This is a genomic window from Paenibacillus sp. Root52 (assembly GCF_001426865.1).
GTDB lineage: Bacteria > Bacillota > Bacilli > Paenibacillales > Paenibacillaceae > Paenibacillus.
On sequence record NZ_LMFO01000009.1, the window covers coordinates 1 to 57,671 of the forward strand.

The 57,671-nt window shown below is 46.0% G+C and carries 46 protein-coding genes, 8 tRNA genes, 1 rRNA gene, 1 other RNA gene and 1 pseudogene (1 of these 57 running past the window's edge); 50 read left to right on the forward strand and 7 right to left on the reverse strand.

Annotated features, from left to right (window positions below; all coding sequences use genetic code 11):
- The 33 genes from ASD24_RS10310 to ASD24_RS10470 form a co-directional block, all read left to right on the forward strand.
- Positions 1 to 96, forward strand: a 23S ribosomal RNA gene (locus ASD24_RS10310); the annotation flags it as partial.
- Positions 97 to 180: 84 nt separating this feature from the next.
- Positions 181 to 272 (forward strand) — tRNA-Ser (locus ASD24_RS10315).
- A gap of 49 nt (positions 273 to 321) precedes the next feature.
- Positions 322 to 398, forward strand: a tRNA-Met gene (locus tag ASD24_RS10320).
- A 9-nt stretch (positions 399 to 407) separates the two neighbouring features.
- Positions 408 to 483 (forward strand) — tRNA-Val (locus ASD24_RS10325).
- A gap of 40 nt (positions 484 to 523) precedes the next feature.
- Positions 524 to 601 (forward strand) — tRNA-Asp (locus ASD24_RS10330).
- A gap of 20 nt (positions 602 to 621) precedes the next feature.
- Positions 622 to 694 (forward strand) — tRNA-Phe (locus ASD24_RS10335).
- Between the two features lie 12 nt (positions 695 to 706).
- Positions 707 to 792: transfer RNA gene (locus tag ASD24_RS10340), tRNA-Tyr, on the forward strand.
- A 7-nt stretch (positions 793 to 799) separates the two neighbouring features.
- Positions 800 to 872, forward strand: a tRNA-Lys gene (locus tag ASD24_RS10345).
- A gap of 249 nt (positions 873 to 1,121) precedes the next feature.
- On the forward strand, positions 1,122 to 2,300 hold the full coding sequence (locus tag ASD24_RS10350; RefSeq protein WP_056695204.1) for a PucR family transcriptional regulator: 1,179 nt from the start codon (positions 1,122 to 1,124) through the stop codon (positions 2,298 to 2,300).
- A gap of 103 nt (positions 2,301 to 2,403) precedes the next feature.
- Positions 2,404 to 3,528: an ABC transporter ATP-binding protein gene (locus ASD24_RS10355; RefSeq protein ID WP_056695205.1), complete on the forward strand. Its 1,125-nt coding sequence runs from the start codon at positions 2,404 to 2,406 to the stop codon at positions 3,526 to 3,528.
- 368 nt (positions 3,529 to 3,896) lie between these two features.
- Entirely contained in the window at positions 3,897 to 4,835 is a 939-nt protein-coding gene (gene hprK, locus ASD24_RS10360) for an HPr(Ser) kinase/phosphatase (RefSeq protein WP_056695206.1), read from the forward strand.
- 229 nt (positions 4,836 to 5,064) lie between these two features.
- A complete protein-coding gene (gene lgt, locus ASD24_RS10365) occupies positions 5,065 to 6,120 on the forward strand; it encodes a prolipoprotein diacylglyceryl transferase (protein WP_056695207.1) in 1,056 nt (351 codons plus the stop codon).
- A 7-nt stretch (positions 6,121 to 6,127) separates the two neighbouring features.
- The gene (ppaX, locus tag ASD24_RS10370; RefSeq protein WP_056695208.1) at positions 6,128 to 6,784 is read left to right on the forward strand and encodes a pyrophosphatase PpaX; all 657 of its coding nucleotides are present in this window, start codon (positions 6,128 to 6,130) and stop codon (positions 6,782 to 6,784) included.
- Complete coding sequence (locus ASD24_RS10375; RefSeq protein ID WP_056695209.1) at positions 6,781 to 7,308, forward strand: acyltransferase; 528 nt, start codon at positions 6,781 to 6,783, stop codon at positions 7,306 to 7,308. Before ppaX ends, ASD24_RS10375 begins: the two co-directional genes overlap by 4 nt.
- Positions 7,309 to 7,881: 573 nt before the next feature.
- Positions 7,882 to 9,108 (forward strand): ATP phosphoribosyltransferase regulatory subunit, encoded by a 1,227-nt coding sequence (locus tag ASD24_RS10380; protein ID WP_056695210.1) that lies wholly within the window; start codon positions 7,882 to 7,884, stop codon positions 9,106 to 9,108.
- A 1-nt stretch (position 9,109) separates the two neighbouring features.
- The gene (hisG, locus tag ASD24_RS10385) at positions 9,110 to 9,769 is read left to right on the forward strand and encodes an ATP phosphoribosyltransferase (protein WP_056695211.1); all 660 of its coding nucleotides are present in this window, start codon (positions 9,110 to 9,112) and stop codon (positions 9,767 to 9,769) included.
- Between the two features lie 173 nt (positions 9,770 to 9,942).
- The gene (hisD, locus tag ASD24_RS10390; RefSeq protein WP_056695213.1) at positions 9,943 to 11,247 is read left to right on the forward strand and encodes a histidinol dehydrogenase; all 1,305 of its coding nucleotides are present in this window, start codon (positions 9,943 to 9,945) and stop codon (positions 11,245 to 11,247) included.
- On the forward strand, positions 11,240 to 11,869 hold the full coding sequence (gene hisB, locus ASD24_RS10395; RefSeq protein WP_056695215.1) for an imidazoleglycerol-phosphate dehydratase HisB: 630 nt from the start codon (positions 11,240 to 11,242) through the stop codon (positions 11,867 to 11,869). The genes hisD and hisB overlap by 8 nt, the downstream gene beginning before the upstream one ends.
- A 3-nt stretch (positions 11,870 to 11,872) precedes the next feature.
- Positions 11,873 to 12,481, forward strand: coding sequence for an imidazole glycerol phosphate synthase subunit HisH (hisH, locus tag ASD24_RS10400; protein WP_056695217.1), 609 nt, complete (start codon positions 11,873 to 11,875; stop codon positions 12,479 to 12,481).
- Positions 12,482 to 12,911: 430 nt separating this feature from the next.
- Positions 12,912 to 13,646 carry a 1-(5-phosphoribosyl)-5-[(5-phosphoribosylamino)methylideneamino]imidazole-4-carboxamide isomerase gene (hisA, locus tag ASD24_RS10405; protein WP_056695220.1) on the forward strand — a complete coding sequence of 245 codons (735 nt, stop codon included), beginning with the start codon at positions 12,912 to 12,914 and terminating at the stop codon, positions 13,644 to 13,646.
- Positions 13,647 to 13,677: 31 nt separating this feature from the next.
- Positions 13,678 to 14,439, forward strand: coding sequence for an imidazole glycerol phosphate synthase subunit HisF (hisF, locus tag ASD24_RS10410; RefSeq protein ID WP_056695221.1), 762 nt, complete (start codon positions 13,678 to 13,680; stop codon positions 14,437 to 14,439).
- Complete coding sequence (hisIE, locus tag ASD24_RS10415) at positions 14,432 to 15,172, forward strand: bifunctional phosphoribosyl-AMP cyclohydrolase/phosphoribosyl-ATP diphosphatase HisIE (RefSeq protein ID WP_056695225.1); 741 nt, start codon at positions 14,432 to 14,434, stop codon at positions 15,170 to 15,172. The genes hisF and hisIE overlap by 8 nt, the downstream gene beginning before the upstream one ends.
- 12 nt (positions 15,173 to 15,184) lie before the next feature.
- Positions 15,185 to 16,024: a histidinol-phosphatase HisJ gene (hisJ, locus tag ASD24_RS10420; protein ID WP_056695227.1), complete on the forward strand. Its 840-nt coding sequence runs from the start codon at positions 15,185 to 15,187 to the stop codon at positions 16,022 to 16,024.
- A gap of 64 nt (positions 16,025 to 16,088) precedes the next feature.
- Complete coding sequence (locus ASD24_RS10425) at positions 16,089 to 17,036, forward strand: ribose-phosphate diphosphokinase (RefSeq protein WP_056695229.1); 948 nt, start codon at positions 16,089 to 16,091, stop codon at positions 17,034 to 17,036.
- A 273-nt stretch (positions 17,037 to 17,309) separates the two neighbouring features.
- Positions 17,310 to 19,568, forward strand: a complete 2,259-nt coding sequence (locus ASD24_RS10430; RefSeq protein WP_056695231.1) for a helix-turn-helix domain-containing protein — start codon at positions 17,310 to 17,312, stop codon at positions 19,566 to 19,568.
- A 481-nt stretch (positions 19,569 to 20,049) separates the two neighbouring features.
- Positions 20,050 to 21,636 (forward strand): extracellular solute-binding protein, encoded by a 1,587-nt coding sequence (locus ASD24_RS10435; protein WP_056695232.1) that lies wholly within the window; start codon positions 20,050 to 20,052, stop codon positions 21,634 to 21,636.
- Between the two features lie 130 nt (positions 21,637 to 21,766).
- Entirely contained in the window at positions 21,767 to 22,666 is a 900-nt protein-coding gene (locus ASD24_RS10440) for an ABC transporter permease (protein ID WP_056695236.1), read from the forward strand.
- A gap of 60 nt (positions 22,667 to 22,726) precedes the next feature.
- Positions 22,727 to 23,599: a carbohydrate ABC transporter permease gene (locus tag ASD24_RS10445; protein ID WP_056695238.1), complete on the forward strand. Its 873-nt coding sequence runs from the start codon at positions 22,727 to 22,729 to the stop codon at positions 23,597 to 23,599.
- Positions 23,600 to 23,663: 64 nt separating this feature from the next.
- On the forward strand, positions 23,664 to 24,614 hold the full coding sequence (locus tag ASD24_RS10450; protein WP_056695240.1) for a sugar phosphate isomerase/epimerase family protein: 951 nt from the start codon (positions 23,664 to 23,666) through the stop codon (positions 24,612 to 24,614).
- Positions 24,615 to 24,773: 159 nt separating this feature from the next.
- Entirely contained in the window at positions 24,774 to 26,534 is a 1,761-nt protein-coding gene (locus ASD24_RS10455) for a hypothetical protein (protein WP_056695242.1), read from the forward strand.
- A gap of 190 nt (positions 26,535 to 26,724) precedes the next feature.
- Positions 26,725 to 28,458, forward strand: coding sequence for a tetratricopeptide repeat protein (locus ASD24_RS10460; RefSeq protein ID WP_056695244.1), 1,734 nt, complete (start codon positions 26,725 to 26,727; stop codon positions 28,456 to 28,458).
- 206 nt (positions 28,459 to 28,664) lie between these two features.
- Positions 28,665 to 29,624, forward strand: a complete 960-nt coding sequence (gene trxB / locus ASD24_RS10465) for a thioredoxin-disulfide reductase (protein WP_056695247.1) — start codon at positions 28,665 to 28,667, stop codon at positions 29,622 to 29,624.
- Positions 29,625 to 29,788: 164 nt separating this feature from the next.
- Complete coding sequence (locus ASD24_RS10470) at positions 29,789 to 30,820, forward strand: AI-2E family transporter (RefSeq protein ID WP_082560370.1); 1,032 nt, start codon at positions 29,789 to 29,791, stop codon at positions 30,818 to 30,820.
- 202 nt (positions 30,821 to 31,022) lie between these two features.
- Here the strand turns inward: ASD24_RS10470 and ASD24_RS10475 are convergent, their stop codons facing one another.
- From ASD24_RS10475 to ASD24_RS10490, 4 genes are read right to left on the reverse strand one after another with little or no spacing between them, the layout of a single operon-like run.
- Positions 31,023 to 31,625, reverse strand: coding sequence for a response regulator transcription factor (locus ASD24_RS10475; protein ID WP_056695248.1), 603 nt, complete (start codon positions 31,623 to 31,625; stop codon positions 31,023 to 31,025).
- Entirely contained in the window at positions 31,622 to 32,755 is a 1,134-nt protein-coding gene (locus ASD24_RS10480; RefSeq protein WP_056695250.1) for a sensor histidine kinase, read from the reverse strand. The genes ASD24_RS10475 and ASD24_RS10480 overlap by 4 nt, the downstream gene beginning before the upstream one ends.
- Positions 32,756 to 32,764: 9 nt before the next feature.
- Positions 32,765 to 33,502 carry an ABC transporter permease gene (locus ASD24_RS10485; RefSeq protein WP_056695252.1) on the reverse strand — a complete coding sequence of 246 codons (738 nt, stop codon included), beginning with the start codon at positions 33,500 to 33,502 and terminating at the stop codon, positions 32,765 to 32,767.
- A 2-nt stretch (positions 33,503 to 33,504) separates the two neighbouring features.
- Positions 33,505 to 34,482: an ABC transporter ATP-binding protein gene (locus tag ASD24_RS10490; protein WP_056695253.1), complete on the reverse strand. Its 978-nt coding sequence runs from the start codon at positions 34,480 to 34,482 to the stop codon at positions 33,505 to 33,507.
- 356 nt (positions 34,483 to 34,838) lie between these two features.
- Between ASD24_RS10490 and ASD24_RS10495 the strand changes: the two genes are divergently transcribed.
- From ASD24_RS10495 to ASD24_RS10520, 6 genes are all read left to right on the forward strand, one after another.
- Complete coding sequence (locus ASD24_RS10495) at positions 34,839 to 35,789, forward strand: ROK family glucokinase (RefSeq protein ID WP_056695255.1); 951 nt, start codon at positions 34,839 to 34,841, stop codon at positions 35,787 to 35,789.
- Positions 35,790 to 35,839: 50 nt separating this feature from the next.
- Positions 35,840 to 36,739 carry an RNase adapter RapZ gene (rapZ, locus tag ASD24_RS10500; protein WP_056695257.1) on the forward strand — a complete coding sequence of 300 codons (900 nt, stop codon included), beginning with the start codon at positions 35,840 to 35,842 and terminating at the stop codon, positions 36,737 to 36,739.
- Between the two features lie 13 nt (positions 36,740 to 36,752).
- Positions 36,753 to 37,739 carry a gluconeogenesis factor YvcK family protein gene (locus ASD24_RS10505; protein WP_056695259.1) on the forward strand — a complete coding sequence of 329 codons (987 nt, stop codon included), beginning with the start codon at positions 36,753 to 36,755 and terminating at the stop codon, positions 37,737 to 37,739.
- A gap of 6 nt (positions 37,740 to 37,745) precedes the next feature.
- On the forward strand, positions 37,746 to 38,684 hold the full coding sequence (whiA, locus tag ASD24_RS10510) for a DNA-binding protein WhiA (RefSeq protein WP_056695261.1): 939 nt from the start codon (positions 37,746 to 37,748) through the stop codon (positions 38,682 to 38,684).
- Between the two features lie 258 nt (positions 38,685 to 38,942).
- Positions 38,943 to 39,212, forward strand: coding sequence for an HPr family phosphocarrier protein (locus ASD24_RS10515; RefSeq protein WP_056695263.1), 270 nt, complete (start codon positions 38,943 to 38,945; stop codon positions 39,210 to 39,212).
- Positions 39,213 to 39,357: 145 nt separating this feature from the next.
- Positions 39,358 to 40,110: an SIMPL domain-containing protein gene (locus ASD24_RS10520; protein WP_056695265.1), complete on the forward strand. Its 753-nt coding sequence runs from the start codon at positions 39,358 to 39,360 to the stop codon at positions 40,108 to 40,110.
- Between the two features lie 205 nt (positions 40,111 to 40,315).
- Here the strand turns inward: ASD24_RS10520 and ASD24_RS10525 are convergent, their stop codons facing one another.
- Entirely contained in the window at positions 40,316 to 42,250 is a 1,935-nt protein-coding gene (locus tag ASD24_RS10525; RefSeq protein WP_056695267.1) for a hypothetical protein, read from the reverse strand.
- A 345-nt stretch (positions 42,251 to 42,595) separates the two neighbouring features.
- Here ASD24_RS10525 and ASD24_RS10530 point away from each other — a divergent pair, with 345 nt between their 5' ends.
- On the forward strand, positions 42,596 to 43,693 hold the full coding sequence (locus ASD24_RS10530; protein ID WP_056695270.1) for a PdaC/SigV domain-containing protein: 1,098 nt from the start codon (positions 42,596 to 42,598) through the stop codon (positions 43,691 to 43,693).
- A gap of 199 nt (positions 43,694 to 43,892) precedes the next feature.
- Here the strand turns inward: ASD24_RS10530 and clpP are convergent, their stop codons facing one another.
- Together clpP and ASD24_RS10540 are read right to left on the reverse strand one after the other, a co-directional pair.
- On the reverse strand, positions 43,893 to 44,489 hold the full coding sequence (gene clpP, locus ASD24_RS10535) for an ATP-dependent Clp endopeptidase proteolytic subunit ClpP (RefSeq protein ID WP_056695272.1): 597 nt from the start codon (positions 44,487 to 44,489) through the stop codon (positions 43,893 to 43,895).
- 179 nt (positions 44,490 to 44,668) lie between these two features.
- A tRNA-Arg gene (locus ASD24_RS10540) sits at positions 44,669 to 44,743 on the reverse strand.
- 482 nt (positions 44,744 to 45,225) lie between these two features.
- On the opposite strand from ASD24_RS10540, the gene ASD24_RS10545 reads away from it, so the two are divergent.
- From ASD24_RS10545 to ssrA, 10 genes and pseudogenes are all read left to right on the forward strand, one after another.
- Positions 45,226 to 46,251, forward strand: a complete 1,026-nt coding sequence (locus tag ASD24_RS10545; protein WP_056695275.1) for a sugar-binding transcriptional regulator — start codon at positions 45,226 to 45,228, stop codon at positions 46,249 to 46,251.
- Positions 46,252 to 46,362: 111 nt separating this feature from the next.
- The gene (gap, locus tag ASD24_RS10550) at positions 46,363 to 47,370 is read left to right on the forward strand and encodes a type I glyceraldehyde-3-phosphate dehydrogenase (protein ID WP_056695277.1); all 1,008 of its coding nucleotides are present in this window, start codon (positions 46,363 to 46,365) and stop codon (positions 47,368 to 47,370) included.
- A 147-nt stretch (positions 47,371 to 47,517) separates the two neighbouring features.
- Positions 47,518 to 48,699 (forward strand): phosphoglycerate kinase, encoded by a 1,182-nt coding sequence (locus tag ASD24_RS10555; RefSeq protein ID WP_056695280.1) that lies wholly within the window; start codon positions 47,518 to 47,520, stop codon positions 48,697 to 48,699.
- 33 nt (positions 48,700 to 48,732) lie between these two features.
- A complete protein-coding gene (tpiA, locus tag ASD24_RS10560; RefSeq protein ID WP_056695281.1) occupies positions 48,733 to 49,485 on the forward strand; it encodes a triose-phosphate isomerase in 753 nt (250 codons plus the stop codon).
- 1 nt (position 49,486) lies between these two features.
- On the forward strand, positions 49,487 to 51,031 hold the full coding sequence (gene gpmI / locus ASD24_RS10565; RefSeq protein WP_056695283.1) for a 2,3-bisphosphoglycerate-independent phosphoglycerate mutase: 1,545 nt from the start codon (positions 49,487 to 49,489) through the stop codon (positions 51,029 to 51,031).
- A gap of 240 nt (positions 51,032 to 51,271) precedes the next feature.
- Positions 51,272 to 52,558 carry a phosphopyruvate hydratase gene (gene eno / locus ASD24_RS10570; protein ID WP_056695285.1) on the forward strand — a complete coding sequence of 429 codons (1,287 nt, stop codon included), beginning with the start codon at positions 51,272 to 51,274 and terminating at the stop codon, positions 52,556 to 52,558.
- A 209-nt stretch (positions 52,559 to 52,767) separates the two neighbouring features.
- On the forward strand, positions 52,768 to 53,001 hold the full coding sequence (gene secG, locus ASD24_RS10575) for a preprotein translocase subunit SecG (protein WP_056695287.1): 234 nt from the start codon (positions 52,768 to 52,770) through the stop codon (positions 52,999 to 53,001).
- Between the two features lie 525 nt (positions 53,002 to 53,526).
- Complete coding sequence (gene rnr, locus ASD24_RS10580; RefSeq protein ID WP_056695289.1) at positions 53,527 to 56,307, forward strand: ribonuclease R; 2,781 nt, start codon at positions 53,527 to 53,529, stop codon at positions 56,305 to 56,307.
- A gap of 291 nt (positions 56,308 to 56,598) precedes the next feature.
- Positions 56,599 to 57,081: pseudogene (gene smpB / locus ASD24_RS10585) on the forward strand (SsrA-binding protein SmpB).
- Positions 57,082 to 57,602: 521 nt separating this feature from the next.
- Positions 57,603 to 57,671: a transfer-messenger RNA gene (gene ssrA / locus ASD24_RS29915) on the forward strand; it runs 296 nt beyond the window's last position.

Sequence of the window (57,671 nt, forward strand, 5' to 3'; positions counted from 1 at the left end):
TGAAGACGACTGAAGACGACGAGGTAGATAGGCTGGGGGTGGAAGTGCAGTAATGCATGGAGCTGACCAGTACTAATCGGTCGAGGGCTTATCCAATTGCAAGTTCTACATCGCAGACTTTCGTTTCGAATCTAGTTTTCAAGGAGCAATCCTTGTAATCATTGTTTATGATTGTTATTTGGAGAGATACCCAAGTGGCTATAAGGGGACCCTCTGCTAAGGGGTTAGGCTGTGTAAACGGTGCGAGGGTTCGAATCCCTCTCTCTCCGCCATCTTTATTCTAATGGAGATGGACAAGCAATCAAGACAATTCATTAATATGGCGGTGTAGCTCAGCTGGCTAGAGCGTACGGTTCATACCCGTAAGGTCGGGGGTTCGATCCCCTCCGCCGCTACCATATTACCCAGGAGGCTTAGCTCAGCTGGGAGAGCATCTGCCTTACAAGCAGAGGGTCGGGGGTTCGATCCCCTCAGCCTCCACCATATACGCCGGTGTAGCTCAACTGGTACACCATTAATGCCTGGAACCGTGGTGTAGTTGGCCTAACATGCCTGCCTGTCACGCAGGAGATCGCGGGTTCGAATCCCGTCGGTTCCGCCATTAATCCCAAAACAAAATAAGGCTCGGTAGCTCAGTCGGTAGAGCAGAGGACTGAAAATCCTCGTGTCGGCGGTTCGATTCCGTCCCGAGCCACCTTATTATTTTGGAGGATTAGCGAAGCGGCCAAACGCATCAGACTGTAAATCTGCTCCCGTACGGGTTCGGTGGTTCGAATCCATCATCCTCCACCAGTTTTATGAGTCATTAGCTCAGTTGGTAGAGCACCTGACTTTTAATCAGGGTGTCGAAGGTTCGAGCCCTTCATGACTCATCTTATAGAAAGAGTGAATAATCATTAACATGATTATTCACTCTTTTTTTGTTGTTTTGAAAATAAAACTAACTAATTAGTAGCCGAGTGTTTAGTGAATATTCTAGGGAACATAGATAAAAAGGTTAGCTGCCAATACACAATAAATTATATATTTTCGTAATCATTGTTATAAACCAATAGGTAAAAGGCGATCTCCCTTAGGATATGATAAGATAGTAGAAAAAACAGAGTGGTGACGTTCATATTATGATCATACCAGGTCTTAAACAACAAATTGAAACAGTTATCGGCACTACATTAGATGAATATGAAGTTACTATAGAAGAATGGGAAGAGTCAGCGGCTAAGTTATTCAATCATAACTACGATAACTCTACCTATAATGGAACGCCCGGCGGTCAGCTGAGCGAGCCAGAAAGAGTTACCTATACTGAAGCCCGGAGTTTGAGCACGGGGGAACGGATTTATTTTAAAGTCGGAGTGAATGCCAAAGAAGGAAATATTATATGTTGGGGATGCTCTACTGAAGCAATAACTAGAGAAACCAAGGGTCTCATTGAACTTCTAATCCTTAACTATACAGAAGCATCACTCGAAGAAGCACCTGTAGTATATGAAAGTGATCGAGAGCAGCAACTTGCTGAACTGGGACAATGGCTTGTACAGCAGATGAACGATCCATCCCAATATGAATCGGTACCGGAGCATTTATCGATTACGGCCGAGCTGAGCACAGAGAAAATTCCTTTTTTGCTGCAATGTGAAACACCGGATGCTCATCGAATTCGCTCCAAAGAGCTTAATAAATTATTGGAGAGTTACTTCGGTGAGTTAATTATATTAATTCCTATGAGAGAACAAGAGTGGGTCTTTCTTGCTGATGAAGAGATTGTTATGGGTGAGGTTGAGGAAGATACCATTGAGGCAAGAAAAGATCTGCTTAATGCCTTCTGTCTCGGACTATATGAATTGGTAGCGAGTGAATGGGCGGGTGTCTTCCATCTATCTGCATTGTTACCTTGTCACCCAGTAACTCAACTGGCGCCTGCTACTGCGCTTTTGCAGGAAAGTGTACAGTTAGGCAGGGCATTCCATGTCGCACAGCATATTCATCTTCCTTGGAATCTACAACTAGAACAAGTTGTTGCAAGTATTCCTGAGCAGCAGCGGCTCCGGTTCATCAAGGATACAGGTAAAGATACCACAATATTTAACGATAGTGAGACCCTCACAACGCTAGAGACCTTTTTTAGCTTGGATTGCAATGTGAGCGAGACGGCCAAGCGTCTTTTTATCCACCGGAATACACTGGTTTATCGTCTGGATAAGATCAAACAAGAGATTGGATACGATGTTAGAAGCTTTGAAAGTGCTGTTCTAGTGCGGCTTTTGCTGCTTATGTACAAAGTGACGAAAAAGCTCTGATATTTTTGTGCAGTTTGCGAATAGTCAAACATCACATGCATGGGTTATTATAAAACTACAAAATGTATTCGATTACAAAATGATCTCTGAGGAGGCAACAATCATGGCAGGTGTACGTTTAGAGCATATTTTCAAAAAATACCCGGGTTCCGATAAAGCAACAGTAGTTGACATTAACCTGGACATTAAAGATAAAGAATTTTTGGTACTGGTAGGTCCGTCCGGTTGTGGTAAATCAACAACACTGCGTATGATCGCAGGCCTTGAGGAAATTTCCGAAGGTAAACTCTATATCGGTGACCGTGTCGTAAATGATGTTGCTCCTAAAGACCGCGATATCGCGATGGTATTCCAATCCTATGCCTTGTATCCGCATATGAGCGTATATCAAAACATGGCGTTTGGTTTGAAATTGCGTAAAGTAAAAAAAGACGAGATCGACAAACGTGTACGTGAAGCAGCTAGAATCTTGGATATCGAGCATTTGCTTGAGCGTAAACCTAAGGCATTGTCCGGTGGTCAACGTCAGCGTGTCGCTCTAGGACGTGCGATTGTCCGTGATCCACAAGTCTTCTTGATGGATGAGCCACTCTCCAACTTGGATGCTAAACTTCGTGGTCAGATGCGTGCGGAAATCACAAAACTGGCTAAACGTTTGGAAACAACTGTTATCTACGTAACGCATGACCAGATCGAAGCAATGACGATGGGTGACCGGATCGTAGTTATGAAGGATGGTATCATCCAACAAGCTGCTTCTCCGGAAGAACTGTATAACTTGCCGGCTAACCTGTTCGTAGCTGGATTTATCGGTTCCCCAACAATGAACTTTATCTCGGGTAAACTGGCTGAGCAAGGTGCTAACTTGCACTTCGTAGCTCCAGGTGTAGATGTTGAAATCCCACAAGGTAAAGCACAAGTGTTGAAATCCAGAGGATATATTGGTAAAGAAGTGATTCTGGGTGTTCGTCCAGAAGATATCCACGAAGAGCCAGTATTCTTGGAAGCATCCCCGAACTCTGTATTCTCTACACACGTAGATGTAACAGAGAACTTGGGTCACGAAATGCTCCTCTACTTGAGCGGCGTAGGTAACGATACTACAATTGCACGTGTAGACGGACGTTCTAACACTCGTGATGGTTCCACAGTTAAAATGGCAATTGACATGAACAAAGTTCATATCTTTGACAAAGAGACTGAAGTGAACGTACTTCTTCAAGACTAATATTACTGGGATTCCTCGGTAACGATGAAATCTATCAGTTAACGCAATCATACATTGTATTCAGAGCCCCTTCCGTTATTGCTGGAAGGGGCTTTTTTGACTAATAACAGGCGTAGTCCAAGATTGCATTCAGCGGTGAATTCATTTAAGATTATTTGAAGGTTATCGATTGATGAAACAGAGCTTGAGTATGCTATATCTGCATGGAAAACATCCGATAACTGTGGTCTGTCTTCGCTGAATGACGTTAATCGACGTTTCGTATAGGCTGCAAATGGAAACAAACTGAATGCGCTCTTAAAGTAGTGAAATGTTGTGTCATCTTGATGTACATACAGAGGCAGCGAATGCTGAAAGGAAGAGACAAAATGGCGAAAAAAGTGAAAGTATCCGAGTTAGTGCAACAATTTCAGCTTGAAGTTGTTTCAGGATCTCATGGATTAAAGAGATTCATTACAGTAGACGATCTGAACAGACCTGGCCTAGAAATGGCTGGTTATTTTGAATATCACCCACAAGAACGGGTACAGCTTCTTGGAAGAACCGAGCTGGCCTTTTTTGCAATGCTCCCTGAACAAGAACGCCGTGATCGGATGCAGCGTCTATGCACAGAAGAGACACCTTGTATTGTTGTCACGCGTGGGCTGGACGTTCCACAAGAGCTGATCGATATCAGTGAAGAGCAAAACCTCGCTGTACTTCGTAGTAATATGGCAACGACGATTCTGTCGAGCCGGATTACTGGTTTCCTTGAGGGCAAGCTGGCACCAACAGCGACCATCCATGGTGTTTTGTGTGATGTGTATGGTGTAGGGATGTTGATTACGGGAAGCAGTGGTATCGGTAAAAGTGAGACGGCCTTGGAATTGGTTAAACGTGGACATCGCTTGATTGCCGATGATGCGGTAGAGATTCGCCAAACCTCCGACTTCCAGCTTCACGGAACAGCACCAGAGTTGATTCGTCATTTGCTGGAGATTCGCGGAGTTGGCATTATCAACGTTATGACCCTGTTCGGTGCGGGTGCTGTACGTAACAATAAACGGATTACACTTGTGGTTCGACTTGAAGCATGGCAACAAGACAAGCAGTATGACCGTCTTGGATTGGACGAGGAGACTACACGAATTATTGATACGGATGTACCTCTGGTTACGATCCCGGTTCGTCCTGGTCGAAATCTAGCTGTAATCATCGAAGTTGCAGCCATGAACTACCGTCTGAAGCAAATGGGATTGAATGCGGCTCTGCAGTTTACGAATAAGTTGACAGCAACCATCTCAGAAGATATGGAAGACATGGATTAAATGAAATAGTTCAAGGGATTGTGGTATGAGACAAAGCTGTGCTTTGCTATACCACTTTTTCTTGGATATAGGTTACGCAGGAAATTTGCACAGTACAGAACCATTTACGTATATGGTCTGTAATTAAGAGATTCTTTTTGTTCTTAGATCCGTAAATAGCATGAGTTGCTGTGTGGATTGTATAGTGTGAGAGTGAGTGGCATGAGTGAATTTATAGGAGTGTGAATGAATGGATACATTATTACTGTTGGACCCGGTTGCGTTCTCTATTGGATCGCTGACGGTTCACTGGTACGGATTAATTCTGGGTGCAGCAGCGCTTGTAGGTCTATTGCTGGTCATTCAGGAGGGGAAACGGTATGCCATCCCGCAAGAAGTGTTCATGGACATGGTTCTGCTCGGCGTACCGTCTGCTATTATTGGGGCCAGAATTTATTATGTGGCATTTAAATGGGACGATTATAAGGATAATTTCTGGGATGTATTTAAAATATGGAATGGCGGCATCGCCATTTATGGCGCACTAATTGGTGCAATTATATGTGCAGTTATTTTCTTCCGTCGTAAAGGATATAACTTCTGGCGTATGGCCGACATTTGCGCGCCTGGTCTCATCGTTGGACAGATGATTGGGCGTTGGGGGAACTTCGTGAATCAGGAAGCCTACGGCGGACCTGTAGAGGAGTCATTTTTGCGGAACAATCTGCATCTTCCGGACTTTATCGTCAATCAGATGAACGTAAATGGTGTATTCCATCATCCGGCGTTCTTGTATGAATCGTTATGGAGCCTGGTAGGATTAGGGATTCTACTCGTATTGCGTCGTCAGAAGTTTCTACGTGCAGGCGAACTATTCATGTCTTATTTTATCTGGTACTCTATCGGTCGTTTCTTCATTGAAGCGTTGCGTACAGATAGTCTTGGGTTCCAAGCACCAGCATGGGTGGCTTCTGTCGTAAATGGGATGTGGTCTCCAATGACAGCAATGGGCTTCGAGCAAGGGTATCTAGATCCAGCGTACGGCAACGTTAGAATTTCGCAACTGCTGGCGATCGCTATTATCATTGTTGCGGTATTATTCATTGTGGTAAGAAGAGTGACGGGTCGTGCAGATGTACGTTATAGTGATCCAATCGTATCGACGAAAGTACCTTCGGAACCATCGGATGATATGCCACAGACAGGTGCGCCAGGTACAGGTGCTGGCAAAGACAGCAAAGAAGACAAAACAACATCAACGCTAGCTAGAGAAGAGCAGAGGCAAGCTGAAGACAAAAAGGAGTAATGCAGGTATGATCAACACGGTTTTGTTTGATCTCGATGGAACGATTATAGATACGAATGAGTTGATCATCAGCTCGTTCCTACATGTAATGGGAGAATGGGAGCATTCAGCTCCGTGGACAAGGGAAGAAATTATTCCACATATGGGTGGCACGCTGGAACAGCAGATGCGCACATTTTCTGGACAAGAGGATGTCTCTAAGTATGTGAAGGGCTACCGTGCATATAACGATATTCACCATGAGGCAATGGTGCAGCCTTTCCCTTATGTGTTGGAGGTTATTGAAGCTCTTCATCAAGCAGGTATCGTAATGGGAGTCGTGACAACGAAAATTCGTCCATCCACACTTAAAGTGTTAGAGCGCTTCGACTTGCTCAAGTATATGCAAACGATTGTAACAGTCACGGATGTAACACATCCGAAACCTCATGCTGAGCCGGTATTGAAGGCGATGAACGAGCTTGGTGCCGATCCTACCAAAACATTGATGATTGGGGACAGCCCCGTGGATATTCAGTCGGCTCAAAATGCAGGTGCACTCTCCGTAGGTGTGGCCTGGTCTCTCAAGGGAGAAGAGAAACTGAAAGAATACAACCCGGATCATATTGTGCACGATATGAGGGATCTGCTTGTACTCACAGGTATTGAAGCGAGACGTACATGAGAAAAGTAACCCGCTATCCGGTAGAAGGTCATAATGCATTATGGCATATCTATCAGACTGTAAGCCCATGGAAAGGTGTTCGTAATTTTATCTGGATTCAGCTATCACGTTACTGTCCGATTCTATCGGTAAAGAACTGGATCTATCGCCGAATGCTTGGCATGAAGGTAGGTAAACATACGGCATTTGGCTTAATGGTGATGGTAGATGTGTTTTTCCCGGAGAAAATCACGGTGGGCGAAAACTCAGTCATCGGATACAACACGACCATTCTGGCTCATGAATATCTCATCAAAGAGTACAGGCTGGGCGAGGTCATTATCGGTGAAAATGTACTTATTGGTGCGAATACAACCATCTTGCCGGGGGTAACCATCGGGGATGGAGCTGTGGTTGCAGCAGGCGCTGTGGTTCACAAGGATGTTGCGCCAGGAGCCTTTGTGGGAGGTAATCCACTACGGGATCTATCCCGGTCTGCAACTACTGAGCAAGATATGCTCGTGAATACAGAGGAACCAGTTTAGGAAACGAAGGTCGTTGGAAAACGACATTTGAAACATGTATACCTGTGACTTAAGTTTAGAGCCATAGGAACTAATAAGAAATATCCAGTGGTAAGGTGAAGTCTGAACCGCTGAGAGAGAAGCTGCTAAGGGCAGCTTTTTTCATATATAAATATTCTCTCGTCACGCTTGTAAAATGCGGGTAAACCATAGAAGGAAGATGGCTGGCTAGCTGTGTGGTTTTGTTGACGATGTGGAGTCATTCATGTTATCATATCCCATATCCTTTAGTTTGTTAGCACTTTACCATACGAAAGCAAAGAGCAGCAGAGTGTGAACTTCATATTCTCTTCTCTGAGGGTTCGACTTCATAGAAATAATGCGCTGCATAGCAGCTAGAGCACAAGAACGGCTTCACAGATGAACGTATAGAGGATTTGCGAAGGCATTTGTGACTTCGGTTGAAACAGATGCTATTTACATAAATCCTGTTGAGATACAGATTGAAATGCAAGTGGACGAATGAATGGATGCAAGAATCAATATACAGACTGCTGCACAATCCAAACTACTGACTCGGGGTGAATGATACTAATGTCTAAACCAAAAGGCTTCGAGAAACCGACGGGTTTCCGTGACTATACACCGCTTGTCGTGAACAAGCTGAGAACGATTGAGCGAAATGCACTAGAATGCATGGAACGCTGGGGTTATCGCCAGATTATGACGCCAACGATTGAGTATTACGACACGGTAGGTGTAGCCAGCTCTACCTCAGATCGTAAATTGTTCAAGTTGCTGAATAGCCGAGGAACAACGCTCGTGTTGAGATCGGATCTGACAGCTCCTATTGCACGGGTTGTATCTTCTCTACTGAAGGATGAGCCACTTCCCCTCCGTTTGTCTTATCATGCGAATGTGTTCCGCTCCATTGAAGAGGAAGCGGGACGTGAAGCGGAGTTTTTCCAGACGGGTGTTGAACTTGTGGGTGATGATTCCCCTGAAGCGGATGCAGAAGTGGTTGCTTTGGCGATTGCCTCATTACAGGCAGCGGGTGTGTCTTCTTTTAAAATAGCGATGGGTCACATGGGTTTCCTGAATGGATTGTTGGAAGAGGTTATCCCAGGGCAGACCGCACAGCAGCAAGAATTGAAGAATGGATTGCTCGGGCGGGACTACGTTGGTTATCGGGAATCTATTGAAGCGCTCGATCTTGAACCGAAGTTGAAGGCGCAACTTGAGGCGATTCTACGTTTGCGAGGTGGCAAAGAGATCTGTGCTCAAGCAGCCCAGTTAAGCTCCAGTCCAGAAGCAGCAGAGTCTATCGCCCATCTGTGTGCAGTATTTGAGGTGTTAGAGGCGTATGGAGTCTCTGAGCATGTGTTGATCGATCTGACGATGATTGGTGACTTCTCGTATTATACAGGTATGACATTTGAAGGTTATGCGGCCGAGCTTGGATCGCCTGTATGCAGTGGTGGACGATATGATAATCTGCTGCAGCAGTTTGGACGTGCGCTTCCGGCTACGGGATTTGCACTCAAAACAAACCGAATTATCGACGGAGTACATGGCATTACAATAGAAGAAGAAAAGCCTGTGCTGATTGAATATCAGTCTGAATGCCGAGCTGAAGCACTTACGGAAGCAGCGCGGTTACGCAGTTTAGGAAAGAATGTTGTGACATCCCTTCTCTCCGAAGAGAAGAGCAATACTGAAACGGCGAAAGTAGCTGTAACCTCTGGTGAACAAGAAGTGCGGAGTGACAAGCGGTATGCCGAGGTCATTCGTTATACATCTGAAGAAAGGGGAGCACGCTGAGATGTCGGATATTTTGAAGGTAGCAATGCCTAAGGGACGAATCTATAAAAAAGCTTCAAAGTTATTCCGTGAAGCAGGTCTCGACATTCCCGTTGATGTGGATGACACACGCAAGCTGGTGATCGAGGTGCCGGAAGCTGGCATGGAGTTTATTATGGCGAAGCCTGTGGATGTCCCGACCTATGTAGAATATGGTGTGGCTGATATCGGGATCGTGGGCAAGGACGTACTGCTTGAGGAAAACCGGGATGTCTATGAGCTGCTCAACCTGGGAATTGCACAGTGCCGGATGTCCGTTATTGGGCTTCCTGATTGGAAGCCAGGTATTCAGCAACGTGTAGCAACCAAATACCCGATCATTGCTTCCCAATATTTCAGAGAACAAGGACAGCAGGTGGAAGTCATTAAGCTGAACGGCTCTATTGAGCTTGCGCCACTAATTGGCCTAGCCGACCGAATCGTCGATCTAGTAGAGACGGGGCAGACGCTACGTGAGAATGGACTAGTGGAAATGAATTCGATTCTGGATATCACCAGTCGCCTTATTGCTAACCGAGTTAGTTATCGGATGAAGAATGATCGGATTCAATCGTTATGCGATGCATTGCAGAGGGTTATTCCAGCATCGACGGAGACGCCTAGTGGGATACTGAGAGGCTGACGAAAGCCTCTTATCTTATTATCATGGACATGTAGCAGGCCTCGTAAATGCGTAGCGGAGCATGGTGTACTAAGACTACACTTGGAGCGAAACTGCGGCTTGATAGAAATTATGGATATCAAAGAATGATCATATAGCATGGTGGTATTACAGGAGAGAAGGAGGTTATATGCATGAAGATTGTACCTGCACGGGAGTTTAATCTGAAGCGGGAAGTCGAATATGGTACACCTGAGCAAAATGAAACTGTACGGCGCATTGTCAGTGACATCCGCCGAGAAGGTGATACTGCGTTGCTCCGATACACAGAGCAACTGGATCGGACGAAGCTCGCGGCTTCAGAGCTTCGTGTGCCGCAGGAAGAGCTACAAGCAGCGTATGCCGCGGTGGAGCCATCATTTGTAACGGCGATTCGGCAGGCCGCCGCTAATATTCGTGCGTTTCATGAGAAGCAGAAACGCAATTCTTGGATGGATTGGCAGCCAGACGGCAGTCTGCTGGGCCAGGTAATCCGACCGCTGAAGCGGGTCGGTGTGTATGTACCTGGCGGCAAAGCAGCGTACCCTTCGTCGGTGCTGATGAATGTGATTCCGGCACAGGTAGCGGGTGTGCCGGAGATTGTTCTGGTGACGCCGCCATCCACTAATGGTGGCGAAGGCATTAACCCGTACATTCTCGTGGCTGCTGCGGAAGCAGGCGTAAGCGAGATGTACCGGGTTGGCGGCGCGCAAGCCATCGCCGCCCTCGCCTATGGCACGGAGAGTATTGCCCCGGTGGATAAGATCTGTGGACCGGGCAATATTTACGTGGCGCTCGCGAAGCGCGAGGTGTATGGGGCAGTCGATATCGACAGTATCGCGGGGCCGAGTGAGATTGTGGTGCTCGCCGATGACACGGCGAACCCGGTGTATGTTGCCGCAGACTTATTGTCGCAGGCGGAACATGACGAGATGGCATCGGCTATTCTCGTCACGACTTCGGCTACGCTGGCGGAAGCCGTGCAGACCGAGGTGAAGCAGCAACTGGAAGTGTTGCCGCGTAGAGATATAGCGGCTGCTTCGGTGGAGCAGTATGGTGCAATTATCGTGGTTGATTCCTTAGATGAAGGAATTGATGTGGTGAATCGTCTTGCACCGGAGCACTTAGAGATTATGGTGCAAGAGCCGATGGCTTACGCCGGACGGATTGAGAACGCTGGTGCCATCTTCTTAGGCCCATATAGCTCGGAACCGGTAGGGGATTATTTTGCCGGCCCGAATCATATTATTCCGACGAATGGTACAGCCCGGTTCAGTTCACCGGTGGATGTGGATGATTTTATTAAGAAATCCAGCTTGATCTATTACAGCAAGGAAGCGTTGCTCCAGAACGGAGCAGCTATTATAGAATTGGCTCGGCATGAAGGTCTTGAAGGACACGCCCGCGCAATCGCTGTGCGGTTAGAACAGGAAGGAAAGGCGGAATCAGATAATGGATAATCAAGAGAATGGCTTAGGACTAGAGAACAAAGGTACTGTGCGCGAAGCACAGGTAGACCGCAAAACGAATGAGACCAATATTCAACTCGCATTTGCCGTAGATGGAACGGGTCAATCGGTGATTGAGACGGATGTTCCATTTCTGAATCACATGCTGGATCTGTTCACGAAGCACGGACAATTCGATCTAAACGTACAAGCGCGCGGGGACATTGATATTGATGATCACCACACTGTAGAGGACATCGGCATCTGTCTCGGACAGACTTTACGAGAAGCATTGGGTGACAAACGGGGCATTAAGCGTTATGCCAGTGTATTCGTACCTATGGATGAGGCTCTCGCTCAGGTCATCATTGATGTCAGCAACCGTCCTCACTTTGAGTATCGTGCAGAATATCCATCCCAGCAGGTAGGTAGCTTCTCAACAGAGCTTGTGCATGAGTTTCTGTGGAAATTGGCATTGGAAGCTCGGATTACCTTACATGTGATTGTGCACTACGGACAAAACACACATCATATGATTGAAGCAATATTCAAGGCACTTGGTCGGGCATTGGATGAGGCAACGATGATTGATCCACGTGTAACGGGTGTGCCTTCCACGAAGGGAGTGCTGTAGACGATGGCGATTGCAATTGTCGATTACGGTATGGGGAACCTGCACAGCGTCGGCAAAGCGGTCGAACGTCTAGGTTATGAAGCGCTGGTAACGGGAGACCGTGAGGCGATTCTGGGTGCAGCTGGTGTGATTCTGCCCGGTGTAGGTGCATTTGGTGATGCGATGGAGCATCTACGGGAGAGCGGACTGGATGCTGTAGTTAAAGAAGCTGCTGCTGGGTCGAAACCTTTGCTCGGTATTTGTCTTGGAATGCAGTTATTGTTCAGCTCTAGCGAAGAGCACGGGGAACATGAAGGACTGAACATTTTACCGGGTAAAGTGGTGCGCTTCGCCCCAGGCGAGCTGAAAGTTCCACATATGGGCTGGAACCGTCTGGAATTCCTACAACCGGAAAGCCCGTTGTTGGCTGGTCTGGATGCAGGACACGTGTATTTCGTCCATTCATATCATGCAGTTACTGAAGTGCAAAGTGATCTACTGGCAGTCACCGATTACGGACATCCTGTGACGGCTATTGTGGGTAGAGGATCAAACTTCGGTATGCAGTTCCATCCGGAAAAGAGCGGCGAGCTAGGTATGAAGCTTCTGGGTAATTTCTTGGCTTTAACGTAAACGTAAACGGCCTGTATATGTTTGAGCATTAATAGTGTTCAAATTAGAGCTTCACCGGAATGATCTGAATAACTTGTGTAAGACAACGTAATTTCTATTCGGTACATTGAGGTCAGATTGGATCATCGTGCAAGAGAGTAGTGAGTTCTGAAATGAAATGCTACTCTAAACTAAATATCAGCTATAAGTGCGTGTTCAAAAAGAACGGTTTTCAGTACCGATAAGATGGGATGAAGCTAGAAATGGAGTAGCGGAGCGTAGGCAGGACTACGTGATCAACTACATTGTTTCCGAAGGAAACAAGCTGTGTAAGCATCCACTTATTTCGGCTGAATTCCAAATTCGATGCTGAGATGCCGTCAAGCATTCTTCGTAATCAAAAGCAGACTTTTTGAACAACCTCTATAAAGCGATAATCAGGAGGGCTTGTATGTCATCTTTTATCATATATCCAGCAATTGATATCCGGGACGGTAAATGTGTAAGACTGGTGCAAGGCGATTACAATCAGGAGACGGTATACAACGACGACCCTGTACAAGTTGCCCTATCTTGGGAGAAGCAAGGCGGTACATATGTTCATCTCGTAGATCTGGACGGTGCTAAGGCTGGACATCCCGTTAATGATGAGCTGATCGGTCGAATCGCTTCAGCAGTAAACGTGCCTGTTCAGGTAGGTGGCGGTCTTCGTACAGTTGCCGATGTGGAGCGTTTGCTCGGACTTGGCGTTAGCCGACTTATTATTGGAACAGCGGCGATTGAGGATCGTGCTTTTACGGAGGAAGTATTGGGACGATACGGCGATAAGGTTGCCATCGGGATAGATGCTCGTAATGGTTATGTCGCTACACGAGGCTGGCTCGAAACATCAGAGGTTCAGGCGGAAGTGCTGGCGAAGGAGCTGGCTGCATTCGGCGCAGAAACATTTATCTTCACTGATATTTCTCGGGACGGCATGATGCAAGGACCAAATGTGGAAGCGATTGTGTCTCTAGCGAAGGCGAGCGGCAGAACCGTCATTGCTTCCGGTGGTGTGAGTGTGATGGATGATCTACTTCGCCTTAGCCGCCATGCAGATGATGGCGTAGGTGGAGCAATCGTGGGCAAAGCGCTATATACAGGTAGCATCGATCTGACTGAAGCGGTACGTTCGGTGAATAAATAAGCGAGATATTCGAGTAGAGAGGAAGAGGAGCATGCTGGCAAAAAGAATCATTCCTTGTCTGGACGTGAAGGACGGACGGGTTGTCAAAGGCGTTAACTTCGTCAATCTTCGCGATGCGGGTGATCCGGTTGAGCTGGCGGCGCTATATGATCGTGAGGGTGCCGACGAACTGGTATTCCTCGATATTTCCGCTTCGGTAGAAGGACGAGAAACGATGGAAGAAGTCGTACGTCAAACGGCTGGCGAAATTGCGATTCCATTTACGGTGGGTGGAGGTATCTCCAAGGTTGAAGATATGAAACGTATTTTGCGAGCAGGCGCGGACAAAATTGCCGTTAATACAGCAGCAGTGCTTAATCCACAGTTGATTGCAGATGGGGCACGTCGCTTCGGTTCCCAGTGTATTGTGGTAGCGGTGGATGCCAAGTACAACGATGCTTGGGGCGAGTGGGAAGTCTATACCCATGGAGGCCGGAAAGCTTCAGGCATCAAGGCGCTTGAATGGGTCAAGCAGGCTGAAGAATTAGGAGCAGGTGAAATCTTGCTGACAAGCATGGATGCGGATGGTACCAAAGATGGCTTCGATCTAAAGCTGACAGCTGCGGTATCTGAATTGGTGCGTATACCGGTTATCGCCTCAGGCGGTGCCGGCAAGGAATCCCACTTCTACGATGTGTTCACGGCGGGTAAAGCGGATGCGGGGCTCGCAGCAACGATATTCCATTATAAAGAAATCGCCGTACCGGCGCTAAAACAACATTTGAGCGAACAAGGGGTGGAGATCCGTGAGTGATAGAAGTAATGAAATCAAGGAACAATTGTCCCTTACACAGGTAGTGGAGCATATCCGCTGGAACGATGGATTGGTACCTGCCATTGTACAGGATGCTGAGACTCGTGACGTCTTGATGATGGCTTACATGAACCGGGAGTCTTTGAAGCTGTCGCTGGAATCTGGTGAAACGTGGTTCTGGTCGCGTTCTCGTCAAGAGCTATGGCACAAAGGAGCAACATCAGGCAACGTACAACAGATCACTTCGCTAAAATATGATTGCGATGGTGATACGTTACTTGTTGAGGTTAAACCGAATGGACCAGCTTGCCATACAGGTGAAGTGACTTGTTTCCACAATGAAATCACTGGTTTGCCAGAAGCGTCCGAACAAGCAAGCGAAGCGAATAGCACGTCTTCTGGTCAGAATGATGCAGCGCTGAGCGAAGCGGAGGCACGTTTTGCTGTACTTGGTGAACTTGAATCTGTCATTGCAGAACGTGAGCGTGAGCGCCCAGAAGGTGCTTATACAACGTATCTTTTCGACAAGGGCGTAGATAAAATTCTCAAAAAAATCGGTGAAGAAGCATCGGAGACGATCATTGCCGCGAAAAATAAAGATAATGACGAGCTGCGTCTGGAAGTCAGTGACCTCATGTATCACTTGCTCGTTCTCCTTCAAGAGCGCAAGTTGCCACTGGACGATATTATGTCAGAGCTGAGCCGTCGTCACGAGCGGCCTCGCCGCGATTAGGAGGAGACAGGCGTGCGAATAGACTATCATACACATCATGAGCGGTGTGGTCATGCCGTTGGTAAGTTGGAAGAGTATGTGAAGCGTGGCGTAGACATTGGGCTATCCCAGATTGGGCTGTCTGATCATATGCCGTTACTCCATGTAGATCCAGCCAATTATTATCCCGAGATGGCTATGCCGATGGATGAGCTTCCACGCTATGTTGAGGAATGTTTCTCCCTGAAGGAGAAATATCGTGGTCAGATTGATGTACGTGTCGGCCTAGAGGGCGATTATATTGAAGGCTGGGAGAATGAGATCCGAGCAATTATTGAACGGTATCCGTGGGATTATGTCATTGGATCTGTACATTTCCTGGGCGAATGGGATATTACTGATTTCCGTCAAACGCATCACTGGGAAGGGCGTAACGTGTTGGAGGTATATCGCCAATACTATGATGCGGTGAGTAAGGCAGCTGCAACGGGAATGTATGACATTATGGGACATACGGACGTCATCAAGCGATTCGGCTTCTCCCCTGCATCTGAGGAGGCAGATGAGCGTATTGCACTGGAGAATGCTGCTCTGCAAGCGATAGCTAAGAGCGGCTGTGCAATGGAGCTTAATGCCTCAGGGTTATCGAAGCCCTGTGCTGAGATGTTTCCTGGACGGCGGATGCTGACGAAAGCGATTGAATTAGGTATCCCGTTGACGCTTGGCTCAGACGCGCATGATCCTTTGAAGCTGGGGGATTACCTACCTGAGGCAGAAGCACTCTTGCGTGAGTTAGGGTGTACCGAGGTGGCTGTCTTTGAGAGTCGCCGTCGCTCTTTCGTTCCTTTAAATGGAGGAGACAGTAGAGTATAATAAGGTTGAAAATAACCTTATTCATAAGGGATTATATAGGGGCTTCAACCCTCGGGAGGGCATTATGCAGCAATCGTTACGTATTTTTTCCGGTTCATCGAACCCGAAGCTGGCAGAACAAGTATGCGACAAGCTGGGAGTACAGCTAGGCAAGATCAAGCTGTCCCGGTTCAAGAGCGGAGAGATATACGTTCATTATGAAGAGACTATTCGTAACTGTGATGTGTTTCTAATTCAGTCGTTGTCTAACCCGATTAATGAGTTGTTCGTTGAACTGCTCGTTATGATCGATGCTGCGAAGCGAGCCTCTGCTCGGACAGTGAACATCATCGTTCCCTATTATGGATATGCTCGTCAGGAGCGTAAGTCAGCCCCGCGTGAACCGATCTCAGCCAAGATGGTTGCCGATGTGTTGACCACGGCTGGAGCGAACCGGGTTGTGACGATTGACCTCCATGCAGCAGCTATCCAAGGATTCTTCAATATTCCGGTTGATCATATGACATCATTAGATCTAATCAGTGAGTATTTGTTAAGCAAAGGTATTGAACATCCGGTTGTTGTCTCTCCGGATGCTGGGCGTGCCTCTATGGCAGAGAAGCTAGCGAACCGGTTGGATTCGCCTTTTGCCATCATGATCAAGAAGAGACCAAGCCATAACGAATCTATCATTACCCATGTTATTGGTGATGTTGAAGGTCGCACACCGATCATTATTGAGGATCTGATTGATACAGGCACGACAATTCTGAATGTCGTTGAGGGACTCAAGGAGCGCGGCTCCAATAATGTATACGTATGTGCTACACACGGCTTGTTCTCTGATGGAGCATTAGCGAAACTCAATCATCCCTCGATAGCTGAGGTGGTTGTTACCGATTCGATTGCGCTGCCAGATGATCATCCTGAGTGCTTCAAAGTATTACCGGTTTCTCCGATGCTGGCAAGAGCCATTCGTATTATCGTCGATGGCGGCTCTATGGCAACACTGTTTAGAGATTCTGGCATCTAATGAAGGATCAGAGAATGAGTTTACTCCATAGAGTTGTTCCGTGTCTGAGTTGTCTGCTCAGCACGGATTTTTTGTTTTATTCATAAGACAGGCAGAATTCTAGGCAGTCAATTCTTTGCTTGCTCTTCCGAACCATGTGCTATAATAACATCAAAATTAATTTATGAGAGCGCTTTAATATGGGGTGATCCAGCCCAGAGGTGCGACAGATGATAAACAATAGAACTGCGGCCGATTCTGTGGTTGGCATCGTAGAGTGAGGAGTGGGGTCGATTGTCCCGTACTTGGTATTATCGTTTACTATTTTCGTACTTTCCTATTTTCTTTCTGACTGTGACCATACTCATTTTTATCGCGTTTGTTTTCATTAATGACATCTCTAGGGCCGAAACGAAAAAAGCAGACCGCATCTCGTCCAACTATCTAGCGGATACGGTAGATCACACCATCAGAGATATCGAATTATCATTGATGGAGGCGGTACAGAATGACCAAGCCTATAGAGACTATTTTAATCATAGAGTTGGGGCGAGTTCCGAAACAGTCTATGCGATTGCACAGAGTTTGCGTGAGTTAACCAGTTCGTCTTCATGGATTGAATCCATTTATTTATATGACAATATGAATAAGAGCATTGTGACGGTGAGTGGGCCTAGAGATGTGGAGAGCTTCTCAGACAAAGCATGGATTGAGCAGACGGTGTCCGGGAAGTTATTTCCGGGATGGCAGCCCGTTAGAGAGTACGATGGAGGTATTATTCAGCGTGCCCCTATTCGAGTGGTAACCGTTAATAAGGATATGCCTTTGCCTTTTGGATCCCAAGGTACACTTGTGATTAATATTAAAATGAGCAGTATTGAGCAAACGGTCGATAACATGGTTAACGGGCAACTTTCCTTCATGACGATTCTGAACCAAGATGGTCAGGTAGTATACAACGCACACTTGGATGATGAAGATGCTACAGAAGGAAGAGTATTGAACACGCTTACGCTCGATAGATTAGGTTGGACGTTATCCAGTGGGATCAAGGCGGGCAATCTGTTTGGATGGGTATCTGTTATTTCTTATGTATGGGTAGTCATTGCCATTGTGACCGTGGTTAGTGCGATCATCTACATCATTTATGTTACACGTCGAAATTATAAGCCAATTCAGATTATTATGAACCGGATTGAAGCACATCAGATTCGGACACTTGAAGATTCGGGATCTCGTAAAGATGAGATGAAAATGATTGATGGTGCGCTTGAAAATCTGATTAACCACATGATGGATTATGATGATAAAAAGAGGGAAAATGTACTGTTGCAGCGCAGCAAGCTGTTCAACAGTCTGTTACATGGCGAGCATCTTGACCAAGCCGCAGCGAGGCTTGAGGAGCTATCTCCATTTGACACCGTGGGGGAGTCTGTCCGCTTCGCTGTAGTCGTTGGAGAGATTAACCGTTACGAGAAGGGATTTCAAGAGCTTTATACGAGAGGTGAACAAAATACTCTCAAATTCGCATTGATGAATGTTCTACAGGAGCTCTCACGCAACAAGGGCATTCAATGCTGGGCTGAATGGGTCAGTGCAGAACGGGTAGCCATTCTATTTCTCTCCACAGAGGATAGCAGCGAGCATGATATGACTGGACAGATTCGTGATGTTGCAGAGGATTGTCGGTTCTGGGTTGATCAGAATCTGCGTATCTCGCTAAGCTTTGGGATTGGGCCGATTGCAGATGGCATTGGGACTATTCGAGAGTCTTATACTGGTGCAGAAGCGGTCATGCATCGGAAATGGCTGATGAACGGAGACGTGGGTTTGGCCGAGAGTGGGGAGAAATCGAAGCCATTAATAGAGACGTACACCTACTTGCAGATGATTGCTGACTTTGTTAAGCGATTCCGAATGTCGAGCGGCCAGTGGCGGGAAGAGCTGGAGGAGATTTTCGCGGCGTTTGAGTGTAATATGCTGCCTGATGAAGATATTCAATCCCTCATTCAAGCGATGCTACAGATGCTTAGCCGTGAAGTGGCACTAATGTCGGAAGAACTTCAGGAGAAGTTGTCAGAAGACAATATGAACAAGTGGCTCAAGTCGATAGAGGAAGCAGCGACACTTGCTGATGTAAAAGCATTGCTGTTCGAGGATTTAACCGACCTGTTCAGAACGTATGTCTCGGTGACAGAGACCAAGAGCTACAAAGCCATGGTCAATGAGATGAAAAGTTATATTGAAGAACAATTTGCCAACCCTGACCTGTCTCTGAAACATTTAAGTGATCGGTTTCAGATCTCTGGCAAACATGCGAGCTATTTGTTCAAGACGGAATTCAATATGAAGTTTGTGGACTTCGTGACTGAGCTACGAATGAAGGAGACGGAACGGCTTCTTCGCACGACTGATTTGGCATTGCAGGATATTGCCCTGAAGGTGGGGTATGCTAATGGTATTACGTTGGGGAGAGTATTTAAACGAGTTACAGGCATTACTCCAGGCGATTATCGCCGAGCGAAGCGTGAACATCATGCAGATGAGTCATAGTCATAGGATGCAATGTAACGTGGATTGCTTATTTTCGGGTAAACGAGCTTAAAGTGAGGGGTGGATTTCTCGCAGGTGTTCTCCGTAGGAGGGTTACTTGCTGGAATCCACCCTTTTACTATGATCCAGGCGGTTTGCCTGATCAATCCGATCAGTGATTTCAAGTCATGTGGTCATTCCAAGTGTATACGTGGATGGATATTCCAGTTTATATGTCGGATACGAAAATAGGCAGTATCAGAAAATGGTTTATCGACCTAGCTAAGAACAAGCTGTACTGAAGTGGGGGTAAAGTCTGTCTGTGCGCGGGTTTAGAGCGGTGTTATTGAAAATGGAATGTCTACGAAAATGGTTAGGGGAATAAACCACAACCGCTCTGTAAGCGCTTCCGAAACTGGTTTATTGCATGAGAGCAAGAAGGTATGGAATACTCGGATCAAGCTTTAAAAACATTCAACGCAAAGCCAAAGGGGATGACAAAATGACAAGAAGAGCAACCAAAGGGAGTACGAAGAAATGGATGGGTCTGGCGCTTACAATGGTAATGGGAGTTTCACTGTTAGCAGGATGTTCATCTGCATCTGATCAATCGGCTGAAGGCGGTGCATCAGGTAGTGGTGAGCGTGTCACCTTGAAAGTAGAGGTATTCGATCGTGGTAACAGTCCTTCTCCACATACGATCACGAACAACTACTTAACTAAATTTGTTCAAGAGAAATTTGGCGATCCGAATAACATTGATGTGCAATTCGTACCTGTTCAACGTTCAGAAGAAACAACCAAGCTCAACGTGTTAATGGCCAGCCCCAGCGACGTTCCAGATATTGTGTTTGTATATGACTCCAGTGTGTTCTACCGTTACGCTCAGCAAGGCGGTCTAACTGACGTAGGCGAGCTTCTTAATGAACATGCACCTAACTTAAAAGAATATCTCGGCGATGACCTGTTGAAATTCGGTCAGCTTGAAGGTCAGCAATTCGCTATTCCGGGTAAACGTGCCATTACGGCTCGATATAACTCATATATCCGCCAGGATTGGCTCGATAAAGTCGGTATGAAAGCTCCAACAACAACGGATGAGCTGTACGAGACGTTGAAAGCATTCAAAGAGAAAGATCCAGGCAATCTAGGCAGCAAAAACATCCCAATGGGTATGGCACTTGCCCCAGCTCAGTATGAAACACTGATTTACTCCTTTATTAAGCCTGTACAAGATGGACTTACGTACAGTCAGCGCTATGAGCTACCATTGCATGATGGCTTCAAAGATGCGATGCAATTCCTTAACAAGCTATACAATGAAGGTCTGATCAGCAAAGACTTCAGTCTTGATGAAGAAAAAGCACAATTGGTCAAAGACTTCCAGAACGGTAATATCGGCTACATGTCTGAGGACGTAGGTCAGATTCTTTATGCAGAAGGCATGCTTGATAATTTGTACACGAATGTACCGGATAGCAAGGTTGTAGCAGTTGACGCTTACACTAACCCGAATGTGGACAATAAACACATCAAATCTCGTTATGGTAGCAACGGTATGTACATCATGATTCCAAAAAGCAGTAAACGTTCGGTTGAAGCAGTGAAATACCTAGACTGGATGGCTTCTGGAACGAACTTGCTGGAGATCAACACCGGTGTTGAAGGTGAAAACTACGATATGGTTGACGGTGTTCCAGTTGTTAAAGATGATGCACCACAGGATGTCAAAGATCGTATCTACAACGGCGGTGACATGGCCATTATTGCCAACGGTAAAGTAGTTGGAGATCAGGCAGCCAATGAAGCGGCATGGATTGCAGGCTTCCCAGAACGTAACCAAGAGCTGATGAGACAGTCCATTGATATCGCTAATACGGATACGATCGGTCCGGTTATCTTCAGCAAACCAATTGAAGCAGAATCTAAATATGGTACAGCGCTGAACGATAAGTTGAAAGTGCTTATTGTGAAAACAGCGATGGCTAAGACAGCAGATTTCGATTCTGTATATGAAAAAGAAATGAATGATTTCATGTCACTGGGTGGCACAGAACTGAAGAAAGAGCTTGAAGCAGCACTTCAGTAAGCGTTATCAATCAAAAAGTTCATCTTGTGATTACCCAATCAATATGTAATTTACCGCATAACTTTGGAAGGAACGTGTGCCGCCGATATGGGCGGCACAGCCGTTTCTCTGCTGATAGGAGGAAACCGACTTGACCACCACTTACTTGAAAAGGTATTGGCAATTATATGCGCTCATCTCATTGCCTCTGATCTACTTCTTAATCTTTCGTTATGGCCCGATGTACGGTGTGCAGATTGCCTTCAAGGATTTTAACTTGTTTCAGGGCATTAACGGTAGTGAGTGGATCGGCTTCGATGCATTTCGTGAAGTTTTTTCAATGCCGGACTTCTACACCACATTACGTAATACCTTTATGCTTAATTTTCTAGATTTGCTCGTTTCATTCCCTGCTCCAATTATTCTAGCCATTATGCTCTATGAAGTTCGGTTTAAGTGGTTCAAAAAGATTTCACAAACGATTCTGTACATTCCTCACTTTATTTCCTGGGTTATTATCGGGGGGATCGTGTATCAATTATTCGGCAATCAATCTGGTATGGTGAACGGTTTGCTGCAGAGTATGGGACTCGACTCCATACCATTTTTGACAGAGAAGAATCCATGGCTTGTTACGTATCTGTTCACAGGGGTTTGGCAAAGCGCTGGATGGGGAACCATTCTGTATCTCGCTGCATTAACCGGCGTGAATAAGGAATTGTTTGAAGCTGCTGAGATCGATGGAGCGACACGTCTGAAAAAAATCTGGCATATTACCTTGCCTAGTATTAAACCAACGATTGTCACTTTGCTTATTCTGAATCTCGGACAAATGGTCAGCATTGGTTTTGATCGTCCTTACATTATTGGTAACACTGCTGTGCGTGAATATTCAGATGTTCTGAGTACCTTCGTGTACAGGGTTGGTTTGGAATCTGGACAATATACACTGGCGACTGTCGTCGGACTTTTCCAAGCTGTTGTGGGATTGATTTTTGTATTAGGTTCAAATTATATTTCGAAAAAGGCGACCGGAGAAGGTATTTTGTAGGATCGAAAAGGATACCAATCGGCTGTTTGTATAGACCATCAGTAAAGGAGCTGTGCGCATATGAGTGAACGCACCTCAAACCGGGTTTTTGACATCGTTAATATTACCTTTATCAGTTTGTTTGTTATATTCTGTCTGGCTCCGTTCTTGCACACGATTGCGATATCACTTAGTTCCAACCGGGCAATTACATCTGGAGAAGTGACCATATTCCCTAAAGAATTTAATTGGGATGCGTATATTCAGGTATTCTCTGATCAATCGATGATCTATTCACTGGGCTTTACGAGTGTTCTGACAGTGGCAACCACTGTACTATGTATGCTATTCACGCTGGCAGCTGCATATCCGTTAACGAAGAAAAAGTTGAAAGGGCGCAAGCTCTTCATGTATGTCATTATTATTACCATGTTCTTCAGTGGTGGAATGATTCCGGAATATTTGCTCATTCGTGATCTGAACTTACTGAATTCCGTCTGGGCGCTGATTTTACCTGGACTCGTGAGTCCGTTTAACTTGATTATTTTAATTTCCTTCTTTCGGGGTATTCCGGAAAGCTTGGAGGAATCGGCAGAGATTGATGGTAGTTCACATATACACACGCTCTTTAAGATTATCTTGCCATTATCCATGCCTGTATTGGCTACGTTGGCTCTTTTCTATGCGGTTGGCCGCTGGAACGGCTTTCAGGATTCCCTGATGTATATTAATGATCCGAAGCTATATCCGCTCCAGCTTAAGCTCTATCAAATGGTACAGAACAACATGGTTAGTGAGCTTACATTGCTTGAGGGTGCTAGTCGTACACGATTAACTCCAGAAAGTCTTAAAGCTGCTACTGTTGTGTTTGCAACCGTTCCGATTCTGCTAGTGTATCCTTGGCTGCAAAAGTATTTTGTCAGCGGTGCGATGCTTGGCGCGGTAAAAGGATGATTCTAGCATTGGTATAAGCGCAGGGTAGGTCGGCTTACCCTAATGGGAAGGAGAAGGAATTCGAATGCAGGCACAGGATAAGGGAATATACTCGTTTTCAACTTGCTGGAACATCAGGAAGCATACAGTTGGAGCAGATATGATACGAGAAATTGCAGAGCTAGGCTTCAGCCGGGTGGAGCTTAACTATAATGTGACGAAGGAAATGCTCACCACCATAGAGCCCATGATTGAGCGAGGAGAGATCGGAATCTCCAGTGTTCATAATACTTTCCCACATGATCCAGATCCAGATTACGGCACAGACTCTGTCTTGCTCGGCTTCGAAGATGAGGCGAAGCGGCAGCGAGCGATTGAATTGCTGGTAGGATCAGCAGAATATGCCCATCGCTACGGAGGGGAAGCCGTAGTTGTACATCCCGGAGAGGTACCCTTCCCAGAGGATATCAGCAAGGATCTTAGTAAGTTCTATAACGAAGAAGGGCCAGATTCACCGAAGTATCGCAGCAAGTGGGAGGAACTGATGGAGCATCGGCAGGCTCTTAGTTCGGGCTATGTCGAGAAAATTATCGTAAGTCTGGATGAGGTCTGTAATCGTGCTGCTTCCAAAGGTCTGAATGTGCGCTTTGGGATCGAGACGAGATCCAGACCCCAACAGATTCCTACACTCGCGGAAGCAAAGACGATCATTCAAGCACTTAAAGGAGCTCCGGTTGGTATCTGGTATGATACGGGTCATGCCATCATGATGGATCGACTAGGTCTCTATGATAGTGTAGGAGAAATGCAGGGACTGATGGACGATATCGTAGGTGTCCATATTCATGAAACGCTTGGACTTTCGGATCACTGGTGCCCATATGTACACAGCAAGGATATGCATTTCTATGATGCCTATCTGCCGATGATAGAGCGTGCACAGGTGAAGGTCTATGAGTTGAAGTCCGCCTGTCAACCGAGTGAGATTCACGAGAGTCATGACTTGTTAATGAAGAAGCTTGAAGTCGTAGAGTAATGCTGTTTGAATCTCCTGACGACTTTTAGTGAAATGTGGTATATACTGACGAGAAATTAGCTCGTATACAGGCGATGTGAGTAGCTTCCACCCTATGGAGGGGGTGCGTCATGTCCTTCGTTCATCGGGCAAATGCATTGGTATGGAGGGGAACTGCACATGTACAGACAACTGGTAAATAGTAATGACAGAGCAGTAGAACGAGGCATGGCCAGGCAGATGCTTGATCCAGAGAATCGATACTACGGGGGTACGATTGATCCGTATACAGGTGTGGCTTGGGTGAATCATACCACCGGAACGCCGACGGATATGTGCTACTGGGGAGCAGCGCTCTCTAATCCGGACTCGATCTATTACCGGGATGAGGCATTGTTAGACAGACTGCTATTGGCCACTGAATTTGTACTGCGCCTACAGCATGAGGATGGATCGATATCACCCGGCTGGACGAACTACCATTCCCCGCCGGATACCGCATTTGTCGTAGTAGGATATTCGCAGTTATATCAGCTACTCGTTAAGCAGGAATGGGCACCACTAGAACCCGTTCTTAACAATATACGTTTGTTCCTAGAGCGAACGATACCTGTGATGCTGACAGGAGGTTGCCATACGCCGAATCATCGCTGGGTGCTATGCGCGGCGCTTGGTTTCTTGCACGACATTTTTGGTCTGGAGGAAGCTGTGCAGCGCGCAGAGCAGTGGCTGGCAGAAGGCATGGACATTACGCCCGATGGCGAGTGGACCGAGCGAAGCAACGGAATATATAGCGCAGTAAGTGACATTATGCTCATTCATGCAGCGCGGCTGTTGAATCGTCCTGAGTTGCTGGAACCCGTGCGTCTTAATCTTCGGATGATGGTGTATCTGGTGCACCCTACAGGTGAGATTGTTACGGATTACTCCGGTCGACAGGATCTGGGTAGTGTGCATGATCTGTCCCCTTATTATCTGCCTTATGCCATCTTGGCAAGACTGGACGAGGATCCGCTTTTTGCTGGAATGGCTGCCTGGGCAGGAGATACGTTGAACGATCCGGGTGTATGCTCAGTCAATACACTCGTAAGGTTATTGTTAGAGCCCGAGCTTCAACAGACAAGTGGATCGCAGGATGTCTTACCAGAGCAGTATGAGGTTATATTGAACGAGCATTTTGTACGGGCGAACTATCTGGATCAGATGGAGGCTGTTGGCCACCATGGACGTATATCTCACAGCCGAATGCATACGGATTTTGGTGCACCTGTAGCTCGAATCCGAGATGGTAAGACCAGTGTAACGGTGATGACGGAGGTACCTCCTTTCTTCGCTCTGCGTCATGGCAAGGTGCGTCTACTTGCTGTACAACTGGCTTCCTACTTTAATCCAGGGTATATCCCGATGCAAGATATGACCCGTTTGCCTCAAGGGTATCGATTAACAGGGGAGCAGAAGAAGGGTTATTATGACCCGATTCCTGCTAATGAACTGCCAGAAACGGCGTCTTCAGATATAAGTCCGTGGTACCTACTTCCCCATCAGAGCCGCCGACTTACCCATGAGCAGACATTCCGTGTAGGAGCTGAGGTGTTACATACGGAGAACGGTTGGACAATGCATCTGACGGGGGAAGAACCGGAGGACATCATGATGCAGTTATCCTTTGTATTCGGGAGCGAAGGAGAGCTCACCTACGAGGACGGAACGGAGACAAGTGATGGTCATCACTTGTGGAGCAGCGGTAATTTGCGTTATACCTGCGGTGAAGACTGGATCGAGATCAGTGGGGGCGAAGCGGGACATTTGGCTCCATCGGTTCGTGAGGCGAAGCTGCCAGACAAGTGCAAGGTTGTGCTTCTTAACTTCATGACACCGTTTGATAAAACGATTCATATCTCACTTTCACCATCCATGGCGAAGAAGTTACAGGATCAATAAGTCCTCTTACGAAATTGAATATGGTTAACAAGAACGAGGCGGTATTTCATTCCAATTATGGATGATGGCATACCGTCTTTTTTTGCACATTTTTTGCCTAAATCACATGAAACTACATGTTGAGAAGCCTACCGCAAGATGTGGTATACTGGAGAGTATGAATGAAAGCAAAGAGGAGGTGCCTTGGAAGATGAAGGGCAAGCTACTGCGGGCTGAGGGAGACCTCGCCAACATTATACCGATTCATTTGGATGCGTCTTTCTTTTTTGAAAGAGCTGTCCGCTCGCTGGACCGTAATCACGTCGACAAGGCATTAAAATATTTTCGTAAAGCTGTTGAATATGAACCGGAGAACCCGGTGAATCATTGTAATATGGCGGGTATATTATCTGAGAAAGGGGATTACGAGGCATCTAATGCGATTCTCGCGAATGTATTGGATGTCGTAGATCCGTCGATGACCGAGTGTTATTTCTATATGGCGAACAATTATGCCAATATGGATCGGTTTGAAGAAGCGGAGCAAGCGTTAGTAACGTATTTGGAAGAGGACACCCAGGGTCAGTTTATGACGGAGGCAGAAGAGATGATGGAGCTTCTGTATTACGAGTTGGACCGCCCAGCTAAACTGAACCGGATCAAATCACGTAAGGGTGTTGTGGAGCATGATCATGCACGGGAATTATTAGAGGAAGGGAAATTTGCACAAGCAGCTGAACTTCTGGAGGGCATGCCACCTGATTATCCAGATTATCTGGCTGTACGCAATAACCTAGCCCTTGCCTATTATTATATGGGGCAGTTTCCCAAAGCACGTGAGACAATTGCCGAGGTACTTGAGCAAGAGCCGGGCAATCTGCATGCTCTGTGTAATCTGGCAATCTTCCATCAGAACGAGAACCGGACAGATCAAGTGCTACTATTAATCAAAAAGTTGCGTGTCATCGTACCTTTCCAACAGGAACAGGTCTATAAACTCGCAACCACGATGGGTATTTTGGGGCAGCATGATACCGCCTATGTACATTTTCGTAGATTGCTTAAAGCCGAAGAGACGGCAGCTGATCCTGCGCTTGCGCACTATGCTGCAGTTGCGGCCTTTAATACCGGACGCTATGATGCAGCCGAGCGATTATGGCATCATGTAAGCAAGCTTGATCCAGGGTCTGAAGTATCTCCGTTTTATTTGTCTCGACTTAAGGCGGTACAACAAGACGAGCTTCAGCCTGAAAATTTAAGCTACCATTACCATCTTCCTTTTGATGAGCAATTCAAGCAATGGGAGAACTACGGAAATGGCATTCCGGAGGAAATGAAGAATGATCCACTGATTCGTTCATCATTTTTCTGGGCATTACGCCATGGTGACCGGGCAACCAAGCTTCAAGTCATTCATGCGCTCGGTATGATCGGAGACTATGAAGTACAGCAAGCGTTACAATCCTTCATACAGGAATCCGATGAGCAGCAGGATCTCGTGGAAGCTGCTCAATCTGTACTGAACGAACTGCTTGCGAATGAACAACATTCGGAGCGGAGCCGCGCAGTACCACCGCTCTCAACGGTGGCCGCGCGATCTATTCAGAATGCAGCAATCAGCGCAGAAAGCTCGCAGACAGAATCCGTTTCTCATTGGCAAGCGGTCGTTGATCGTGCGCTACAGATGACGGAAACGAAAGCAGAGTTACAGCAGGAAATGGAACGTATATGGACCGATTATGTGTCCCGTGCTCATCCTGAAATGACAGCGATGAAGCATATTGAGGGATGGGCTGCAGGGCTGGAATATTTGGCTGCCAAAATTCACAGACGACCTGTAACCTATCAAAGTGTAGCAGATCGATATGGCATTTCGGCATCAACGGTTAGTAAATATGCGAAGCAGATTAACAAGGTGTGTAGTACGGTACCACCTACAGTATAATCGGATGATTTAGAGTGGTTATTCCTAATGTTTTAAAGGCATGACAGGGATTTAAGCGGCTTGAAGAACGATTGAGGAAGATTGGGATTTCATGAAGGATACATTTGCCTGCAAAACGGGTAAACTTAATGGATGGCTATTGTCACATTGATCTAGAAATGAACCAGTTCATATACTCTCAACCTAATCAAGGAGGCTGTATCTATATGTCTAAATACAGAACGATTGTGATTGGAACCGGACCTGCCGGATTAACAGCAGCAATTTATTTGGCGCGTGCCAACCTTAATCCATTGGTTATCGAAGGCCTTCAACCAGGTGGACAATTGACCACCACGACAGAGGTTGAGAACTTCCCTGGATTCCCGCAAGGCATTATGGGGCCAGAATTGATGGACAACATGCGGAAGCAAGCAGAGCGTTTCGGCGCAGAATTTAAGAATGGCTGGGTGGAAGAGGTAGACTTCAGTAAGCCCCCGTTCAAAGTGAAGGTTGGCGGCATTGGTGATCTCGAAGCCGATTCAATCATTATCTCGACCGGTGCATCTGCCCGCTACCTCGGTATCCCGGGAGAGCAGGAAAATGTAGGGCGCGGGGTAAGTACATGTGCGACATGTGATGGATTCTTTTTCCGTGGCAAAAAGATTGTCGTTGTTGGTGGGGGAGATTCCGCGATGGAAGAGGCTAGCTTCTTGACCAGATTCGCAACAGATGTAACCTTAGTGCATCGTCGGGACGAGTTACGCGCATCGAAGATCATGCAAGATCGGGCACGAGGGAACGAAAAGGTAAAATGGGCATTGAACCGTACACCGCTTGAGGTGGTGCCTGAAGCGCTGGGCGTGAAAGGACTTAAGGTACGGAACAATGAGACAGGCCAAGAAGAGCTGTTGGAGGCGGATGGCGTGTTCGTTGCCATCGGACATACACCAAATACCGGATTCCTCGGCAACCAAGTGGTGTTGGATGATCACGGGTATGTGGTTGTTAAACCAGGTACGACAGAAACGAACATCCCAGGTGTATTTGCTTGTGGCGACGTCCAAGATACGAAGTATCGTCAAGCGATTACTGCAGCCGGGTCTGGTTGTATGGCAGCAATGGACTGTGAGAAATTTTTGGAAGGCAGCATTGTGCACGACTGGAGCGAAACATTGGATAAATAAGCATGTTTGGCTTGATTGTCCACATAAGATTAGGAATAGAGACAACGGGAAGTCTCATGATGTGAGAGAAGCCGGTAGGCTTCTCTTTTTTTCTGAAACGAAAGTGGGCATGAGATCGTATACATAATGGGCATATTAGCTGTGAGGTGAAGACTTTGGGGGAAATGATAAAAGATTGGCTACAGAACACAACGGTCAGACGTTTTCTGATCCTGCTGTTGTTCTGTTTGGTTCTATTCAGCATGGGGAGTATGCTGCACATGATTTTGCTGTTGTTCCTTGTGACGTATGTCATGAATCGACTACAGCATTTCATTACAGGACAGTTAAATCGGCTGTTTCCGATTAACTACAAGGTCGTTGTCATCTTGCTATATTTGATTGTGATTGCGGCGATTGTGCTAGGAATATCTAAGTACTCGCCGAGGATTGTCGATCAGGTCATACAACTGACGAATGAAATCATTAAGTTTCTGGATACGGCTGAAGGCGATAATTATGCATCGAAAATTGCAGGGTATCTGCAGTCATTTGATATCAAGAACTATACGAATAATGCGCTGAAGTATATTTTTGCTCTAAGTAAAGGGCTGGAGTTTATTTTGCTGGTTATTATTCTAAGTCTGTTCTTCTTGCTGCAAAAACAAGAAATCGTCAAATTCACATCCAAGTTCAAAACAAGTAAGCTCGGCTGGTTCTATAAAGAAGTGGCTTACCTTGGAGATAAATTCGTATCTTCCTTCGGTAAAGTCATTGAAGCTCAACTATTGATTGCTGTGTTCAACACGGTTCTTACGATGTTGGGACTATGGATTCTTGGATATCCGTATCTGTTCGCATTAACGATTCTGGTATTCCTACTGAGCCTGGTTCCCGTTGCGGGGGTTGTCATCTCATTGGTGCCATTGTGTCTGATCGGGTATCAGATTGGCGGATTGCAGCTTAGCATTATCGTTATTGTCATGATTATTATCATTCATGCGCTAGAGACATATTTCTTGAATCCAAAGTTAATGGCGCACAAAACCAAGCTTCCAATGTTCTACACATTTATCGTATTGATTCTGTCACAGCATTTCCTCGGAATCTGGGGACTGATCATCGGGATTCCAATCTTTGTATTCCTGTTGGACATCCTTGATGTGAATAAAATGGAGAAATCAAACGAACCGATACGTGTAGATTCGAAGCTGTAGCTGAGTGTAACGCTTGTGAGTAGTGTGTCTTATATTTCTAATGTAGAATGTGAAAATAGTGAAGAACGCCTCCCTGACCGATCAAGGGGAGGCGTTTTTTGTGTACATTTTTGCGCTTGTGCTTGTATAAGAAATGCATAGCTCACGCTAGAATCATTAATTTTGGCGATATGTATTACATGAACAGATGATGGATCTGCTGCTATAACCAGCCCTTCTCTTGGGCAATACGTATAGCTTCTACACGATTCTTAGCCTCTAACTTATTGAAGGCTTCCGATAGGTAATTGCGGACTGTGCCGTAGGACAGATGAAGTGATGTTGCGATCTGGTTGGCATTCATGCCTGTGGCGGCAAGTTTCAACATTTCTCTCTCTCGTTCCGTTAGTGGATTAACACCTTTGGATGCGCCAAAAATAAGTTCAGGGGACACCTCTCGTCCGCCTCCCATAACACTACGAATGGCCTGAGCTAAGCGGTCACTTGGTTCATCCTTCAGCAAATAACCTTGTACGCCAGCTTGAACCGCACGCTCTAGAAAGCCAGGACGAGCGAATGTGGTTAGGATGATGATGCGGCAGGGGTTACCTTGTTGTTGTAAACGTTCTGCCACGTCAAGTCCACTCATGACTGGCATTTCAATATCCATCAAAGTGAGATCTGGTTCTAGAGAGGAGATCAGCTTCAATGCTTCTTCCCCGTTACCGGCTTCGCCAATGACTTCAAAATCATCTTCGAGATCTAACAGGGAGGCGAGAGCACCCCGAAGCATACGTTGATCTTCTGCAATTAAAATACGAATCATGATGATACTCCTCCTTGGGAATCACTTGCGATTAATGGAAAGAAAAAGGATAGCTCGGTTCCTGCTGAATCGGAAGAAATCTGAAGGGAACCATCGATTAAGTTCAGCCGCTCTGACATGCCCTTTAGACCGTTACCCTGAGGCTTGCTGGAATCGATCCCTTGTCCATTATCCCTAATACGTAGTTTGATCCCTTCCTGCGTGCGATGAATCAATAATGTACTTCGTGTTGCTTGACTGTGTTTGACAATGTTCGTGACGGCTTCAATCAGGCATAGGCTCGCCATGTTCTGCGTTAAGTCTGGCACATCATCGTAGGAGTCCTGCTCTTGATTTAATTGGAGTGTGATGTCCGCACTCTTTAACATCTCTATCGCATCTGCGACAGCTTCAGGAATGCTAATGGCTCGCATATCCGAGACGAGTTGACGCACCTCACGTAGGGCAGCACGGGAAGTCCGTTCGATCTCGCGTGCCTCCTGAATGGCTCGTTCTGGATTTTTGGCGATTAGCTTGGTCACGAGTTCACTCTTAAGGGTGATTAAAGATAACGTATGTCCCATGGTGTCATGCAAATCTCGGGCAATGCGCATGCGTTCTTCACGCTTAATCAGTTCTTTGATATGCTGCTGAGCTTCATCGAGCTGCACCTCCAGCTGTCGCTGTTGCATCATGGAACGAATGCCATAAGGAGACGCAATCATAATGAGGTAAAAAGGAGTGAAGAACATGAGCTGAGAAGCTGTCAGTGATGAGAAATGAATAGCAATGGGAATGGTCTGAAGAATAGCGAACGCCAATAGGAACAGGCGAAACATGCGTTTATCGGTATACCATCCAATAAAGTTCGCTGTGAAAAACCCGAGAAAAAACATGTTCGGATCGATAATCGTACTCAAGATCAGTACAGTAAGCATCTGTAGCGTAAGCCAATAGGAAAATATAACGGTTCCAGCTGTCATATACAACTGACGATAGGTCAGGATAAATACAAGGAAAGCAGAGAGTCCAATATATAGTTCGTGACCACGGGCTACCCATAAATAATAGACCGGCATGGCCAAGTAGATCATCCAAATGTAAGGATAGAAGCCATATCGCTTGGGGAAAATTTCAAACTTCTGAAGCATAGATGAGGGTCAAGCCTCCTTTTGTTTGCTGCGGATATAAGTGGATATTAACATAAACACGATCAGGTACGCTGTCAAAATTAGTATATCACGGAAAGCTGGCGCATGACCGCTGACGATAGCCCAGGCGCCATTGCCAAAGCTGTTCGACGGAAGCCAGCTTCCGATCTGACCCAGCCATGACGGCATAATATCGAGCGGCATCCACATGCCGCCAAGGAGAGCTAGTGAGAGATAGAGAGCGTTGCTAAGACCACTGGCGGTGTCGACCTTGCGTAACGTTCCGATGCAAGTGCCTAGAGCAAGAAAGGGTAGCGATCCAGCTAGAATCCATAGGGCGCAGCCCACCCATTGTAGAGCAGATAAGGAGACACCATTAATCAGATATCCAGCAGTAAAAATAACGATAATAGAGAACAGGTGCACCGTCGTCTGACCGACCATTTTGCCGCCAAAATAAATGGCATCAGATAGCGGGGTTACCCGCAGGTACGAAACCCAGCCATGTACACGTTCCTGAACCAAACGTATGCCGAGTGTCATGATGGATGAACCCATCACGCTGAAACAGGTCATGGACATTAAGTAGTGAGCATTCCACTGTTCTGGGTCAACCGCGTCCGTTGTGAAGATCCGGGTATATAGCACATAGAATAAGACAGGCATCATCAGAGACCAGAAGATAAAGTAAACGTTGCGAAACATGCGGAGCATCTCCATCCGCGATTGTACAAGCAATGTAGACATATTTATTGTTCCTCCTTCATCGTAGCAAGCAGCTCAGCGTAAGCATCGTCGAGTTGTCCCGTTTCAATACGGATATCCCGTACAGGTAGCTGGCGCTGGATTACATCACGAATCAGTGTGTCTGTATCGGTGGTGTAAAGACTCCAGCGTCCGTTACGACATTCCACCTGGTCAACGTTAGGTAGCATCGCAATCTGAGCTTCAATATGTATGTGAGGTGAGTTCGCGTTGTTGTGATCAGGCTGTGTGTCTGACGGGGAAGCTGATTCCCCAGGTATCATTCCATGCTGAGCGGAGAAAGAAAGAATGCGCTTGGTAAGCCCCGACTTGAGACTCTCCGGTGTTCCGTCCGCAATGATCCTACCTTCGCTAAACAGAATAATTCGATCAGCCGCTTCATCGGCTTCTTGAAGATAATGCGTGGTGAAAAGTACGGTTTTCCCCGCCTGTGTCAATTGGCGAACCTGTTTCCAGAAATGTTTACGTGTCTCCGAATCCATGCCTACCGTTGGTTCATCCAAAAATAAGAGCTTTGGATTGCCTGCCATCGCAAGGGCAAAGTTGAGGCTGCGTTTCTGACCGCCCGATAGTTTCTCCGCTCTTCTCCTCAGATCGATCTCTGATAGCCCTGTCAGGAGTTCAATTTTATCTATTGGAAGAGGATTACGGTAATAACTGTGAACCATGCAGATGATTTCGCGTACGGTAAGCCCATCAATGACACTTACATCCTGTAGCATGACCCCAATCTGCTGACGTACCTGCTGATGATTCGGGGACTGTCCTAATACGCTGATTTTCCCGGAGGTCGGCTTACTCATACCCAGAAGCATTTTCATCGTTGTGGTCTTGCCGGCTCCATTCGGGCCGAGGATTGCTACAATTGAGCCCGGCTGGATTTCAAGAGAAAGGTCGCTTACCGCGAGCTTGTTTTTAAATTGTTTGTTTATATGTTCAAGTTGGATGAGGGGGGAATTCATCTGTACTCACGTCCTTCGTTTTGATCTAACTTCATTTTAGAGGGCGAAGGAGTAAGGTTTTAGTAAGAGTTGTCATGACTTTTAGGTGACAACTGTCATCTTTTACGAATGGAACGAATCAAGATGCAATATGATTAGATGAGACTTCCTCTACTAAGGAGGGAGATTTAAGCGGTGCGTTTTGATAGAGAACATAGAGGGTGAATGCGCATTCAAGAAAAGGGTATGACAGTGTTCACAATAGCGCCAGGACTGGAGATAGCAAAGGTCTTATCATCCTTGACCCAGGCGTATCCTTCAATTATAGTTGGTACGTAGGATTAAACTATTTTAGATAGATAAAGGTGGCTTGCAGCATGTCTGAGAAAATCTACGTTGGGGTCGATCTCGGCGGAACAGCAATTAAGGTCGGTATATGCGATGATCAAGGTCAACTTAAGCATACGTATGAAGGACCGACAGAAGTGGATAAGGGCGTAGATACGGTTATCGCCAACATCGAGAAGTATGTCCGTCATATCGTTGCCGAGTCGCCGTATAGCTGGGAACAGCTTGAAGGTGTCGGTGCTGGAGTTGCCGGGTTCACGAATGTACGTGAGGGAATTATTGTCCTTGCCCCTAACATTGGATTTCGGAATGTACCTATTCGTTCGATTCTGGAAGAACGTCTGGGCAAGCCAGTCAAAATAGATAATGATGCCAATGTTGCGGCGCTTGGCGAAGCTTGGGCGGGTGCCGGCAAAGGTGTAGATAACTGTGTATGTTACACGTTGGGTACAGGTGTTGGCGGCGGCTTGATCTTGAACGGCAGTATATACCAAGGGTTCTCCGGTATGGCGGGTGAACTGGGGCATATTAATGTGGTGCCTGATCTGGAAGCAATTAAGTGTGGTTGTGGCAAAATGGGATGTTTAGAGACGGTATCGTCTGCAACGGGTATTATCCGTATGGCGAAGGATGCTGTAGAGCGTGGGGATCATACTTCACTTGCTCTTGTTGACAGAATTGCAGCTAAAGAAGTATTCGATGCTGCAAAATCAGGTGATGAAGTGGCGCTGCGGATCGTTAATCGTGCTGCATTCTACCTGGGTAAATCGATGGCTACAGTTGCGGCAGTTATTAATCCGGAAGTGTTCATTATTGGGGGCGGCGTATCCAAAGCAGGTGACTTCCTGTTTGACGAGATCCGTACTGTATATGCTCAATTAACCCCAGAACCGCTGCAGGGCGGCGTTAAGATTCTGGAAGCTACACTTGGCAATGATGCAGGTATTGTTGGTGCGGCAGGTCTTCTCTTGCGCTCCTAGTCCACTGTAACAGTATAAACCGACAGCAATATGATAAGGAGGGGACATATATGCTTGAAGGTGAAGTTTCACCGAACACAGGCGCCACGCTCATTATCATTACAGGTATGTCCGGGGCGGGAAAGACCATTGCAGTTCAGAGCTTAGAGGATCTTGGCTTCTTCTGTGTAGATAATTTACCACCCGTGCTGATTCCAAAATTCGCAGAATTGATCGAGCAGTCCAATGGTAAGATTGGCAAGGTCGCTCTCGTTATTGACTTGAGAGGACGTGAATTTTTCACAGCGTTGTCCGAGTCGTTGAACTACATTAAAGATCATTTTACCATCCATTGTGAAATTTTATTCCTGGATGCTACAGATTCTGTCCTTGTTCAGCGGTATAAAGAGAGCAGACGTAGACATCCTTTAGCTCCAGAAGGCATGCCGCTGGACGGTATCCGGCTTGAGCGCAAAATGCTGGAGGAGCTTAAAAATTCTGCAACCCAGGTACTCAATACCAGCACGATGAAACCAGCTCAATTGAAGGAACGGATTATATCCCGTTTTTCTCATTTAGAGAGCCATATGTTATCTGTAAATATAACGTCTTTTGGATTTAAATACGGAATACCGATTGATGCTGATCTGGTATTTGATGTTCGTTTTTTACCGAACCCACATTATATTGACCATCTGCGTCCAAATACAGGACAGAACAGCGACGTATATGAATACGTCATGAAATGGCCAGAGACACAGTCCTTTCTGACGAAGTTGCTGGATATGCTGCATTTCCTGATTCCGCAGTACCGGAAGGAAGGCAAGAGCCAGGTTATTATTGGAATCGGTTGTACCGGAGGCAAGCATCGTTCGGTAGCAATATCGGAATATTTGGGCAAAATGTTGGGAAGCAGCGAGACTGAGGCTGTTACCGTAAGCCATCGCGACGCTGACCGGGATCGTCATTGAAGAGGGTGAAGGGATGAAAGAAGCCGGACCACGAAGAGAACGTCCGAGAATTGTAGTCATGGGCGGAGGAACCGGATTATCCGTGATGCTGCGCGGTTTAAAAGAAAAGCCGCTAGACATCACGGCCATTGTCACGGTTGCTGATGACGGTGGGAGTTCAGGCATTCTGCGCAGTGAGCTGCATATGCCGCCTCCGGGCGACATCCGTAACGTACTTACGGCGCTAGCTGACGTAGAGCCACTGCTTTCGGATATGCTGAGTTATCGTTTCAACACAGGCGCGGGGCTTGCAGGCCACAGCTTGGGGAATTTGATTTTGGCGGCAATGACAGATATATCAGGCGACTTCGTAACCGCAGTGCGGGAGCTTAGCCGCGTGTTTGCTGTTCGGGGTGAGGTACTTCCCGCAGCGGGTCAGGCGGTTGTGCTACATGCTGAGATGGAGGATGGATCGATTGTTACAGGCGAGTCCAAAATCCCTGAAGCAGGTGGGCGCATTAAACGTGTTTTTCTTGAACCGGATCACGTGGAGCCGTTGCCAGAGGCTGTAGAGGCTATTCGTCAAGCGGATGCGATATTGATTGGGCCAGGTAGTCTGTATACGAGTATTCTGCCGAATCTGCTTGTACCCAAATTAGCTGAAGCTGTCGTTGAGGCTGACGCAGTTAAAATGTTTATATGCAATGTTATGACACAGCCAGGAGAAACCGATGACTATACCGTGAGTGATCATCTCAAAGCGATTCATGAGCATATAGGTCATCAGCTCTTTGACTATGTCATCGTTAATAATGGTGAAATTCCACTGCAAGTTCAGAATAGATATGCAGAAAAAGGAGCAAAACCTGTAGTATTAGATATGAATGTGCTGAAGAGTTCTGGATATCAGGTTGTCGCAGATACGTTGGTGCTATTCCGTACCTATCTTCGTCATGATGCCGACAAGCTCAGCCATCACATCTATCAACTGGTACAAAATTGGATGTTACGGAAGAGGTGAAGTCCCATGTCGTTTGCAGCACAGACCAAAAAAGAATTAACGATGATTGAGAGTGAACCGTGCTGCGAAAAGGCGGAACTTTCAGCCCTCATCCGTATGCTTGGTGCCGTGCAGTTATCGAATAAGAAAGTCATCTTAGATATTTCGACGGAGAATGCCGCTATTGCTAGACGGGCATACTCTCTGCTTAAAAAGCATTTTCAAGTGCATACGGAATTGCTTGTCCGCAAAAAAATGCGGCTGAAAAAGAATAACGTGTATATTGTTCGTATTCCGACCATGGTACAAGAGATTTTAAAGGATTTGTACATCGTATCCGAAGGCTTTATGTTCACACCAGGAATTAATCAGGAGCTGCTTCGGAAAAACTGTTGTAAACGAGCTTATCTCCGCGGTGCCTTCATGGCTGGTGGCTCGGTGAATAACCCTGAGGGTTCCTCCTACCATCTGGAGATTGCATCTATGTATGAGGAGCACTGCCAAGCCTTGGTTGATCTAGCCAATGAATTTCATCTTAATGCCCGGTGTATAGAACGCAAAAAAGGATTCATCCTATACATCAAGGAAGGCGAGAAAATTATTGAGCTGCTCAGCATCATTGGTGCACACCAAGCTTTGTTTAAGTTCGAAGATGTTCGCATTATGCGCGACATGCGGAATTCCGTGAATCGGATCGTCAACTGTGAGACGGCGAATCTGAACAAAACCATTGGAGCTGCTGTAAGACAGATTGATAACATCAAACTTTTGCAAAAGGAAGTTGGCCTAGAGTCCTTACCTGAGAAGCTGCGTGAAGTGGCTGAAGTACGACTTGCCCATCCTGATATTAACTTGAAGGAAGTTGGCGAGTTGTTAAAGGGAACAGTCAGTAAATCTGGGGTGAACCATCGTTTGCGTAAAATTGATGAGCTAGCCGAGAAGGTTCGTAATGAACGGATGGGGTAGGCTGTTAGAGGCCGGAGCTCTTACTTAGGTTAGATTTATTCGTATTTTAAACCGTTGTTGGGCAACATTAACTCATGTGCAGAGAAGCGGGGATTGGCGTCCTGAAGTGTGATTCCGTGTCAATATAATGTCCTTGATTGGGAGTTCATACCTGACTGGTTTTTTTCTTCTAGTGTCCTGCACGGGTTAATGGTATAATGTTATATAAATATAATTGTGTATTTAATGTCTAGATTTCATAATAGGGGGTAAGTTTCTATGACAAAGCACCCGGTAGTTGTCCGTTTGAAAACGGGTCTCCATGCCAGACCTGCGGCACTGTTCGTTCAAGAGGCGAATAAGTACTCATCTGAAGTGTTCGTCGAGAAGGACGACAAGAAAGTAAATGCAAAAAGTATCATGGGGATCATGAGTCTTGCAATCAGTACAGGTACGGAAATCCATATTAGTGCTGAAGGCGCGGACGCCGAACAGGCTGTAAACGCTTTAGTTAGTCTGGTTAGCAAAGAAGAGCTTGAAAACCAATAAGATATGACTGAACGAATGAAGAAGTCCCGAAAGGGGCTTTTTTGCGTTTCAGGGTCAAGCAATGCAACATTTTGGAATTTGCTCCGTCTGTTAAGGTATCAAATCACTTTGAATTTGAGATGTTAACTACAAGGAGGCTACGATCATGGGTAAAAAATGGATGAGACCGCTCGGTGCGGTACTGGTGGCAAGTACATTATTGGTTGGAGGAACAGCTTGGGTTGCTCCAGGGAATTACGCATATGCTGCTGAGGTTCAAGGCGTACAGCAGAACGTAATCAATGTTGTTGGTAAAGGTGAAATTCAGGTGAAACCGGACATCGCTTATCTATCCATCGGGGTAAATAGTACAGCGGAAACAGCGGCATCAGCTCAAAAAGCAAACGCAGCCAAAATCCAAAAGGTAACTAATTTGCTGAAGAATAAGTGGAAAATCAGTGAAAATGACATTCAAACAAGTCAATTCTATGTGCAACCTAACTACACATACAGTGAAAAAGATGGACAGCAAGTGAAAGGGTACACAGCTCATCACACATTGACAGTAACCTATCGTGAGATGGATAAAATCGGTGAGTTGTTGGATGCAGCTTCCCAAGCTGGCGCGAATAACATTGAAAATGTACGGTTTACTGTAGAGAACCCAGAGAACTATGAATCTCAAGTGATTGAGAAGGCTGTAGCTAACGCGGATGTAAAAGCTGGAGCGATTGCGAAGGCGGTTAAACGTCAGTTGGGTGCAGTATTATCTGTGAGCCAGCCTGATGCTAACGTGCCTGTATTCTATGCATCGGAGAGTTTGATGTCCAAAGCTACGGATACCGCAGCGGGTACTGAAATTGAAACCGGTCAGGTTAAAGTAAGTACAACACTGAACATCACATATGAGATGAAGTAAGATACGTTGTTCATATTTAGATATTTTGTATAAACAAGCGACCACCTGCTCTACGCAGGTGGTCGCTTTGCTTTTTTTTAATATTGCAGATGAGATCTACATTGTTTTGCCCATGATACAGCTTAACGGTTAGTGTGTTGCAAGTGGGCGAAATTCAAGATTTATTTGCGTTCATCGTGAAGTTTTAAGTGGATTGCTAGTGGGCCTAGAATCGATTAGGGTCAAAGACCGGTAGTTGAAGTTTATATGCAAGATAGACCTCCGGATTGTAAGGAATGGCGATGGTTGCTACTCCGTTTTCCAATACATCGGTTGGTATAGCGGTGGATGTTGCCTCGTATCTATTGAGCATATCCACCGGAATGTCCATTAGCACTTTGCTGTAATCGTTGCTTAATATCTTCACATGGAGCATCTCTCCATTATTCTTATAATTCTGCATCCGAATTCTTAACGTGCGATTGTGATTCAACACAACTTCTATATTACGAAATACAGCGCGATCAGGATTGCTCATCTCATAAGGTTGAGTACCTACAAAAGAAGCAGATTCCCCGGTTACCTGCTTTACTTCTTCCACAGTTGCTCGATAAGCGAGTGGTGCAGGTGTCATGGCAGCATCCGTTTTACGTTCCTCATCACTGAATTGTAGCTCGGTATTCATGACATGTTTGCTTGCAATGGATACTTTAAGTCCAAGATCCTTGTTCCATTGCCCCAGTGGAAGATAAACCTTACCCCCGACAACCTGTTGCTTGCTTTGACTCACGGCTAGCTTACTGGTTCTGCTATTCCGCTCAAATAACAGGTCTCCCCCTTGAATTTCATATTTAATATGGAAGGCATTCGTGAACTCCTCTAAAGGAACATAATATAAGCCATTCATGTAGAACGTAGGTTGTCCGTTATAACGAAGCATGCCTTCACCAGAGGTGATTGCTACAGGTAGTGTCAAAAAGAACATGCCTTCATACGAGAAGGAGTCCCAATAATTCACCCAATCTCTATATTGACTATACTCAATCTTAAAGTGTTTTCCTTCCGGAATATAGTAGAAGGAAGGTGGGTATGCCTGTGGGTTAGAGAAATAATAATCGATGACATACAAATCATCTGAGGCCCATTGTATTCCTTCCACGCTCGCCCGGTACAAGCTTTCGTAGGATCGAACCTGCTTCAATGTTTTGAGATCATATACAAGCACTTTGCTTGCCTTAGTTTTCTTGATTCCTACCGAGGGATCAGCGATCAATACCAAATACTTAAGATTAGGCGAGACGAATGTTTTTACATCTCTGACTTCGCCTTTAAAAAGTGAGGTCGCTTTTCCGCCGCGAATCCCCTCTACAACCGCACGGTAGGTCTGTTCTTTATAAGTGCTGGTCCACTTAATTTTTGTGTCTCCTGCCATAAACGTCTTACTGGAGACAGGTTGTTTGGTGTCGTACACAATGTCATTTTTGGTTACTTTCACGGGGCTACCCTTTAATCCGCCGAATAAGAGGGTGAAGCAACTGGTGAATTTTGCGTCAGGGCAGTATACACCAAAAGGTGTGGACGAAGTTGAACGATTTGTACTGAATTTAGTATCTGTCACATCTTGGCTCGTAATAATGCTGCCATTGGATAAAACTCGTTTGTTATCTACAAGGGAATAGTACTGGGTATCACCGTTATCCGATCTTACGGAGTACAGCCCTTGTTTGGCCCAAAGTTTGAGCCATTTGTTGGATTTGATCTCTGTGATTTTGCGAAGCTTAATGGAGGCATAGTCATATTCATAAATGACGGCACCTGTGTTCAGGTAGGCTAATGTATAAGCCTTCAAACCTTGTGGGGTGTCTACGACAACACCGTCTTGTTGGTTGAATCCGTTAGTCGATGTGAATCGATATGAAGAGGGCTGCAACGATGAGTCGGTGAAATCATACTCCTTAACCTTTTTCATACCTGTGTCATAACTAATTACCGTTGTCCGTACAGTGACTTGCTGTTGTCTTTCATCAAATATGTAGGTTGTGCGGTGTCTTACTTTTTCCTTGCTACCTTCTGTAGCTGCTGCTGAATGTCCAGTCTCGGGATGAATTGTGAGCAATAGGGAACAGATCAACAACAGGGCAATACATTTCCTAATAATCATATAACGTTTCCTCTTTCCTCTTCTCATATTGTCTTTTTTTCAAAAGGTGTGCGGGTTAACCCTAATTCATAATATCGGTGAGTTTACTCATGTTGTTTAATGAATTATTGGATGGGTTGAACGCTGTTTATCGTTCATTTGGTATCTTTTTTGTATATATGTTCGTGACAAAACGGTCATTTTCGGTGCAATTTATTTCAAGTTAATCGTCAAGATTGTAACTGGAGCTGTAAACCTTTCCTCAAATGGGTTAATTATAATAAAGAGGTGAGCGTATGAGGCGTTGTCGTTCAAAATACATACGCAATGAACCCTTAGTGCGAATTTAGAGAGGAGTTTTTATATATGACATCATGGAAGAAATGGACAAGTGCGTTGCTGGCAGCTGGAATTATTGTAGGTAGCGGAGCAGGGTGGCAGGAAGGTTCGGTTCAAGCAGCTTCTGTCTCATCCAAAGTGACGGCACCTATCGAAGTAACGCTGAAATCCGCAGGTAAGACGCTGACTCAAAAAGGGCTTCTGCAGGGTGGATCTACATGGGTATCTCTAACTGCGGTCAAAGATGTTGCCGGCGGAACGTTAACGTATGACGCGAAGAACAAAGAGTATACGCTGGCCGCAGCTAACAATAAGATGAGAATTAGTCTAGCTGATGGATCACCAATGCTTAGAGTGAATAACTACTATCCGGGCGTTGAGGCGAAGCTGATTCAAGGGCGTTTATACATTCCTTTCTCAGCGATGAGAGATTATCTGGGAGTACAAGGAAGCTGGAATGGGCAAACGAAGACGTTGACACTTAGTAAAGTGAAGCAGAACAATGTAACGGTAAAAGCAACTACGGTGAAAGTGAATGTGAAAAATGCTGAAGTGGATATTCAATATCCGCAAGTAAGTGGACTTGGCAATGACAAGGCTGAAGCGGCAATCAATAAAGTGCTGAAGGATGAGGCTGATACATTTGTAGCAGACTTCAAGAAGCAAGCTGGTGAATATGGAGCTGCCACTGCGGATCGCCCATATGCTTTTGAGAGCACATATGTTGTGACATATAACGAAAATGGCGTGCTGGGACTCATTACACAGCGCTATGAGGACTACGCGGGAGCTCATGGCATGACGTTCCGTACAGGACACACATTTGATCTAGCAACGGGCAAAGAACTGACGCTGAATGACGTGCTTCAAAACAATACAGCGATGCGTGACACGCTTGGCAAAAAAGTAGGAACTCAGCTTAAAGCACGTGGCGGTTACCTGGACGGATATACTGGTTTGAACAAAGATCAGGACTTCTACGTTACGCCAACAGGTATTGTCGTGTTCTTCCAACTGTATGAGTACACTGCATATGCTGAAGGGTTCCCAGAGTTCCCATTCACGTACAAAGAAGTGCTTCCTAAAGGTGCAACGCCATTCAGTGGAGTAGCGGCTGAAAAGTAAGAGAAGAAACGTTATCATATGTTCAATAAATTATTGGATGTATCACGTATAGAACAGAAGCTTAACGACGCGTAGTTGCAGTTGCTATCATCATAAAATCACAAAAAAACCCCACCATTCGTAGAATGGTGGGATTTTATTAGTTCATAGTTAGAAGCCAAGAAGGCTTCAACTCATGACTTTATAGGTGAGTTCACGATTATACGCCTTCTGAACCTACTCTTTCGATAACTTTATCAATGATACCATAATCGGCAGCTTCAGCAGCACTCATGAAGTAGTCACGATCTGTATCTTTCTCGATACGCTCCAGGGGTTGACCGGAACGCTCGGAGATGATGCGGTTCAATGTGTCACGCATTTTCAGAATGCGACGAGCACGAATTTCGATATCTGTAGCTTGACCTTGTGCTCCACCAAGTGGTTGGTGAATCATGATCTCACTGTTAGGCAATGCAAATCGTTTACCTTTGGCACCCGCATTAAGCAAGAATGCGCCCATGGAAGCTGCCATACCTACGCAGATTGTAGATACATCTGGTTTGATGAATTGCATTGTATCGTAAATGGCCATACCGGCTGTGATGGATCCGCCTGGGCTGTTGATGTATAAGTGAATGTCTTTCTCTGGATCTTCTGCAGCCAAGAATAACATCTGTGCCATAATGGCATTCGCCACAACGTCATTCACGTCGCTGCCAAGGAAGATGATACGATCCTTCAGCAATCTGGAATAGATGTCATAGGCCCGCTCACCGCGGTTGCTCTGTTCAACGACCATTGGAATATAACTCACGTGAAAAACCTCCTCGGAAATGTAAATGTTAAATTGGTGTTTATATTTAAACTGTTACCGTATTACCCACATCATAAACAATTCCAAACAAAAAGTCAAAGAAAGTCAAACTAACTTTGAAAAAAAAGAAACCTTTCCGGTTTCATTGGTTAAAAGGGTTATGTACTACGAAATAAGAATGGCGCGCCCGCCAAGAATCGAACTTGGATCTCAGGCTTCGGAGGCCTACGTCATATCCATTGGACCACGGGCGCACATGAATTGTTGGCTACTCTTTCGTAGCACGGATGCTTGCACATCAATGAGCTTCAAATATGTGACAGCATTAATGATTATATCTTAAGCGTGGTCGAAATGCAAGCAAATGATCAGCCTCGTGGTTTGGAATACAACGAAAATGATCATGCTGAAGATAAGTGGATAAAGAACGCATTTAAGTACATGCTATAAGAGGTTTTGCACATGTTGAGCAAGGTAGGGATGGAGCCATATATAGATGATAATTTAGTCTTTCTTCTATATATAGTGTGAAACAGATTCAACGCCTACGAGAAGCTCAAGATTGTGAAAATAAGCGCGTACAAGCTTAGAGAAACGTTATGAAATGGGGCATTTGAAACACTTGCATGTCGCGTCAGTTTTAGGTAGAATAGACGTGGGACTTAAAAAGTTAACCCGGGACATTTTGAGGCCATGAAAGAGAGCTTGGAACGAGAAGCTTGCGGGAGTGGAAAGCATGCGAAAGATTTTAGAAGTGCAAAAGCAGCTTCTGCCTGATCTCATGGATATCTTGAAGAAGAGGTATACGATTCTACACCAAATCATGTTATCGGATGTGATTGGACGAAGAACGTTAGCTAATTCCATGCAGATGACCGAGCGGGTTCTGAGGGCTGAGACCGATCTATTAAAGGCTCAGGGACTTATTGAAATTGACAGTACAGGAATGAAGATCAGCGAGGCAGGTCATGATTTGCTGCAGCAGTTAGAGCCCGTTGCCAAAGAGCTGTTCGGATTATCCGAACTGGAAGAGCGCATCAAGCAAGCCTACGGTCTGCAAAAGGTAGTCGTTGTTCCTGGCGATTCGGACGTATCTCCATTTGCCAAACGGGAACTGGGCAAGGCCGGAGCAAAGGCTCTTGGCAATATTATGAATGATAACGACGTTGTTGCCGTAACTGGCGGTTCAACAACGGCTGAAGTTGCAGAGCAGCTTAATCCGCCAACACCACTCAAAGGTGTCTGGTTCGTCCCTGCACGCGGTGGACTAGGAGAAAGCCTCGAAATTCAGGCCAATACGATCGCATCCACGATGGCAAAACGGGTAGGAGCACAATACAAACTCCTGCATGTACCGGATTTGCTTAGTGACCATGCCTATGAATCCCTTGTTCAAGATCCGGGTGTCCAGGAGATTCTGCAGCTGATTAGACAATCGCGCATCGTTATTCACGGAATCGGTGATGCCGTGGAGATGGCACGGCGACGTAAACTTGCTACAGAGATCGTGGAAGAGCTTCAGGAGCAAGGAGCCGTATCGGAATCATTCGGTTATTATTTTAATGATCAGGGTAACGTGGTTCACACCATGCTTACACTCGGCATGCGACTTCAAGATATCGAACGAACCGATGTAGTGATCGGGATTGCGGGTGGCAAAAGCAAAGCGGCTGCCATTCACTCCGTGCTTAGATTCGGCCAGGAAGATATATTGATTATTGATGAGGCTGCTGCCAAAGTCATCGTTGCCGAACTGGAATAGGAATTTGTTTTCTAGAACACTTCAAATTTGTTGTCTTGACGGACTTCACGGTCTGTCTTGAATATATAGCTTCATAAAAAAATTCAATCAAAACTTGGGAGGAACTTACTCATGATTAAAGTAGGTATTAACGGTTTTGGACGTATTGGTCGCTTGGCATTCCGTCGTATTCAAAATGTAGAGGGCATTGAAGTTGTAGCAATCAACGACTTGACTGATGCTAAAATGCTGGCTCATTTGCTTAAATATGATACAACTCAAGGTCGCTTCGATGGCGATGTTGAAGTACATGATGGCTTCTTCAAAGTGAACGGCAAAGAAGTTAAAGTATTGGCTAACCGCAACCCAGAAGAACTTCCTTGGGGAGACCTCGGTGTAGATATCGTTCTGGAATGTACTGGTTTCTTCACAACTAAAGAAGCTGCTGAGAAACACTTGAAAGGTGGAGCTAAGAAAGTTGTTATCTCCGCACCAGCTACTGGCGACATGAAAACCATCGTTTACAACGTAAACCATGAAATCCTCGACGGTACTGAAACTGTAATCTCCGGCGCATCTTGCACAACGAACTGCCTGGCACCTATGGCAAAAACTTTGCAAGACAAATTCGGAATCGTTCAAGGTTTGATGACTACAATTCACGCTTACACTGGCGACCAAAACACGTTGGATGCTCCACACCCTAAAGGTGACTTCCGTCGTGCTCGCGCAGCGGCTGAAAACATCATCCCTAACACAACTGGTGCTGCTAAAGCAATCGGTTTGGTTATCCCTGAACTGCAAGGTAAATTGGACGGTGCAGCTCAACGTGTACCAGTAGCTACTGGTTCCCTGACTGAGCTTGTAACTGTATTGGGTAAAAAAGTTACTGCTGAAGAAGTTAACGCAGTAATGAAAGAAGCTTCCGATCCACAAACTTTCGGATACACTGAAGACGAAATCGTATCTTCCGATATCCAAGGTATCACTTTCGGATCCCTGTTTGATGCAACTCAAACTAAAGTTCTGACTGTTGGCGACCAACAATTGGTTAAAACTGTAGCTTGGTATGACAATGAAATGTCCTACACTGCACAATTGGTTCGCACTTTGGAGCACTTTGCAAAAATGATTAAGTAATATCTGCAATAACATAGAGCGGAAACAGAGTATTGTTTCCGCTCTTTATATATCAACCTTTTGCAAATTTCTCAAAAACACCAGGATTGACAAGGGTTTTTCGCTCTTCATTGGTCCACAAAATACATGGGTGCGGAGGAAATACAGATGAACAAAAAAAGTGTACGTGATATCGAATTGACAGGAAAACGGGCTTTTGTACGTGTAGATTTTAATGTACCGCTCGAAGATGGTAAAATTACAGATGACAAGCGTATTCGTGCAACGCTGCCTACGATCAACTTCCTGATCGAAAAAGGTGCTAAAGTCATTTTGGCAAGCCACATGGGTCGTCCTAACGGCGAAGTGGTTGAATCCTTGCGTTTGACTCCAGCAGCAGAGCGTTTGTCTGAATTGCTTGGTAAAACAGTTGTTAAAGCTGACGATTCCGTTGGCGAAAAAGTTAAAGCTCAAATCGCTGAATTGAACAACGGTGACGTATTGTTGCTTGAAAATGTTCGTTTCCACGCAGGCGAAGAGAAAAATGATCCAGAACTGGCAAAACAATTTGCCGAACTGGCTGACGTTTTCGTTAACGATGCGTTTGGTGCAGCACACAGAGCACATGCTTCAACAGAAGGTATCGCTCACTTGTTGCCGGCTGTATCTGGTTTGTTGATGGAAAAAGAACTTGAAGTGTTGGGTAAAGCAATTTCCAACCCTGAGCGTCCTTTCACAGCAATCATCGGTGGTTCTAAAGTTAAGGACAAAATCGATGTGATCGACAACCTGTTGAACATTGCAGACAACGTAATCATCGGCGGAGGTCTGTCTTACACGTTCATGAAGGCTCAAGGTCATGAAGTAGGTCAATCCCTGTTGGATGAGTCCAAATTGGATGTTGCTCTGGGCTTCATCGAAAAAGCGAAAAAACTGGGCAAAAACTTCTATTTGCCAGTAGATATCGTGATTTCCGATGATTTCAGTGCGAATGCAAACACGAAAATCGTAGAAGTTGGCGATATTCCTGCAGATTGGGAAGGTATCGACATCGGTCCTAAAACACGTGAGATCTATGCTGACGTTGTTAAAAACTCTAAACTCGTTGTATGGAACGGACCTATGGGCGTATTCGAAATCGAGCCATTCTCCCACGGTACACGTGCGGTAGCACAAGCTTGCGCTGAGACAGAAGCTTACACTGTAATCGGTGGCGGCGACTCCGCAGCAGCAGCAGAGAAGTTCAAATTGGCTGACAAAATGAACCACATCTCCACAGGTGGCGGTGCATCCCTCGAATTCATGGAAGGCAAAGTGCTTCCAGGCGTAGTTGCATTGAACGACAAATAAGATTTAAGCTATAGCATGAAGGAGTTGAAAACCATGAGAACACCGATTATTGCAGGTAACTGGAAAATGTTCAAAACTGTTTCCGAATCTAATGACTTCATTCAGGAAGTTAAAGGAAAAGCGGAAGTAGAAGGCGTGGAAACTGTAATCTGCGCACCATTTACGAATCTGCCAACACTGGTAGAAGCGGTTAAAGGTACAAACATCAAAATTGGTGCTCAAAATCTTCACTTTGAAGATAATGGTGCATTCACAGGTGAAATCAGTGGCGTTATGCTGAAAGACCTGGGTGTGGATTATGTCATTATTGGTCACTCGGAGCGCCGTCAATATTTTGCGGAAACCGATGAGACTGTTAATAAAAAGCTGCATGCAGCATTCCGTCACGGATTGACTCCAATCTTCTGTCTTGGTGAGACGCTCGAAGAGCGTGAAGCGAACCAAACTAAAGACGTATGCAAAGTGCAAACGGTAGCTGCTTTTGAAGGTCTGTCCGCAGAGCAAGCAGCACAAGTCGTTATTGCTTATGAGCCAATCTGGGCGATTGGAACAGGCAAATCTTCCACTTCCCAAGATGCGAATGAAGTTATTGCTTACATCCGTACATTGGTGAAAGATCTGTACAACGAGCAGGTAGCGAATGCAGTTCGTATTCAATACGGCGGCAGCGTTAAACCTGAGAACGTAACTGAATACCTCGGACAAAGCGACATCGACGGCGCACTTGTTGGCGGTGCTAGCTTGCAGCCGGCTTCGTTCATCGCGCTTGTTGAGGGGGCGAAGTAAGATGACAGCTCCAAAACCTGTAGCACTGATCATCATGGATGGCTTCGGTCTTCGTAATACGGTGGAAGGCAACGCGGTAGCGCAAGCCAAAAAGCCGAATTATGACCGTTTTATGAGCCAATTCCCACACACAACACTCACTGCTTGCGGTGAGGCTGTAGGTTTGCCAGAAGGGCAAATGGGGAACTCTGAGGTTGGTCACCTTAACATTGGTGCTGGCCGGATCGTTTACCAGGATTTGACCCGTATCTCCAAATCGATTCGCGATGGTGAGTTTTTCGATAACGAAACGCTCGTTAAAGCTGTACGCGAAGCGAAACAAAGCGGTAAAAAGCTTCATCTTTACGGCTTGTTGTCTGATGGTGGCGTACATAGTCACATCGACCACTTGTTCGCTATGCTGGATCTCGCCAAAAAAGAAGAAATGAATGATGTGTATATTCATGCCTTCATGGATGGCCGTGATGTTATGCCGGACAGTGGTAAAGACTTCATGCAAAAACTGATCGCGAAAATTGAAGAGGTTGGTGTAGGACAGATCGCTACGGTACAAGGTCGCTATTATGCGATGGATCGTGACAAACGTTGGGAGCGGGTTGAGAAATCTTACCGCGCTATCGTTTATGGAGATGGCCCTAAATACACTGATCCACTCAAAGCGGTTGAAGAATCGTATGAGAAATCCGTATTTGATGAATTCGTTGAACCAACGGTTATCGTCAAAGCGGATGGTGAGCCGGTAGGTTTGGTAGAAAGCGGCGATTCCGTTATCTTCCTTAACTTCCGCCCTGACCGTGCGATCCAGTTGTCGCAAGTATTCACGAACCAAGACTTCCGCGGTTTCGATCGTGGACCGAAGTTGCCTCAAGGCTTGCACTTTGTGTGCCTGACTCTGTTCAGTGAGACGGTTGAAGGTTATGTGGCGTACTCGCCGAAGAACCTCGACAATACACTGGGTGAGGTTCTGGTACAGAACAACAAAAAACAACTGCGTATTGCAGAAACAGAGAAATACCCGCACGTAACTTTCTTCTTCAGCGGCGGACGTGATGTTGAGCTTCCGGGCGAAACTCGCGTACTGATTAACTCACCAAAAGTTGCAACATATGATTTGCAACCAGAGATGAGCGCTTATGAAGTGGCAGACGCATGTGTACGCGAGATTGAAGCAGACAAACACGATGCAATCATTCTGAACTTCGCTAACCCTGATATGGTTGGACACTCCGGCATGCTGGAGCCTACAATTAAAGCGGTTGAAGTAACAGACGAGTGCATGGGACGTGTTGTAGACGCGGTTCTCGCAAAAGGCGGCGTTGTGCTGATTACTGCGGATCATGGTAACGCGGATATGGTATTCGATGAGCAAGGACGTCCGTTCACTGCACATACAACGAACCCTGTTCCATTTATCGTTACTGACCCTAATGTAACATTGCGTGAAGGCGGAATTTTGGCTGATATCGCGCCAACGATTCTTGACCTGATGCAATTGCCAAAACCGGAAGAAATGACAGGGACATCTGTCATCGCTATCCGTAAATAAGATACACAACCTCTTATATGAATTGGGCAGTTTGGCGTTTGCCCCAGAACGAAGACAGTAGAAATAGTCTGAAGAAGCAACGCGTTCGCCTTTATCACATGATTTCAACTTATGACGATAAGTTCAAAGAAATCAGGGGATAACAGCGATCGGAAGACGATTCTGCTGACGTAGTGAATAAGGGCAAGCACAAGTTTTCCCGAATTTAAATAAATCCAAATTTAAAGGAGATTATCACTCATGACTATTATTTCTGACGTGTACGCTCGCGAAGTCCTCGACTCCCGCGGTAACCCTACAGTAGAAGTTGAAGTATACTTGGAGTCCGGCGCAATCGGACGCGCAATCGTTCCATCTGGTGCATCCACTGGTGCCCACGAAGCTGTTGAGCTTCGCGATGGTGACAAATCCCGTTACCTCGGTAAAGGCGTTCTGCAAGCTGTTAAAAACGTAAACGAAACAATCGCTCCAGAAGTAATCGGTATGGACGCATTGGATCAACTGGGTATCGACAAATTGATGATCACTTTGGATGGTACGCCAAACAAAGGTAAATTGGGCGCTAACGCAATCTTGGCAGTATCTATGGCTGTAGCTCGTGCTGCTGCTGACGCTTTGGACTTGCCACTTTACGTTTACCTCGGCGGATTCAACGCTAAAGCTCTTCCAGTACCAATGATGAACATCATCAACGGTGGTGAGCACGCTGACAACAACATCGACGTTCAAGAGTTCATGGTTCTTCCTGTCGGCGCACCAAGCTTCAAAGAAGCTCTTCGCGTAGGCGCAGAAATCTTCCACAACCTGAAATCTGTATTGAGCTCCAAAGGCTTGAACACAGCAGTAGGTGACGAAGGTGGTTTCGCACCAAACCTGGGTTCTAACGAAGAAGCAATCACTACAATCATCGAAGCTATCGAAAAAGCTGGTTACAAACCAGGCGTTGACGTATTCTTGGGTATGGACGTAGCTTCCACTGAGTTCTACAAAGATGGTAAATATACACTTGCTGGCGAAGGCAAATCTTACACTTCTGCTGAGTATGTTGACCTTCTGGCTTCATGGGTTGAGAAATACCCAATCATCACTATCGAAGACGGTATGTCCGAAGATGACTGGGATGGTTGGAAATTGCTCACTGAGAAATTGGGAGACAAAGTACAACTCGTTGGTGACGACTTGTTCGTAACGAACACAGAGCGTCTGGGTAGAGGTATCGAGCAAGGTATCGGTAACTCCATCCTGATCAAAGTGAACCAAATCGGTACACTTACTGAAACATTTGATGCAATTGAAATGGCTAAACGCGCAGGATACACTGCTGTTATCTCCCACCGTTCCGGTGAGTCCGAAGACAGCACAATCGCTGACATCGCTGTTGCAACAAATGCAGGTCAAATCAAAACAGGTGCTCCTTCCCGTACAGACCGTATCGCGAAGTACAACCAATTGCTCCGCATTGAGGATCAACTGGGTGAACTGGCTCAATACAATGGTCTTAAAGGATTCTACAACCTCAACAAATAAGCTGTGTATACAGCTTTTCGGGCAAGCCGGGTAACCGGCTTGTCTTTTTATTATGGAGAGGAATCTACGTCAAACTTTGCTATTACAGTGGATAAAGTTGGATGGTTGTATAGGAAGCACTACTTGTATCACAGCAGTAGCTATGGTACAATCAAACTAACTGTTTTTATGGTGAGATGTTATGCCCACATGGGTAGGAGGTGGAAAGAATGGATATTGCTTTGAAATTGCTGCTCGTTGTTTTCTCGATCGGTCTAATCACTGTAGTATTGCTGCAGCACGGGAAAAGCGCTGGTTTGGCGGGTGCCATCTCCGGTGGTGCGGAACATCTTTTCGGTAAAACGAAAGCGCGCGGACTGGATCTTTTCTTGCAACGTGCAACGGTTGTACTCGGTGCAGGTTTCATGATTTTGTCTATTATTGTTACGATCGTGTCCAAGTAAGAAGGATACTTTCTTATACAATTCAATAGCATGAGCGGAATTCGCTTGTAAGATTAACCTTCGTTTCGAGAAGAAACGGAGGTTTTTTAATAAGTTTTAACGTGTCCAGTTTTTTCCTGCCACTACAATCACATGATTAATTTTCTCTTCTGTTCGGTTCTCCTTCCTTCGAAGGTATACCCCTGCGATGTAGGGAATGTACCTGTCTGTGCTTCCGCGCATAATCTATTCCTATAATGAGGTTCATGATACATGAACATGTGGATTGATCCCTTTTTCAGTAAGTATAGAAGAATTAATTCTAACTTGAAATGATCCGTAGTTACGTTTGAAAGCGTGCTTATGCTTAAGCAATCCTGCGTCTGTGGTTTTTTTGTTAGGGACGGATGTGCTGGATTGAATTCGTGTATACTAGGGTATGAGATAGTAAGGTATGCATTACATTGCATGAAATTGGTAAGGATTCCGATACATAAAGAGATGAGACCAGATCATACTTTTATGTTTCCCGAGGTGAATATATTAATGATAACAGAACAACAATTGCTCGACTTTATGCGGGAGACCGCTTATAAACCAATGACTTATCAAGAGCTGGAACAGCACTTCGAGATTGAAGATGCGGCTGATTTCAAATCTTTTTTGATTATGCTCAATACGCTGGAGGAATCCGGCAAGATTTTGCTTACCCGTAACAACCGTTACGGTATGCCTGAACGTATGGACTTGGTTCGTGGACGTTTGCAGGCACACGCCAAAGGGTTTGCTTTTCTAATCCCAGAAGATCGAGAGCACCCAGATGTGTACATTCACGCGAATGATATGAAAAGTGCGATGAATGGAGACATCGTGTTTGTGAAGGTCACTTCTAAAGGGCCATCAGGTGGACGTTTGGAGGGCGAGATTGTTCGCATTGTTACACGTGCGGTGACACAAGTCGTCGGTGTATTCCAAAGCCATGAAGTATACGGATTCGTCATTCCGGATGATAAACGCATTAACCGGGATATCTTCATTCCGCGCACCAATTTTGCTGGAGCTGTCGATGGACAAAAGGTTGTAGCGAAGATCGTTAGTTACCCAGAAGGCCGTGCAGCGGCTGAGGGTGAAATTATTGAGATTCTTGGGCATAAGGATGAGCCGGGGATTGATATTTTGTCTGTTATTCGCAAACACCAATTGCCAGAAGCTTTCCCGGATGAAGTCGTTGGTGAAGCAGAACAGGCTCCAGACTCCATTACAGATGAGGAGATCGTGCAACAGGGTCGTCGTGATCTGCGTGGACTGAATATTGTTACGATTGATGGCGAAGATGCCAAAGATCTGGATGATGCGGTAAACGTGGAGAAGCTACCTAATGGTAATTACCGTCTGGGTGTTCATATTGCTGACGTTGGTTACTATGTGCGTGAGAATTCTAAGTTGGATCAAGAAGCTTATAACCGTGGATGTAGCGTGTATTTGGTGGATCGGGTTATTCCGATGTTGCCACAGCGTCTATCTAACGGCATATGCAGCTTGAATCCGCAAGTGGATCGTCTGACATTGTCCTGTGAGATGGAGTTTAACGACCAGATGAAGGTTGTGAAGCATGATATTTTCACAAGTGTCATTAAGACCAAAGAGCGGATGACGTATAGCAACGTTCGTAAAATCCTTGGAGGCGAAGAGCCCGAATTGCTCGAACGATATAAAGATCTAGTGGATGACTTCCATCTGATGAAGGAGATTGCCTTGAAGCTGCGTGCGATGCGTATGCGCCGGGGGGCTGTTGACTTTGATTTTGAAGAGTCCAAGATCATTGTAGATAAAGAATGCAAACCGATCGATATTGTGAAACGGGAGCGTTCGATTGCGGAGCAAATTATTGAAGAATTCATGTTAGCGGCTAATGAAACAGTAGCAGAGCATTTCCACTGGCTTAAAGTACCGTTCATCTATCGTGTCCATGAAGACCCGGATCAAGAAAAACTGCAAAATTTCCTCGCCTTTGCGGCGAATTTTGGACACCACGTTAAAGGTCGCGGCAACGCCATCCATCCACGTGCACTCCAATCGTTGCTTGAGGACATCAACGGAACAAAAGAGCAGACGGTTATTAGTACAATGATGCTACGTTCCATGAAACAGGCGAAGTATGATTCCGAAATGTCGGGTCACTTCGGTCTGGCGGCAGAATTCTATAGTCACTTCACGTCTCCAATTCGTCGTTATCCTGACCTTGTTATTCACCGTGTGATTCGTGAGGTTATTGAGAACAACGGAGCTCTGCCGGAAAACCGTCAGGAGTACTTGGCTGGACGTATGGCGGACATTGCACAGCAATCATCCGAACGTGAACGTGTTGCGGTGGAAGCAGAACGTGATACGGAGAAAATGAAAAAAGCTGAGTATATGCTGGATAAAGTGGGCGAAGAGTTCGAGGGTATGATCAGCAGCGTAACGAGCTTCGGTATGTTTATTGAGCTGGAGAATACAGTAGAGGGTCTTATTCGCCTGAGTGCGCTCACGGACGACTACTACCATTTTGACGATCAACATATGGCTCTTATTGGAGAGCGTACTTCCAAAGTGTTCCGTATCGGTGATGAAGTGAAGATCCGCGTGGCACGTGTGAGCATGGAAGAGTATACGATTGACTTTGAAATGGTGGATATGAAGCCTCGCGGTGAACGTCCTGGTGGATTCGGTGGTGGTCGCGGTGGTAAAGGCGGTCGCCCTGCTGGTAGCGGTGGACGTGGTGCAGCGAAAGGTGGATTCAGTGGTTCACGTGGTGGCAAAGGTGGCTCTGGCTCTACAGGTGGTGCTGGAAGAGGTCGTGGCGGCAGATCACCGGAAGAGAGCAGCAAGGGTGGACACAGCGGACGCAGTGGCGCACCGAGTGCCGGAGCAGGCTCAACTGGCGGCTTTGCTGGTAAAGGTAGTGGCAAACCGAAGGGTGAGCGCCGGAGTGGAGAAGCTGGTGGATCGACTAATCGTGGCAAAGGAGCAGTAAGCTTCGGCTTCGGTTCAGGCAAAGGTGGTTACAGCTCTGCACCAAATGGTAGTCAGGAGAGTGGTGCTGGCGGAGGCCATGGAAGTGGTTCTAGTGGCCGCAGCGATCGCGGTGAGGGCAGCTTCAAATCCGGTAAAGGTGGCAAAGGCGGCAGTGGCCGCAAAAAAACATCACCTAGTGGTATCTTTATTGGCGATGCAGCAACACCTGGAGGCACTCAGGAAGGTGGAGCACCTCGTCGTAAGCGGAAGAAGAACAAAGGCGGAGCGGGTAATGGTACGGCTGCTTTTGTACGGAAGAAGAAAAAGTAAGGTAAGGCTGTCAGGTAGATAAGGTTGAACTGACAAGGTGCTTGATACGGATGAGCAGAACAATCCTTGAAGAAGCGGTATAGATGAAAAGACAGTCTAGAGGAATGTGTGAAGCTGTTTCGTATAGTCTGGAAAAGGTGTAATGAGGAGGGGCGGCTGAGGTCGCCTCTTTCTTGATTTTAACAGCTGTACTTGCTACAATTGAGGTCTGGCACAGGTACTTTGGTGCAACATGAATGCATGTGGACACAAGCATGGAACGGATTTATTTTATGAAGAAGGAGTGAGGACATGGGCAAGAATGATGGACAGAGTAAAGTGCTCGCACAGAACAAAAAGGCTTCCCATGACTACTTCATTGAAGATACGTATGAAGCGGGCATGGTGCTTACCGGAACGGAGATTAAGTCTATTCGTAACGGACGTGCGAATATTGGAGATGCGTTTGCCACAATTCGGAACGGTGAGATTCATATTCACAATATGCATATTAGTCCTTTTGAATAAGGGAACCGACATAATCCGATTGATCCAACACGTACGCGCAAGTTACTGATGCACAAGGCACAGATTCACAAGCTGCTTGGGCTGTCGAAACAGGATGGTTACAGCATTGTGCCGTTGAAAATTTATGTGCGTAATGGCTATGCCAAGCTGCTGCTTGGACTGGGTAAAGGTAAGAAACAATATGATAAACGTGAGACTGCTGCCAAACGGGATGCACAACGTGATATTCAAAGAGCAATGCGCGAGAAGCAGAAGATTGCTCGTTAATTGGATGGTTAGGCGTGAGAGGCTGTATCTAGATTTGTCAGCTAGTATTTATGGGTGAAGTAGTGGAAGTCGTATTACGTTAGGAGAATCTCAAGACTTGTCCGGTAAGGGCGGGATTGAGATTTTTTTATTGTTTGTGGAGCAGGTATGGTTGCGTGTGATGCGATAAGATAAGTTGGTGGTTGCTTAATTTGCTCGCATCGTGGGTAAAATAGTTAAGTGAAGCTGATTGTGAAACGAAGCTACGTGGCAGTGAACTTTACTTCGTCTGAGGGACGCGGTATAATATGTAGACGATTCGCTCGTAGCTGCTGTATTGGTTAAACTTGCACAGTTACTCAGTCCGCTGGAACGTCTTCCAGCAATCTGTACTATATCGGCAAGCTGTCCTGTGATAAGATTACTTATGTAGCAGACAGGAATGCCGAGTCAGAAAGAGCATCTTTTTACCTTGGAGGAAAAAGATGTGCAGCACCTTTGCTCCGTATTCACGGATTAATCCTGGAGCCCTTCTTATATGAGGGGGCGTTTATGGATTCGACGGGGATAGTTCGAGCATGGGTAGCGGGTAGTGGGGACGCGTCCGCTTC

Coding starts and splice junctions, on each gene's coding strand:
- hisF (WP_056695221.1), top strand. CDS start 13,678: ATGCTGGCAAAAAGAATCATTCCTTGTCTGGACGTGAAGGACGGACGG.
- ASD24_RS10555 (WP_056695280.1), top strand. CDS start 47,518: ATGAACAAAAAAAGTGTACGTGATATCGAATTGACAGGAAAACGGGCT.
- ASD24_RS10495 (WP_056695255.1), top strand. CDS start 34,839: ATGTCTGAGAAAATCTACGTTGGGGTCGATCTCGGCGGAACAGCAATT.
- ASD24_RS10520 (WP_056695265.1), top strand. CDS start 39,358: ATGGGTAAAAAATGGATGAGACCGCTCGGTGCGGTACTGGTGGCAAGT.
- ASD24_RS10525 (WP_056695267.1), bottom strand. CDS start 42,250: ATGATTATTAGGAAATGTATTGCCCTGTTGTTGATCTGTTCCCTATTG.
- ASD24_RS10435 (WP_056695232.1), top strand. CDS start 20,050: ATGACAAGAAGAGCAACCAAAGGGAGTACGAAGAAATGGATGGGTCTG.
- ASD24_RS10545 (WP_056695275.1), top strand. CDS start 45,226: ATGCGAAAGATTTTAGAAGTGCAAAAGCAGCTTCTGCCTGATCTCATG.
- trxB (WP_056695247.1), top strand. CDS start 28,665: ATGTCTAAATACAGAACGATTGTGATTGGAACCGGACCTGCCGGATTA.
- hisA (WP_056695220.1), top strand. CDS start 12,912: ATGTCATCTTTTATCATATATCCAGCAATTGATATCCGGGACGGTAAA.
- gap (WP_056695277.1), top strand. CDS start 46,363: ATGATTAAAGTAGGTATTAACGGTTTTGGACGTATTGGTCGCTTGGCA.
- ASD24_RS10455 (WP_056695242.1), top strand. CDS start 24,774: ATGTACAGACAACTGGTAAATAGTAATGACAGAGCAGTAGAACGAGGC.
- ASD24_RS10505 (WP_056695259.1), top strand. CDS start 36,753: ATGAAAGAAGCCGGACCACGAAGAGAACGTCCGAGAATTGTAGTCATG.
- ASD24_RS10490 (WP_056695253.1), bottom strand. CDS start 34,482: ATGAATTCCCCCCTCATCCAACTTGAACATATAAACAAACAATTTAAA.
- ASD24_RS10485 (WP_056695252.1), bottom strand. CDS start 33,502: ATGTCTACATTGCTTGTACAATCGCGGATGGAGATGCTCCGCATGTTT.
- hisG (WP_056695211.1), top strand. CDS start 9,110: ATGTCGGATATTTTGAAGGTAGCAATGCCTAAGGGACGAATCTATAAA.
- hisH (WP_056695217.1), top strand. CDS start 11,873: ATGGCGATTGCAATTGTCGATTACGGTATGGGGAACCTGCACAGCGTC.
- ASD24_RS10450 (WP_056695240.1), top strand. CDS start 23,664: ATGCAGGCACAGGATAAGGGAATATACTCGTTTTCAACTTGCTGGAAC.
- eno (WP_056695285.1), top strand. CDS start 51,272: ATGACTATTATTTCTGACGTGTACGCTCGCGAAGTCCTCGACTCCCGC.
- ppaX (WP_056695208.1), top strand. CDS start 6,128: ATGATCAACACGGTTTTGTTTGATCTCGATGGAACGATTATAGATACG.
- lgt (WP_056695207.1), top strand. CDS start 5,065: ATGGATACATTATTACTGTTGGACCCGGTTGCGTTCTCTATTGGATCG.
- ASD24_RS10425 (WP_056695229.1), top strand. CDS start 16,089: ATGCAGCAATCGTTACGTATTTTTTCCGGTTCATCGAACCCGAAGCTG.
- ASD24_RS10480 (WP_056695250.1), bottom strand. CDS start 32,755: ATGCTTCAGAAGTTTGAAATTTTCCCCAAGCGATATGGCTTCTATCCT.
- ASD24_RS10475 (WP_056695248.1), bottom strand. CDS start 31,625: ATGATTCGTATTTTAATTGCAGAAGATCAACGTATGCTTCGGGGTGCT.
- rnr (WP_056695289.1), top strand. CDS start 53,527: ATGATAACAGAACAACAATTGCTCGACTTTATGCGGGAGACCGCTTAT.
- hprK (WP_056695206.1), top strand. CDS start 3,897: ATGGCGAAAAAAGTGAAAGTATCCGAGTTAGTGCAACAATTTCAGCTT.
- whiA (WP_056695261.1), top strand. CDS start 37,746: ATGTCGTTTGCAGCACAGACCAAAAAAGAATTAACGATGATTGAGAGT.
- secG (WP_056695287.1), top strand. CDS start 52,768: ATGGATATTGCTTTGAAATTGCTGCTCGTTGTTTTCTCGATCGGTCTA.
- hisD (WP_056695213.1), top strand. CDS start 9,943: ATGAAGATTGTACCTGCACGGGAGTTTAATCTGAAGCGGGAAGTCGAA.
- ASD24_RS10460 (WP_056695244.1), top strand. CDS start 26,725: ATGAAGGGCAAGCTACTGCGGGCTGAGGGAGACCTCGCCAACATTATA.
- ASD24_RS10355 (WP_056695205.1), top strand. CDS start 2,404: ATGGCAGGTGTACGTTTAGAGCATATTTTCAAAAAATACCCGGGTTCC.
- ASD24_RS10350 (WP_056695204.1), top strand. CDS start 1,122: ATGATCATACCAGGTCTTAAACAACAAATTGAAACAGTTATCGGCACT.
- ASD24_RS10470 (WP_082560370.1), top strand. CDS start 29,789: ATGATAAAAGATTGGCTACAGAACACAACGGTCAGACGTTTTCTGATC.
- ASD24_RS10375 (WP_056695209.1), top strand. CDS start 6,781: ATGAGAAAAGTAACCCGCTATCCGGTAGAAGGTCATAATGCATTATGG.
- gpmI (WP_056695283.1), top strand. CDS start 49,487: ATGACAGCTCCAAAACCTGTAGCACTGATCATCATGGATGGCTTCGGT.
- rapZ (WP_056695257.1), top strand. CDS start 35,840: ATGCTTGAAGGTGAAGTTTCACCGAACACAGGCGCCACGCTCATTATC.
- hisB (WP_056695215.1), top strand. CDS start 11,240: ATGGATAATCAAGAGAATGGCTTAGGACTAGAGAACAAAGGTACTGTG.
- ASD24_RS10515 (WP_056695263.1), top strand. CDS start 38,943: ATGACAAAGCACCCGGTAGTTGTCCGTTTGAAAACGGGTCTCCATGCC.
- ASD24_RS10530 (WP_056695270.1), top strand. CDS start 42,596: ATGACATCATGGAAGAAATGGACAAGTGCGTTGCTGGCAGCTGGAATT.
- ASD24_RS10445 (WP_056695238.1), top strand. CDS start 22,727: ATGAGTGAACGCACCTCAAACCGGGTTTTTGACATCGTTAATATTACC.
- ASD24_RS10380 (WP_056695210.1), top strand. CDS start 7,882: ATGTCTAAACCAAAAGGCTTCGAGAAACCGACGGGTTTCCGTGACTAT.
- tpiA (WP_056695281.1), top strand. CDS start 48,733: ATGAGAACACCGATTATTGCAGGTAACTGGAAAATGTTCAAAACTGTT.